Source organism: Phyllobacterium phragmitis (assembly GCF_002980495.1).
Classification (GTDB): domain Bacteria; phylum Pseudomonadota; class Alphaproteobacteria; order Rhizobiales; family Rhizobiaceae; genus Paramesorhizobium; species Paramesorhizobium phragmitis.
Map to the genome: position 1 here is coordinate 172,069 of NZ_PVBR01000002.1, position 56,593 is coordinate 228,661.

The following is a 56,593-nucleotide window of genomic DNA, read 5'->3' on the forward strand; positions in this document are numbered from 1 at the left end:
ACAGCGGCGCGCAGCTTGGCCGAACGCGCCCGCGGATTGCGTTCCTCCTCTTCAGGTGAAGGCCCGACCACGCCCTTACCGAGAGGCGTAAAGCTTGGCAGGCGCTCTTGCACCTGCGGCAGATGGCGGGACCCGCCGCTGCCGCCCAGCCGGTCGGCGAAGAAACGCTTGACGATGCGGTCCTCCAGCGAATGGAAGGTGACCACCACCAGCCTGCCGCCCGGCTCAAGCATACGCTCCGCCGCAAACAGCGCCCGCGCCAACTCGCCGAGTTCATCATTGACGAAGATGCGCAGCGCCTGGAACACCCGCGTCGCCGGATGGATCCGGTCCTTCGGATGCCGGCCGACCAGCGCCTCGATGGCGTTGGCGAGATCACGGGTGCGGATGAACGGCTCGCTCACCCGGCGCTTGTCGATCATGCGGGCGATGCGGCCTGCATTTTTCTCCTCGCCGAGGAAATTGAAGATACGGGCCAAATCACCCAGCTTCAGCCGGTTGACCACATCGGCGGCGCTGACACCCTCAGCTGACATACGCATGTCGAGCGGCCCATCCTTCTGGAAGGAAAAGCCGCGCTCCGCCTCGTCGATCTGCATGGATGAAACACCGATGTCGAGAACGATGCCGTCAGGCCCCCCCGGAACCAGCATGTCGAGCTGCGAAAAGCGCCCCGGCACCAGCGTCAGCCTGCCTGGAAATTCCTGCTCCATGGCACGCCCGGCGGCAATCGCGGTAGGATCGCGGTCGATCCCGGTGATGGAAGCGCCGGCTTCGAGGATACGCCTCGTATACCCTCCCGCGCCGAACGTCCCGTCTATGATGTGCTTGCCGTTTTCCGGCTGCAGCGCAGCGATGACCTCATCGAGAAGAACCGGAATGTGGCGGGCCGGTCCGCCATCGGCATGAGAACCATCTCCGCCGAGGCCCGCCATCATTCCGTCCCCCTTTGGGGCGGTGCGCCCGCCCCGTTTGCCGTTTGCTGCTCGGCTCGCCGCCGTTCGGCCAGCCTCTCGCGCACTCTCGTGCGATGTTCCTCGAAACGCTCCGGCTGCCACATCTGGAAATGCGTGTTCGCACCCGCAAATGTCACATCCGATGAAATGCCGGTGTGCTCCCGGATGAAATCCGTCACCATGATACGCCCGTCCTGGTCCAGCTTCAGAAAAGCGCCGTCCGCATGCAGATAGAAAGACATGTCGTCCGCCGTTTCCGCGAAAGGATCTTCGCTCTCCAGCCGGCCGTCGTAACGGGTCAGGAAATCTGGCCCGCCCACATCGAATGCCGGCAGATGCAGCGAGCGCAGGGCGTAGAGTTCCGCGTACCCGGCTTTCTGGATCAACGAACGAAAATGCGCCGGAACGGAAACCCGTCCTTTCGCATCGATCCTGTTCGTCACATGTCCCAGGAACCGGTCCACTACACGCTACCACCGTTTCCGCCACAAAGGGCCGCTTCATTGCATCCTCTGCCTCATCCTTCGAGGCCTCGCCATCAAGCGCGCAAACGAACAGCCTCCGGGTCGAAAACCCAGCCCGACGGCACCGCGGGGCCGCCCCTGACAATGTCGGGAAACACCGTGTCGAACGAACGCTACTGACGATACGAATGGATACCATGGGACACTATGGGCGTCAACGGGATTAGGATACACAAACCGGGAAGAAGACCAATTGCGGGCGTATTTTCCCTATCTCCAAGTTTATCGAATATTAAGCTTAAGGAACCGTTAGAGCAGCTCCATTTTGATGGAAACGGAGAGCCGCTCTCATTGTTTGCGGAACGCAGGCCCCGGAAAAGCAGCGCCTGTTTCCCATAGCCCGGCCCCACTTTCCGCAAGAAAACCGCTTCGCACGTTCCCATACTTGCTCTGGCCCGCATACCGGCCGACCGCCCCGCGCTCCGGCGGCAATCATTAACGATTGGCTCATCACGACCGCGTGCCCTCCTCCGCCCGGTCTTGACGAAGCCTTCTCGTGCTCCTATTAAATGCAAATAATTCGCAATTGCATTTATGGATCGAGTAGCCCAAGGATCAAGCAGCATGGATCGACCCGACCCCGCGTTTCCGGAAGAATTATTGGTTAAACGCCAACCCGAGATGACGCTCAGCGGCTGGCGTCGCGACCGTGGCACAGCGTCGCTTTCCGAGGTCCACCGATCGATCGCCGTCAGCAAAACCGGTCCGGGCTGGCGCAAGGCGCTGACCTTTTTCGGCCCCGGCTATCTCGTCGCCGTCGGCTATATGGACCCCGGCAACTGGGCGACCTCGCTGGCCGGCGGTTCACGTTTCGGTTACGCGCTTCTGGTCGTCGTCCTCCTCTCCAATATCATGGCGGTTATCCTGCAATCGCTATGCACCCGCCTCGGCATCGCCACGGGCCGCGATCTGGCGCAGGCCTGCCGCGACGCCTATCCGCGCGCGCTTGCCTGGCCATTATGGTTCCTGGCCGAGATCGCCATCTGCGCCACCGACCTTGCCGAAGTCATCGGCACCGCCATCGGCCTCAATCTGCTTTTCGGTATGCCGCTGGAAATCGGCGTGGTCATTACCGCGCTCGACGTCTTCCTGATCCTCTATCTGCAGAACAAGGGCTTCCGCTGGATCGAGGCGCTGGTCATCACCCTTCTCGGCGTCATCACGCTCTGTTTTGTCACCCAGATCATCATGGCCGATCCGCAATGGGGCGCGGTCATCCGCGGCTTCGCGCCCACGACAGAGGTCGTCACCAATCCTGATATGCTCTATCTCGCACTCGGCATCATCGGTGCGACCGTCATGCCGCACAATCTCTACCTTCATTCCGGCATCGTCCAGACGCGCGACTATGGCGAAACGCTGGACGAGAAACGCTCCGCCATCCGCTACGCGACGCTCGACTCCACCATCGCCCTCACCTTTGCCCTCGCCGTCAACGCCTCGATCCTCATCCTGGCCGCCGCCAGCTTCCACACCACCGGCCACACCAATGTCGAGGAACTGGGCGATGCCCATACCCTGCTCAGCCCGCTTCTCGGCTCCGCCATCGCGCCGAGCCTTTTCGCGATCGCGCTGCTGTGCTGTGGGTTGAACTCCACCGTAACCGCCACGATGGCCGGTCAGATCGTCATGGAAGGTTTCCTCGATATCCGGCTTGCACCCTGGCTGAGAAGGCTCATTACCCGCGTCGTCGCCATCGTGCCAGCGGCCGTCGTCACCATCGCCTATGGCGAGAGCGGCACGGCCAAGCTCCTGATCCTGTCGCAGGTGGTCCTGGGTCTGCAACTGCCCTTCGCTATTATCCCGCTGGTGGTGTTCACCGCCAATCGCGCCAAGATGGGCAAGCTTGCCGCGCCGCGCTGGCTGACGATCCTGGCCGCCGTCACAGCCGCCACCATCATCGTGCTCAATATAAAGATGATCATCGATTTCATGATGGGACATTAGGGTAAATCAGGAAAAATCCGGTGTGAGAACAAAGGGATGAACCACTTTCCCGATTCAAGATGGCAACTGCATCAACGCTCGGCATTGATACTCCGCCAGCGCCCTGGCGTCATGCCATAGGCCTGCTTGAACTGCCGCGTCATGTGGCTCTGGTCGGCAAAGCCGCTGGAGAATGCGGCATCGGCAAGCGCTGCGCCCTGACGCATCGACCGCCTCGCATGATCGAGCCGGCGCATCGTCAGGTAGCGGTAGGGACTTGTTCCCAATTGTTGGCGAAAGTGACGTGCGAGCGCATAGCGGTCGAGCCCCGTGACCTCCTCCAATTGTTCCGAAGCGACGACGCGGTCGAAATTCTCGTTGAGGAAATGCCGCGCCCGCTCGACCGCCGTGGAGGAGATGGCCGAGCGCGAATGCTTGCCGGCGGAGGGATCGCGCGCCAGAAGCGCGTCGGCGATCGCAACGACGATCTGATCTATCTCCAACCCTTCTAACCCGTTATCGAGCGCATCGAAGGCCGGTTGCAAGGCGGCGAGCAGGCGGGGATCGTCGGCAACCACGTCGCGCACGAAAGGCAGGCTTCCTGCCCGCTCCCCCAGTGCATCGCGGATCATGAACGGCTCGATATAGAGCATCCGGTAGCGAAAACCCGTTTCCACACCCGAATGCCCATTATGCACCTCGTCGGGATGGATGACGATGACCTTTCCGGCTGTGCTGTCCATCTTCGCCCCGCGATAATCGAAGGACTGCACGCCGTTAAGCGTATAGCCGATGGCGTAGGTATCGTGCCGGTGCGGATCATAGGCATGCCCCTCGAAGAAGGCTTCCATCCGCTCAAGCCCCGGCGCCGGCGGCGCTAGCCGGATCCAATCATGCGGCGAAGGCGCACACGATCGTTCAAGACCCGCCATCGCATCTGCGTCAATGATTGTATCCATGACTTCAATTGCACCCATGACCTTCGACACCAAAATCATAATCGTGGTCCGCACCGATCTCGCGACCTGGCAAAAACTCAACATTGCCAGCTTCCTCGCCGGCGGCCTCGTCGGATCATATCCCGAACTGGCGGGTAAGTGCTACGCCGATGCGTCGGGGAAAAGCTATGGCCCGCTCATACGTCAGCCGATCCTGATCTTCGCTGCGACCGGCGACGATCTCAAGAAAATCCTGGACCGTGCCACCGGACGCGAACTGCAGCCGTCGATCTATACGCGGGAGCTGTTTTCGACAGGCAACGATACAGATAACCGTGCAGCAGTTGCCGCCGTTCCCACAGAAGACCTCGATCTCGTCGGTATCGCGCTCCATGCCGAGCGCAAGCTGGTCGACAAGATAGTCAAAGGTCTTTCGCTGCATCCATGAAGAAGGAAACCGCCCATGGATATCACCATGTACGATACCGGCCTGCTTGCCGCCGAATTCCAGGCAATCGATAAATACTGGTCACCGCGTGTCATCGCGGCAGCCAACGGCCAATATATCAAGATCGCCAAGGTAATGGGCGATTTTGTCTGGCACAGCCATGCCGACGAGGATGAATTCTTCCTCGTCCATCGCGGCACTTTCATCCTGCGTTATCGTGACGGAAGCAGGACCGTCCTCCACGCAGGTGATTTCCATGTCGTTCCACGCGGCATCGAGCATTTCCCGTCGGCACCGGAGGAAACCTGGATCATCTTCGTCGAACCGGCGCAGACCAGGCACACCGGCGACAGCGAGACGGAATTGACGAAATCGATCGAACGGCAGACTGCACACCTGCGGCGTGCATCCTCTGATATCGTCGAATGAAGTGATAATGTCAGTTGGCCTGTAAGCCGGGTTCTGTATGGCCGGGCTTGCGCCCGACGCGGCAGCCATTCATCTGGGACGGATGTCGCCACCCGCCTCTTGCAACCTACCCGGACGGCTGATCCGGAAACAGATCGCCGGACTTTCGCCCGGCACGCCGTCCCTATTCGGTCTTGCTCCCGGTGGGGTTTACCGTGCCGTCGCCGTTGCCGGAGACGCGGTGGGCTCTTACCCCACCCTTTCACCCTTACCCCGTCATCCCTGGCGCCCGGTCTTTTTGAGACGCGGCGCGACGGAAGACGGGGCGGTCTGCTTTCTGTGGCACTTTCCCTGGGGTCGCCCCCGCCGGGTGTTACCCGGCACCGTGTTTCCATGGAGCCCGGACTTTCCTCACCTGCCGCCTTTCAGCATATGACAGGCGCGGCTGCCCAGCCAACTGACAGTGCGTATAAAGGTGCTTCGCATCCAAAACGCAACAAAAAAGCCGGATTATTCATCCGGCTTTTTCGAGATTCCGATTTTTACGCTTAGAACGAGCGCATATAGACCTTCACCCGGCTGCAATATTGCGCAGAAATCGGGTTCATGCGCTTAGCGCCATGGCCGGCATTGTATCTGAGGATCGTGCCGCAGGTCGAGCCGCCGCTAAGCTTTTGTGCCATGGAGAGATATTTCATGCCATACTGCACATTGGTTGCGGGATCGTAGAGGCCCTTTGCCGAACCGGTATAGCCGAGCCCGCGCGCCGTCGCGAGCTTGAGCTGCATAAGTCCGATCTCGCCCGCCGCACCCCGCGCATTGGCGCGATAGCCGCTTTCATGACGGACCACCGCATGGGCGAGCGATGCCGGTACCCCATAGGTGGACGCATAGCGATTGATGATGCCGGCGTAAGGCGTGCCGCCCGTCCGTCGAGCCGATGCCGCCTTTTTCGAGATATGCTTCTTCGAAATCTGCTTCTTCGATATCTTCTTTCGGGAAACCTTGTGGGCAGAAGCTTTCTTCTTGGAGACTTTATGGGCTGAAACCTTGTGGGGCTTCTTCTTCTTCTTGATGGTCGCTTTCTGGGTCTTCTTTTTGGCGGTCGCTTTCACCATCTTCTTGCTGGCCGGCGCCGCCTTGCGGGCCGTGTGATGCTTCTTTCCGCCCGTTTCTGCCTTGGCTTCTTCCGCAGCTGCCTGCCTTTTAGCCTTTATGATTGCAGCAATGCTCGTTTTCTCGATTGCCGGAGCGCTATAGGCTGCACTGGAGCCAAGCGTTCCCATTGCGCCGATGAGGACGCACACAAAACCAAATTTTCTTATCATAACCTAACCGTCTGGAACTGTTTGAAAAGTCAGGCCGCCCCTCTAAAGAGAAAAACGCCGGCCCGGTCCTTGCCCCTTTTGTGAAGCGACGGATCCACAGTGCCGCCTCAGGAAACATGGCGGTTGATCTGACGGCGAAATGCAGCCGAAGATTGATCCGGCAAGTAACTTTACATTAACCAGTGTAATAAAACGCCCAATTCCATTGAATCATGACTGGAAAAATCCTTCATCATCAATGGCTTAACTTGAGACAACAGAAAATCCGGAAAGTAGCCTGTGCAGCGTTTCGATCGTTGAGATATCGGCGACACCATCAACTTTGTGAGAGCGAAAATGTCGTTGAAACCCCTTTACGGCCGCTTCCGTCTTCATCTCGAACACGCCATTGATCGGCACTTCATAGCCGTAAAGCGCCAGCATCGACTGCAAGGCTTCGACCGGCTGCCCCCGATCGCCGAGGACAAGAAAGCGCCCGCCACGGATCGGCGACGGCTTGACCCAATGACCGATGCCGGCATGGTGCAATCGCTCCCATGGGAACTTTTCACCTGGGTCGATCTTGCGCGACGGCGCGATATCCGAATGTGCCAGAACCCGTTCGGGGCGAATGGAATGGCGCGTGCAGATATCCCGGCTGAGAGCGATAACCGCCTTGATCTGCGCGTCGGGGAATTCCGGAAAATCGCCGCGCGGCCCCTGATTGACGATCTCGATGCCGATCGAGCAGGAGTTGATGTCGGTCTCGCCATGCCAGAAGCTTTTCCCCGCGTGCCAGGCCCGCTCGCGCTCGGGAACCATCTGCACGATACGGCCGTCCTCGTGCACCACGTAATGGGCCGAAACCTCGCTCTCAGGGCTTTCAAGCAGCGCCTCCGCCGCTTCGCCGGTTTCCATGCCCGTATAATGCAGGATCAGAATGGAAACCCGCTTGCCATCCTGGCGCGGGCCGAAATTGGGTGAAGGGCGGACAGACGCCCTCTCGTGATCGGGAACGAAAACGCTGTCTTCGATATCGCTCATGCAGCCTTCAGTTCTTTTTCGATCTGTTCCCAGGCGCCGTTGATCGCCGCGATGCGGTCGTTGGCGATCGTCAGGAACTCCTTCGGCACGCCGCGTGCGGCCAGCCTGTCCGGATGGTTCTCATTGGCGAGTTGGTGATAACGCCTGCGTGCCTGCTCCAAGCTCGTTCCGCGCGAAAGCCCAAGCACGACGTAGGGATCCGCATCGCCGAGATCGACATGCCGTGCGGCGATGGTCTGGAAATGCGCCTCGTCGAACCCGAATATCTCGCCCACACGCGTCAGGAATGCCAATTCCTTCTCATGGACATAGCCATCCGCCTTGGCGATGTGGAACAGACCATCGAGTATATCCTCGAGGAACTTGCAGTTCGGATGCCCCGACCCGCAAAGCGCCGCCATCTGCGCCGCATAGCTTTCATATCCCGCCGTATCCTGCTTCGCCAGATTATAGAAGCGGGCGACATGCCTGCTTTCAGATTCCGGGATGGAGAATATCTGCTGGAATGCCTTGACCTCGTCATGGGTGACGATACCGTCCGCCTTGGCCATCTTGGCCGAAAGCGCAATCATCGCGATCGAGAAGGAGACCCGCCGGCGGGTTTCAGGATCGCCTTCGAATGCCGTGCGCACAGCCTCAACGATGCTCGTCAGAGCGCTCGATGCCACATTGGCCACGAAATCACCGACACGAACCCAGATCGACATGCTGGCCTTCTAACCGCAAACACATGAAATAGCGAGAGGCCAATGCAATCGCCGGAGATTTACATATGACATAAAACGAAACGGCTGGCACTGTGGCCAGCCGTCACGTTTCTGTCAGCAGGCAGCATCTTACTGCGCGCCGAGTGCCTTCTTCGCCTCGGCTTCCGCCGCATTGCCGGCTTGCGTGACGAGATCGTCGCTCTGACCGGCTGCCTTCGCTGCAGCTTCCGCGGCAGTGCGGGCTTCGTTGACGGCCTGTGTCTTCTCTTGAGGCGACATCGAATTCACCAGTTCCTCTGCGGTTTTGGTCGCCTCGGCCTCTACCGATGATGTCGTAGGCGTCGTGGTCGCAGGAGCAGCAGCCGTTGGCTGTTCGCTCTTTGTCGTTGCCGGTGTCTGGTTGGACGCCTGCTCGCTCTCGCTGCAACCAGCAAGAGCAGTCATTGAAAGTGCTGCGATTGTGAAGATAAACTTCTTATTCATAATATAATCCTTCATCGAAGTATGTTTCGCCATACACCTGAATTATCCATACAAAAGTTAAGGAAAATCCTCGACTGTTATTTCCAATTTTCTATATTTTATTCTAATACTTCCGAAATAGCGCCAAAATCCGGTGAATCTCACGTCAGTCACTTGATGAACTTTGATGAAAGCAGGAAATATTTGGTTTCCGCAAACAGAAGCGGCCCGGCACGACCGGGCCGCTTCTCATTCTTGTACCGGTTGGGAAACCGGCTGCCGCATCTCCTGCGGGCGCTTTACTGGCTGGGCGTCGTACCTGGCGTCGTGCCGGGCTGCGCTGGAGCCGTATCATCGGCTGGAGGCGCCATGTTCTGCTCTGTGCCAGGCTGCGTCGCCGGCGCCTGATCCGGCTGCGTGGCGTTGGTCGTCGTGTTGTCGGTATCGCTGCACGCTGCCAGCCCCATAACCGAAAGAGCTGCAATCGATGCGATCAGAATCTTCTTCATTGGTCTTCTCCTTCACGTCAGATAGCCCCGCCGGATGTGCAGGACCACCCTCCCAGCAAAAACGGGCGGTCTCATGAAAAGTTCTCTCAACTTGTCTTACATGACGTTACACACGCGACCGGAACCCGGCCCCGCTTCCCGCCCGAAGCGTTGTACGGCGGCGCACCAGGGCCTCGCCGAAGTCCGCCGCGCATAATTTCCGAGATCCAGAGATACCAGAAATGATTGTGTGAAAGGCGGTTTTCTGGGATAATATGCATCAGTGCGTACGAACACCCGATGAGGAGTTCGAGGAAACATCACGCGCAAGCTCCTCATAGGCATCCGGTTACGCATAACCGTAGCCTGAAGGAGGTTTTCTCATGGCAACCACCAACGATATGGGCCGTATGGGGCTGATGCAGCACCGCAGCTGGGAGGACATCGCCATGATGGCTCTCGGCGCCATCATCTTCGTGTCGCCATTATTCTATCCCGTAGGCGGCAATGTAACCATCGTCGTCAGCGCCATGATCACCGGCGCCGTCATCGCGGCGCTCGGCATCATGGAAATGGTTTCCCTGCGCCGCTGGGAGGAGATGCTGGCATTCCTCGCCGGTGTGTGGATGATCGTTTCGCCCTATGCCTTGAATTATATGGGCCCGCTGCGCTCCTGGCATATCGCGCTCGGCCTCATCGTCGCCCTCGTCGCCGCCCTGCAGATGTGGCAGGACCGCAATCGCCGCTTCGACGAGTAGGCAACCGACAGCAACCCGAAATCTACCGCCGGAGCTTCGGCCCCGGCGGTATTGCTTTCTCCGGCAACAAGGACGCCTGTCCATCGGGTCGGGTACACAAGCCCCGTCACGGGGCTGTTACATGCTGATGCTACGCGGATTGAACTCTCCCCCAGGAAGGGATTCGCGCACCATGCCCGAGATCAGGTCCACAATGAAGCAAGCCGCCCCGCACAGTGAAAAACAGCGCAATGAAAAGCTCAACCGCGCCGTGCGCCAGAATTCGCTTTTCTCCAAAGCAGGTGTATCCGAACGGCTTTTTGCCCATTTCTTCAAGGGGCTGGTCTATCCCCAGATATGGGAGGACCCCGAAGTCGACATGGCGGCGCTGGAGATCCGCCCCGGCCACCGCATCGTCACCATCGCGTCCGGCGGCTGCAACGCGCTTTCCTATCTGACGGCTGATCCGGCAAGCGTCGAGGCGGTCGATCTCAATCAGGCGCATGTAGCGTTCAACCGGCTGAAACTTGCAGCCCTCGCCCATCTGCCGAATTACGATGCCTTCTACCGCTTCTACGGCACCGCCGACGACAAGACCAATCTGCAGGCTTATGAGCGGTTCATCCAGCCGCATCTCGATCCGCAAAGCCGCGCCTATTGGGAAAAGCGGATGCTCTCCGGCCGCCGCCGCATTTCGATATTCTGGCGCGATCTCTACCGCCACGGCCTGCTCGGCGTGTTCATCGGCATGGGCCATCGCGTCGCCCGCCTCTACGGCATCGACCCGCGCGATATCCTTAAAGCGCGAACCATTGAGGAGCAGCGCACCTTCTTCGACACCGCCCTTGCTCCCCTCTTCGACAAGCGCATGATCCGCTGGGCGACGGCGCGCAAATCCTCGCTGTTCGGCTTGGGCATCCCGCCACAGCAATATGATGCGCTGGCGACCGCCGGCAATGGCGACATGGCGGCCATCCTGCGCGGTCGGCTGGAAAAGCTCGCCTGCGGTTTTCCGCTGGCGGACAATTATTTCGCCTGGCAGGCTTTCGGCCGCGGCTATAGCAGCGACGCCGAGACCGGCCCGCTGCCGCCCTATCTCTCCCGCGCCAATTTCGATCACGTGCGAGCCCGCGTGGCCCGCATGAGCGTCGTCAACGCTTCCTATACCGAGTTCCTCGCCGCCAAGCCCGACGCTTCCGTCGATCGCTTCATCCTGCTCGACGCCCAGGACTGGATGAACGATGCGCAGCTCAACGAGCTCTGGCGCGAGATCACGCGAACGGCGGCGCCGGGGGCGCGCGTCATCTTCCGCACCGCCGCCGAACCGAGCATCCTGCCCGGCCGCGTTGTTTCAGCCATTCTCGACCGATGGGATTACCGCGAGGACCTGTCGCGCGAGCTCCACGACCGCGACCGCTCCTCCATCTATGGCGGTTTCCACCTCTATTGCCTGAAGGACGGCTGACATGTTCGGCAAGGCGCAGAAGATCGACCATGGCAGCCTGATGGACCGCGTCTATCGCCGCCAGCGCCATGTCTATGACGCGACGCGCAAATATTATCTGCTCGGGCGCGACCAGATGATCGCCGGTCTCGATGTCCCCTCAGGCGGCAGCGTTCTTGAAATCGGCTGCGGCACCGGGCGCAATCTCATCAAGACGATGAATCAGTTTCCCAATGCACGGCTCTACGGCATTGATATCTCCCGTGAAATGCTCGACACGGCGCAAAAGGCGGCAGACCATGCAGGCATCGCCGACAAGCTGCGGCTGGCCTATGCCGATGCCGCCCGCTTCGATCCGCAGGCGCTGTTCGGACGCAGGGATTTCGACCGCATCTTCATCTCCTATGCCGTATCGATGATCCCGCAATGGCAGGTGGTGATGCGCGAGGCGGTGGCGCATCTGGCGCCCGGCGGCGAACTCCATATCGTCGATTTCGGCGATCAGAAACGGCTGCCGCACTGGTTTCGTGCCGCACTTTATCGGTGGCTGGAATGGTTCCACGTCACGCCGCGCAACAATCTTTTCACGGTAGCAGCCTCGATCGCCGCGGATGCCCGCGCAAAGGCCGAGACGCGTGCGCTCTATCGCGGCTTTGCCTGGATTTCGGTGATAAGGCGTTCCTGACCGTTTTTCCCAATGCCTGATTGATATCTGTTAGTGACGACCGCCAACGGATCGCGTAACGCTTTTTAAACGCTGTTTCCAATATGGCCTTTTCCATGAAGCGCACCGCCACCGTTCTGCTGTCCCTGTTCCTGTCTGCCTGCACCACGGTGGATTATGATCTTTCCGAAGCGACGCGCACCGTCAGGACGGAACGCAAGGTGACGGTCGCCTATCCCGCCGTCAGAGCCCCCAAATTCGCCGACCGCGATCCGCACGACTGGAATGGCAAGACGCCCTGGCACTATGCGGTCCATGGCACCGATGTCTCCAAATATCAGGGTTCGATCGATTGGAAAACGGCTCGCGAAAGCGGCATTTCCTTCGTTTTCATCAAGGCGACGGAGGGCGGCGACCGGGCGGATGAGCGCTTTACCGAGCATTGGTCCAAGGCGCGCGCAGTGGGCATGCCGCGCGGTGCCTACCATTTCTATTATTTCTGCCGTCCGGCCATCGAACAGGCGCGATGGTTCATCCGCCACGTGCCGCGCGATCCCCATGCGCTGCCACCGGTCCTCGACATGGAATGGAACCATTTGTCGCCAAGCTGCAAGCTGCGCCCGAACGCAGCCGTCGTGCGCCGCGAAATGCAGATATTCCTCGATGCGGTCGAACGCCATTACGGCAAGCGCCCGATTATCTACACGACAGTCGATTTCTTCGACGACAACGGCTTGAGCAGCATGAAGGAATATCCCTTCTGGCTGCGCTCGGTCGCAGGGCACCCGAACGAAAAATACGGCGACCATCCCTGGACATTCTGGCAATACACCGGAACCGGCAATGTGCCCGGTATCAAGGGCGACGCCGACATCAATGTCTTCGCCGGCAGCCCGAAGCAATGGCGCACATGGGTCGAGGGCAAAAAGCGCTGATTTCGGCGCCACCCCCAGCGATTCATACGCAAGTTTGACTTCATTTCCGCGCAGCAATAGTGCAGAAACAGGCGATTGCAAGCGCAGTCCAAGAATAGTCTCAATTGCGCGCATCTTGCTCTGCCACAAACCCTGACCTTGATCGAAATGGCCTTGATAGAAAATGGCCCCGAGAGAAAACCATCCATGAAGAAGACCGCCTTCCTGCTGGCAGCATCGTTTTTTGCCTCGACCGCACTTGCGGCGGCGCAGCAACAGTCCCCCGCCCCAATCCCCGCTCCCCTCGATGGAACGGCCGATGGAACCGTTACGATGCCGAAACCGGCCTGCGGTGGCGACATGGAGGTCTGGTTCGATGGCGTGATCAAGCAAGCCCGTGAGGCGGGCGTCTCCGACAACAGCATTGGCGAACTCTACAGGGCTTCGATCGATGACAAGGTCCTTGCCCGCGACCGCTCGCAAGGCGTGTTCAACCTGACATTCATCGATTTTTCCAAGCGGCTCATCTCGGACGCGCGGTTGAAGAAAGGCCGTGAAAACCTCGTTAGATATGCCGATGTGTTCAGGAAGGCCGAGGATGCCTACGGCGTTCCCGGTCCCGTCATCGCTGCTTTCTGGGGCCTCGAGACCGACTATGGCGCAATTCAGGGTGATTTCGATACGCTGAACGCTCTTGTGACGCTTTCCTTCGATTGCCGCCGACCCGAACTGTTCCGCCCACAATTGATCGCCCTGCTCAAGCTGTTCGACCAAGGCGTCGTCAATGCCCGCACGACGGGCGCATGGGCCGGCGAGATCGGCCAGATGCAGGTGCTGCCGCTCGATTATCTCGATCGCGGTACGGATGGCGACGGCGACGGGCGCGTCGATCTGAAGAACAGCGTGCCCGATGCAGTGATGACCGCGGCGCGCATGCTGCATGATCTCGGCTGGCAGAAAGGCCAGCCCTGGCTGGAGGAAGTGCGGCTGACAAAAGACCTCCCCTGGGAAGAGGCGATCCGCACCAACCGCATGCCCCATTCCAAATGGGCCGCATGGGGCGTGGAAGGGCTGAACGGCCCGCTCGGGCCAGACGATGGCGACGCTTCGCTGCTCTTGCCGATGGGGCGCAAGGGTCCAGCCTTCCTCTCCTATCCGAATTTCGATGTCTTCGTCGAATGGAACAAGTCGATCGTCTATGCGACCACCGCCGCCTATTTCGCCGCGCGTCTTGCCGGCGCACCCGCCTTCGAGGCCGGCGGTCCCGTTGCCGGCCTCGACACCGACCAGATGAAGGCGCTACAGACCAAACTTGCCGCGCGCGGCTATGAAATGGGCAAGATCGACGGCGTGTTCGGCCTGTTGACGCGCGACGCGGTGCGCACCGAACAGCTTCGCCTCGGCCTGCCTGCCGATTCCTGGCCAACCGTGGAACTGCTGAATAAGCTTTGAAATGAGCGAGTAGTGATATGGAATAAATATTTCTATCTACTCACTATTTCACGACTCCCCCGTCACGCCACCTGCCTCGCCTCGTCGAAGAATGCGCCGATGATACCGGCGACATTTCCCCGCGTGACGGGCGGGCTGAACAGGAAACCCTGCAGTTCACCACATTGTTCGGCGCGCAACCGTTCGAGCTGAGCGGTCGTCTCGACCCCTTCCGCCGTCGTGTCGATGCCGAGGCTCGCACCAAGCCCGATGATCGCGCGTACGATCGCCAGCGATTCCGGGCTGTTGTCGATCTCGCGCACGAAGGAGCGGTCGATCTTCAGCCGGTTGAATGGAAACTGCTTGAGATAGTGCAAGCTCGAATAGCCGGTTCCGAAATCGTCAAGCGCAATGCGCACGCCGCGCTCGCGAAGCCGCCGGAGCAACGCGAGATTGTCCGCGCTGTCATCGAGAAGCACCGACTCCGTGATCTCGATTTCCAGCCTGTCAGGAGCAAGTCCACTGTCGCGTAATGCCTCTTCGATCGCTTCGAAGAGCCTGCCGCTTCGAAACTGGACGGGCGAGACGTTCACGGCAACCATGAGCGGATCGGGCCAGGACACCGCCTGGCCGCAGGCTTCCCGCAGCATCCAGCGACCAAGCCGGTCCACCTGACCGGTTTCTTCAGCAATCGGAATGAACTCCAGCGGAGGCACCATGCCCCGGCTCGGATGGTTCCAGCGCATGAGCGCTTCGAAGCCGCACAATTTGCCGGTCTGCACCGAAAGGATCGGCTGAAAATGCGCCTCGAATTGGCTGGCGATGTCGGCGTTGCGCATATCCATTTCCAGCGATCGGCGGTTGCTGACCTGCACATCCATCTCCGGCTCGAAGAAGCGAACCACGCCCTTGCACGAGCCTTTGGCGCGGTAAAGCGCAAGGTCGGCGCATCGAAGCAGATCATCAGCGCCGGTCGCGTCGATGGGGGCGACCGCCCCGCCAATGCTGGCGCCGATACGGATCGGGCTGCCCTCGACGCCGGTGATCGATGACAGTTCCTGGCCGATGCGCCCGGCAAGTATCTCGATCTGCTCCCGTGATTCGAGCCCCGGCGCAAGAATGGCGAACTCGTCTCCGCCGAGCCGGGCAACGATATCTGCTTCACGCAGGCGCTTTTTCAGCCGTTTCGTCACTTCGATCAGCACGGCGTCACCAGCGGCGTGGCCGAGCGTGTCGTTGACGATCTTGAAATCGTCGAGATCGATCAGCAGCACACCGAAAGCCCGTCCGCCACCGGCAAGATTGTTGGCCGCCCGCTCGATTTCGCGTGTGAACACGGTTCGGTTGGCTGCGCCCGTCAGCGGATCGTGGTGGGCAAGATAGGTGACATGCGCCTCTGCACGGCGGCGCTCCGTGATGTCCATGATGGTGGAAAGGGTGGCCGGCCGGCCATCGACCAGAACTTCACTGGCATATTCGATAATGTCGATGATCCGGCCATCGGCTGTGCGGTGGCGCGGACCCGTTTCAGGCGAGGCCGCATCTTTCTCCTCCAGGCCGTCTGCGGGCCCATCGGCGCAAAGATCCGATATACCGAGTTCGAGAAACGCCTCGCGACTATAGCCATAAAGACGCAGAGCCGCTTCGTTGACGTTGAGAAAGCCCTCCCCGCCCTGGACGCGGACATACATCGGCGCCGGATTGTCGTCGAAGAGCGACCGGAACAGCGTCACCCGGGATTTCAGCTCGCGAATATCGGTCAAGGTTACGGCGAGGATGCCGTCGGCGGAATCCACACCGACCTGCAGGGCAAACGGATGTGCGTCGAGTTGATAGGCAAGCTCGAACGGTTCGATCGGCTCGCCGCATGCCGCCCGCAGCAATCGGTCGGGGATGCCGCCGATGCCAAGACGCGCGAAAGCCTGGGAAAGAAGAGTGAACTGCAGGAGATCGGGCTGCGATCCTAGAAAACGCGCAGCTGCATTGTTGATGCTTAGAATGTAGAAGTCACGCGGCAGCCCGTCTTCGCCGGCAACCGGATTGAGCCCGAGAATGCCTTGCTGAGAAGCATTGATCAGTAGTTTGGGCAAATTGAGCTGCGCCTTGCGCGGGCGCATGATGAGCAGGGAATACTCTCCGCTCCAGCGGCAAGAAAGCGGAAAGGCGACGATCTCCACCGTCGACACCCTGTTATCGATCAGCCACCGGCAGAGTGTGAGACTTGGTTCGCCGAGGAGCCGCGACCGGCCGATGGCCGAAGCAATGGCCTGCCGGAAGACGAAAGGCACCTCGCCAAGATCGGGCGCAAGATCCGGCGACGGCTCCCCGCTGAGGCGGATGATCGACCGGATCAGTTTGCCGGCACGCAGGATTCTGGCGGCTTCGCCAGGCAGACAGTGGATCACCGCGATTTCATCGGCGAAACGCCCCATATTGCCCAGCGTGAAATCCTCATAAGAGGGCAGCGGCGTATTGATGCGCGCCGCCTGCCAGCAATGCAGCATGTAGCGCACATCTTCAAATTCGGTCGGGATATTGACCGGTTCCACCGGCAGGTCGCCGGGCGCGCGTGCACCGCCATCCGTTTGCCCCGAGACCGGCGATACCGTTTTGTTCCTGAATGCAAACATGACAGTTCCTCGTCCGGATGCCCTGCGGGTGAGCGATGATCTCGAGAGCGATAAGGGAGTAGATCACGGAACATGCCGATAAGGCTCGGCTCGGCGGGCGGCATCATGCCTCGCGCCGCCTCAAGCTGCGCGCCGTCCTGAACGGACTTTAGACAGCGTATCCTTTCGAAGGATTTAAACCGTTCGTCATGGAAGCGTCATACGACCGGCTACCCCGCCATCGTTTCCAGCGAAGCGAAGCTGTCCGGCTTCTCACCCTCGTCAAACGGCGTCTCCACCTCGACGAAGGTGTCGGGATAGAACCCGTTGAAACGGGTGCGCAGCGCCATCGAATAGGCGCCGATATGGCCGATCTCGATCCAATCGCCGGTGTCCACCGTTTCCGGCAGCCAGAACGGCCGCGACAATATATCGACGGAATCGCATGTCGCGCCGCAGACGCGGAACGGCACGATCGATTTGGAATTGCCGTTGCGGCTCTTGATCGCCGGATCGGGGATGAAGCGGGCGGGCAGCGTGATCTTGCCGGTCCATGAATCCGACAGTGACGCCCATATGCCATCATTGATGTAAAGCCGCCTGCCCTTGCGCAGCAGCACGCGCACGATCAGGGAAAACGCTCTCGCGACGATCACGCGTCCCGGCTCCGCCACCAGCGGCAGGTCGCCGAAATCCCATTCCACGATATCGCCACGCAATCGCGACATCAATTGGCCAAGCGAGGGCATCTCGACATGCTTGCGGCGCGGATCATGGCCGTATTCGGCGGGAAAACCGCCGCCGACATCGAGACCCGCCAGCGGAACGCCGGCGCGGTTGCGCACCCAGTCCGCCGAACGTAGCGCACGTTCATAAACATCCGGCTCCTCGATCTGGCTGCCGACGTGGAAGCAGATGCCCACCTTGTAGCCGGTCCTGTGCAGCCGCTGCAAAAGCTCGACCGCATGAGCCGGCGGCGCGCCGAACTTCTTGGAAAGCTCATAGGCCGCATGCCCCTTGGTCTGGATGCGGACATAGATGGTAACGCTGCCGGGATCGATATCGAGCGCCCGCACGATGCGCGTGACTTTAGTGATCTCGTCCTCATGGTCGATCGCCAACACGCGGAGGCCATAGGTCTCGAGCGCCAGGCGGATATCCGACTGCGCCTTGACCGGATGCATATAGAGCATCCGCGCATCGGGTGCAGCCTGCCGCACCGCCGCGAATTCCGCCGGCGAGGCGACGTCGAACAGATCGATCCCGTTTGCCGCCAGCGTTTCCAGCACCATCGGCTCGCCATTGGTCTTTACCGCATAAGCGGTTTCGCCGGGGAACATCGCCATGAACCGGCGTGCATCCTCCACGAGCACCTGTGGCCGGAAGCAGTAGACCGGATGATCCGGGCGCGTCGAAAGGGCGACATCCCGTGCGGTTTCGAATCGTTGCATCGGACCTCCATGCCGGTCTGGCGGGAGGAACCTAACAAGGCTTGGCGATAGAAAAAAGCTGTTATGGCGCCTGGGGCGTCATTAAATCATGTCGCCCGGAAGTGAGAACAGGCTTCGGGACAACGACATCCGCAAAATAAGAGATAGAGGCACAACGAGCATAGCCGGCTGACCCGAAAATGGTGAAATTCCGGTATTCCGTCGCCCCTGGCGCGATGGTTCACGAAAAGTGAACGGGCGAGGTAAACGTTTTTTTTCAATCGTTTAGATCGACATAGGGAAAAATTTTCCCCAATCATACCGCAGCGCAGCATGAAATCCGCTTTTTTTATGGCTCGATCGAGCATAGATTCGCGCACGTTAACCCAGTGTCATGAGATGTTCATCTGATCGTTGGATGGAGCTATGGCGCTTGAAGGAGGCAGACCGATGGGACTTACACGTTCGCTTAATGTCCTTATGATCTGTGCAGCGTTCGCATTTGTAGGTGCGATGGTAATGGGCCTTCTCCCGTAAGGAGGAACCAAGACTGCAGATAGGGGTCTTCAATCATTCAGGGAAGCTAAAAGGAAAAAGCCCGGCACAGCGTCCGGGCTTTTTCAGTTTCAATGTGGTCGTCTTCACGCGGCCGCGCCCGCCAGATCGGGGCTCAGGGATTTGCCAGTCCCAGCCTCCGCCCCCTGCTTTTGCGGGCGGATGCCGATCAGATGGCAGATGGCGAAAGCGAGGTCCGCCCGGTTCATCGTATAGAAATGGAAATCCTGCACGCCGCGCTCGACCAGATCGAGCACCTGTTCGGCGGCGACGGCGGCGGCGACCAGCGCATGGGTCTGCGGATCGTTTTCCAGCCCGTCGAAGCGCTCGGTCAGCCAGGCCGGGATATGCGTGCCCGCCCGCGAGCAGAAATTCGTCACCTGCTTGAAATTATGGATAGGCAGCACGCCCGGCAGGATCGGAATATAGATGCCGGCCCTGCGCACCCGTTCGACATAGCGCTCATAGAGATCATTGTCGAAGAAGAACTGGGTGATCGCCCGCGTCGCGCCGTTGTCGACCTTACGCTTCAGCATGTCGATATCGGTGGCGAAGTCGGGGCTTTCGGGATGCTTCTCGGGATAGGCCGAAACGGAAATGTCGAAATCGGCGAAGGCTTTCAGGCCGGCGACCAGTTCGGCGCCGTTGAGATAGCCGCCAGGCGTCGGCCGGTACTGATCGCCCACACCGCTTGCCGGATCGCCGCGCAACGCCACGAAATGCTTGATGCCCAGCGCCGCGAATTCACGGATCACCGTATCGACCTCCTCCTTCGTCGCATCGACGCAGGTTAGATGCGCCGCCGGCGTGACATCGGTTTCGTTGAGGATGCGGGCCACGGTGCGGGCCGTGCGCTCGCGCGTCGAGCCGCCCGCGCCATAGGTCACCGACACGAATTCAGGTTTGAGCGGCGCCAGCCGCGTCACCGTTTCCCAGAGCCGCTTTTCCATTTCCTCCGTCTTCGGCGGAAAGAACTCGAAGGAGACCCGCGTCGTCTGCCCGATATCGGGACGGCGGGAAAGACCGAAAACACTCATCAAACACTCTCCGTCGCGGTTAGCATTTTGCAGCCGGATGGACTCATCCGGCGTGGCACAAATGCGGCTATAATAAACACTTAGAGCGGTTCTTCTCGATCACGACACGAACTGCTCTAAGGAGGAAGGAACAGGGTCGGCAAGGATCAGACGCGGATCGCAGGCAAGCCAGAGTTTTACGGTCAGCCCGGCATCGCCGCCCTTCGATTCCAGTTCATGGGTTTTGTCGCAGGCAAGCCCGGCCTCTGTCAGCCAGCCGCGCATCTGCTCGTCGCTGAAGCCAAGGCGCAGATGCGCATGTTCCTCGCGCAGGAACTCCAGCGTATGCGGCGCGAAATCGACGATCAAGAGCCGCCCTCCTGGGCGCAGCGCCCGCGCCGCCTCGCGGATTGCCGCCTGTGGATCATCGAGGAAGTGCAGCACCTGATGGATGGTGACGAGATCGAAGCTCTCCCGCTCCACCGGCAAGGCATAGATATCACCCTGCCGAACTTGAGCATTGGTGATGCCGGCGCGGTCGAGATTGGCGCGCGCCACCGTCAGCATGTCGCGGTTGATATCGATGCCGACGCCGCGCACATAAAGCGGCGAGAACAGTTCGAGCAGCCGCCCCGTGCCGGTCCCGACATCGAGCATCGACTGGAACGGCGTCTTGCCGACGATGCGCTTCAACGCCGCCTCGACCGCGCTGTCGGAGACATGCAGCAGGCGGATCCGGTCCCAGCTGCGGGCATTGGCGCTGAAATAGGCGGTGGCCTTCTCCTGGCGCTGCGACTTGACCGTGGCCAGCCGCTCCAAATCACGCTCCAGAAGCGGATCGGCGCAATCCAGCCGGGCGATCAGCGCGCGGGCGATCTCGCCGCGCACCGCCTCGTCTGAAAGCCGGAAATAGGCCCAGGCACCCTCCTGATAGCGATTGATGAGGCCGGCTTCGTAAAGCAGTTTGAGATGACGTGAAACCCGCGGCTGCGACTGGCCAAGGATGGAGGTCAGGTCGGAAACCGTCAGATCGCCACGCGACAACAGCGCCAGAATGCGCAGACGGCTGGATTCCGCCACCGCTTTCAGCGTATCAACCATCAGGTCGAGATGAAGACTTGTATCGCGCATTGCATATTCCCGTGAGAGTCACCGCCCCAAAAGACATAAAGATATGTTTATGTGAAAATGAGAAATCGCGCAAGCAAAAACTACCGCAAGCGAGATCCGAGCGGAAAGGGAAGAATGCAATGAGCACCGGAACAGCACGTCAGCGCGCCATCGGCAGGGCCTTGACGGTGCTCCTGCCGGCAGTGCCCTATTCCGATTCCGAGCCGATCCGCACGGCGGCGCAGGCCCCGCACATGAAGACGCTGCCGCCATCCGTCGCCGTGTGGCTGGCCACGGTCGCCCATGTCCGCCACGTCTATACCGATTATGACGCGCTGCGCGACGAAGGTTACGACAAGGATTCCGCCCGCTTCTTCGTGCTCGATGCGATCAACGCCAAGCTGACCGAATGGCGCGCGACGAGGCTTTTGAGTGCGGATCAGGAAGACCAGCCCTTTGCGCAGCACCCCTCATCCGACCGCTTCGCGGCCACCCTCTCCCACAAGGGGAGAAGGGAAGATGATGCATGAAGGCGTATGCCAATCGCATACGCTAGTGGTTTGTTTCTAACATTTGAGTCCGATGGAATTGGACGCAAATGTGTAAAAGAAACAAACACAAACAAAAGGTTATCTAGTGGTTGGGCCGACGTTTCGCGGGAGCGAAGCGTCGGAGTCAATCCACTAGGTGCTCAGTCCCGGTATTTGGCAGAAAGGTTTATGCAGCGCACCTTCCTTCTCCCCTTGTGGGAGAAGGTGGCCGCGAAGCGGTCGGATGAGGGGTAGATGAAGCGAGCCATAAGAAGGAATTCACTCTGGATAATGCCAATGCTCCGGTATCCGGGCCTCGACCTTTTCGCCCGCGTTTACCGTACCCGGCTTCTCGACCCAGGCCACCAGCCCGCGCAGGCGTTTCGCGGCCCTGACGAAATCGAACGCCATATCAGTCACATCGGCGGCACCGGCATTCTCGGCAAGCGATGTGCCGGCGATCTTGCACGGAGCGTTCTGGCCGTCCACCCTCAACGTCACGCCGCCTTCGAAGAACAGCAGCGTGCGCGGCGGCAGCATTGAGAAGAACGGAATGCCTTCGACCACCATGTTCGCGCCGATCCATTCCGCCTTGACCTCCGCAATCCCGAGGTCGCCGGCGATGACGTCGAGCTCATCCGGTGCGACGAGCGAAAGCTGGCGCTCATTGCGCATCTCGGTGCCGCGCGGATACCATGGCTCGCGACCGCCGGATTTGCGCGTCAGCCCCGCATGGTAATCGCCGTCAATGCCCTCGAACGTCAGTTCCAGAGTATCAGCGGCCTGCGTGCCGAAATGGTCGTGCAAGGCCTCGAAGAGGCCGGCAACCTTGCCGCCGATCCTGCGGCTCGGCACGATTTCGGGCATCTGTCCGGCATCACGTCCAAGCGGCGATAAAAGATCGGTCATGGCGTCGTCTCCCTCAATCCATCCTGGCTTTGTAAACGAAACCTCGACCCCGAACTATCGCGTGACGCTGATCGGTTCCCGACAAATTTTGATGAGCCGCCAATCAGCCCTTCTGCGCCACGAGGAAAAGGCGCGGGAAACGTAAGAGCGCCTTGCCGTCGCGGGCAAGTGGATAATGCTCGGCGATACGCGCGGTGTACGCCGTGAGATATTCCGCCTGCTCGTCCTCGTTCAAAGGATCAAGGAAGGGCCGCAGGCCTGTTCCCTTCACCCATTCGACGATCGCCTCGGCACCCGCCAGCGGGTGATTATAGATCGTGTGCCAGATATCGAGACGCGCCGCTCCGGGCGACAACGCATCGTAATAGGCGGAAACCGGCGGCAACGGATCGCGCGCCTTGGCCCCGATCCGCTCGGCCCAGCGCGCATCGCTCGCGATCTCGATCATCAGCCGGTGCGTCGGCTCGGCGAGATTATCCGGCATCTGCACCGCCAGCACCGCCCCCGGCTTCAGCGCCTCGAAAAGCCGCGCCAGTTGCGCGATATGATCCGGCAGCCATTGAAAGACGGCATTCGAGAACAACAGATCGACGCTTTCATCAGGCGTCCAACTGGCCACATCCGCAAGCTCGAAATGAAGCTCTGGCAGCCGCGCCCGCGCCTTGTCGATCATATCGGGTGATGTATCGAACCCCGAAATATCCGCCTCCGGCCAGCGCGCCGCCAGAAACTCGGTCGAATTCCCCGGCCCGCACCCGATATCGACGATCTTGCGCGGCGCGGTAAGCGGCACCTGCGCCAGCAGATCCCGCGCCGGCCGGCTGCGCTCGTCCTCGAATTTCAGATATTGCGCCGCCGACCAGTCTTTCATAACAGCACCTATGGATTTAATTCCGATGGCTATTGCTCTGTATCTGATTATCTTTCAAGCTAATTCCACGTGCTTCGGTCAAGGACAGCCACTCAATAAAAATTTCACCCTCATCATTTCAACAAATGCCACCAGGGGCAGCACCGCTATGTCTTGGTTCCGGAATCACTATATCTGCGAGCAATGTGATGAATCGTGGAACGATGAATGGTCTTGCGCGTGTGATGATGATTGCCAGAGCTGTGGTGCACGGCATTTTTCTCCTTACCACTCAGACGATTTAAGCGTGATCATCGAGGAAATGGGAGATGGTCGGTATGCAGTGCTATACTCACCATCAAGTGCAGAACACAATCCTGATTATCGAACGCTAGCCGAGGTGACCGGAAATCGCCTAGCAAAAATGATAGAAGAAATTGCAATCAACTTAACTGCCGATGGATTCCAATGGAAATCAAATTAGTGAATGCTGAAGGATGGTTGAAAGATGTCTACCATTGCCTGCTTAGAATCGGGAAGAATGAGTTTAGCTTATCCGATGTGTATGGATTTGAAGCTGAACTTTCGAAGAAATACCCTAATAACAACCATGTTCGCGAAAAAATTCGACAGCAACTACAAAGATTGCGAGACATCGGTCAAATTGAGTTTCTGGGTGGTGGGACCTACTGCCTAAAATAGACCTGCCCGCGAAAGACACGGGCAGGTCAAGGGTATTTACCGCGTCAGCCGCTTATACGACACCCGCTTCGGATTGACGCTCTCAGGTCCGAGGCGGCGGATCTTGTCGGCTTCGTATTCCTCGAAATTGCCCTCGAACCATTCGACATGGCTGTCGCCTTCGAAAGCGAGGATATGCGTCGCCAGCCGGTCGAGGAACATGCGATCATGGCTGATGATGACGGCGCAGCCGGCAAAGTTCTCCAGCGCATCCTCGAGCGCCGAAAGCGTCTCGGTGTCGAGATCGTTGGTCGGTTCGTCGAGCAGGATGACATTGCCGCCGTTCTTCAGCATCTTGGCCAGATGCACACGGTTGCGCTGGCCGCCCGAGAGATTGCCGACCTTCTGCTGCTGGTCGCCGCCCTTGAAGTTGAAGGCGCCGCAATAGGCGCGGGAATTCATCTCGTGCTTGCCGAGCTTGATGATGTCGTTGCCGCCGGAGATTTCCTCCCAGACATTCTTGTCGGCGGCCAGATGGTCGCGGCTCTGGTCGACATAACCCAGATGCACCGTATCGCCGACGCGGATCGTGCCGGAATCCGGCGTTTCCTGGCCGGTGATCATCTTGAAGAGGGTCGACTTACCTGCGCCGTTCGGCCCGATAACGCCGACGATGCCGCCGGGCGGCAGCTTGAAGTCGAGATTTTCGATCAGCATCCGGTCGCCGAAAGCCTTCGTCAACCCTTCAGCCTCGATCACCACCTGGCCGAGCCGTTCGCCTGCCGGGATGATGATCTGCGCCTCGCCCGGGCGGCGGTTGTCGGCCGCCTGGACCAGCTCGTCATAGGCCTTGATGCGCGCCTTGGATTTTGCCTGGCGCGCCTTGGGGCTTGCCGCCATCCATTCGCGCTCGCGCTCCAGCGCCTTCTGGCGGGACTCTTCCTCGCGGCCCTCCTGCTTCATGCGCTTGGCCTTGGCTGCGAGATAGGCGGAATAATTGCCCTCATAAGGAATGCCGCGGCCACGGTCGAGTTCGAGGATCCAGCCCGTCACATTGTCGAGGAAGTAGCGATCATGGGTGATGATCATCACAGCACCAGGATATTGGCGCAGATGGTTTTCCAGCCACCCCGTCGTCTCGGCGTCGAGATGGTTGGTCGGCTCATCGAGGAGAAGCAGATCGGGCTGCGACAGGAGCAGCTTGCAGAGCGCCACACGGCGCTTCTCACCGCCCGAAAGCTTGCTCACATCCGCATCGGCCGGCGGACAGCGCAGTGCTTCCATCGCCATCTCGACCTGGCTTTCCAGGTCCCACAGGTTCTGCGCGTCGATGATGTCCTGAAGCCTGGCGCCCTCGTCCGCCGTCTCGTCGGAATAGTTCATCATCAGCTCGTTGTAACGGTCGACAATCGCCGTCTTCTTGGCGACGCCCTCCATGACATTGCCCATGACGTCCTTGGAAGCATCGAGTTCCGGTTCCTGCGGCAGGTATCCGCAGGTCGCGCCCTCGGCGAGCCAGGCTTCGCCGGTATATTCCTTGTCGATGCCCGCCATGATGCGCAGCACCGTCGACTTGCCGGCGCCGTTCGGTCCGAGAATGCCGATCTTGGCATCGGGATAGAATGACAGATGCAGGTTCTCGAGGATCTTCTTGTTGCCGTAGGCCTTGTTGAGGTCGGCCATGTGATAGATGAATTGGCGTGCCATTGCGCGCGTCGTCTCCGCTGCTTGGGGGAAATTTTATTTGCGCCGTATGTAGGCGAATTGGGACGCCGGGGCAATGATGGAGAAAACACCTGTCCCGAAAAGTGCGAAACCGGGCGCGGATATTTCCGTCACCCGGTTTCCCCTCTGGTTCCGCTTACGGAAGCACCTCTCTTCCATGGGCGGCATGTAAAGCGTTGAAGACAGTTTTCCCAAAAGGGGTCGAAACCCCGTGCAATCGCTCCCGATTAAACCGGTTATGTCGTCGTTGAAAAGAACACCCGATAAGCCCGCCAGCCCTGGAATATTGTCTTTCAACCCATTCCAAGAAGCACTTTTGCGCAGCTTCTGGAAATTATCAAGTGGCTTTGCAGAAATAAATTGCACTGATTAAATCTTAGGCAAAATAGGTCATTCCTGCATATGACAACATCATGACAGAACGCCAATTGACTATTGGATCACCACGCGGTCAAGATCGCCCATGATTGGTGCAGGGGGACGACGGATTGCCTTTCCAGACAGCCGAAATTCTGACCTCGCCCTCCGGCGCGGCTCTCTGCCTGCGTGGGGTACAGGCTCGCGGCAAACCGCATGCCGCCATCCAGATCAATCACGGGCTTGCCGAACATTCCGGACGCTATGCCCGCTTTGCCGAACGGCTCGCCGAGGCGGGCTTTCATGTCTACGCGCACGATCATCGCGGCCATGGCGAAACCACAGCGGCCGACGCGCCGCAAGGCATGTTCTCAGTGCGCGGTGGAGCCGAAAAAGTCCTCGCCGATGTCGCCGCCGTCAACGCCCATATCCATGCGGCGCATCCCGGCCTGCCGGTGGTGATCTTCGGTCATTCCATGGGTGGGCTGATCACGCTTGCCTATGTCCTGTGCCATCCCGAAACGGTCGATGCGGCGGCGGTCTGGAATGCCAATTTTTCGGCCGGCGCCAGCGGCAGGCTCGCCCGGCTGATCCTGAGGGCGGAACGCATGTTGCTCGGCTCCGATGTGCCAAGCCGTATCCTGCCCAGGCTCACCTTTCGCGAATGGGGACGCCGCATTCCGAACCGCCGCACGGATTTCGACTGGCTTTCCCGCGACAAGGCGGAAGTCGATGCCTATATCGCCGATCCGCATTGCGGCTGGGACACCTCTGTCGGCATGTGGCTCGATATTTTCGACCTCGTCTTTCAGGGAGCCGACGACAGGAACTTCGGCAATGTCCCGCGCGACATGCCGTTCCATCTGGTCGGTGGCGAAAAAGATCCGGCAACGGACAATGGCGGGGCTGTCACGGCACTCACGCAACGCATGAGAGCCATGGGCTTCAAAAATGTGACGGAGCGGATCTACCCCGAAACCCGACATGAGAGCCTGAACGAGATCAACCGCGATGCCATCACCAAGGATTTTATCGCCTGGCTGAACCGAATCGCCGAATAATCACCGCAATATCTGCGATAAAAATGCCTGATAAGGGAAGATTCCATTGAAAAAAGTGCCGAACGAACCCCGCCAAAGACATCACCATCATGTCTGAGGCACCGCTTTCCGGCATCCGGGTGGTAGAGCTTGCGCGCGTGCTGGCGGGGCCATGGGCGGGCCAGATCCTGGCCGATCTCGGCGCCGATGTCATCAAGGTCGAAAGTCCCAACGGCGGTGACGAGACGCGTGGTTGGGGCCCGCCTTTCGTCACGGCCGCCGATGGCGAAAATCTCTCCGCCGCCTATTTCCATGCCTGCAATCGCGGCAAGCGTTCGATCACCGCCGACTTCACCACCGAAGAGGGCCAGGAAACCGTCCGCGCCCTCTGTCGCACTGCCGATGTGGTCATTGAGAACTTCAAGGTCGGCGGGTTGAAGAAATACGGCCTCGACTATGAAAGCCTGAAAGCGCTCAACCCGCGCCTCGTCTATTGCTCGATCACCGGCTTCGGCCAGACCGGCCCTTATGCAAAGCAGGCTGGATATGACTTCATCATCCAGGGCATGTCGGGCCTGATGTCGGTGACCGGAGAGCCGGACCGCGAGCCGCAGAAGGTCGGTCTCGCCGTCGCCGATATTTTCACCGGTCTCTACGCCGCGACCGCCATAGAGGCGGCTGTGATCCATGCGGGCCGAACCGGCGAAGGCCAGTGGATCGACATGGCGCTGTTCGACGTGCAATCCGCCGTCATGGCCAATCAGGCGATGAACTATCTCGTCAGCCACAAGAGCCCGAATCGCATGGGCAACGCCCATCCCAACATCGCGCCCTACGAGGTGGTGCCGACCTCCGATGGCCATCTCATCCTCGCCGTCGGCAATGACGGCCAGTTCGCCCGCCTCTGCGCCATCCTAGGCCTCGATGCCCTGCCCGGCGATCCGCGCTTCGCCACCAATCGCGCCCGGCTCGACAACCGCGCGGCACTGACGGCGGCGATCAGCGCCGAGACGTCGAAGCGCAGCCGCGCCGATTTGCTCTATGCCTGCATCGAGAACAGCGTCCCCGCCGGGCCGATCAACCGCATCGGCGAGATGTTCGACGATCCGCAGATCGTCGCGCGCGGCCTGCGCCTCGATCTCGATGATGGCCACGGCAACACCATCCCCTCCGTGCGCACGCCCATCGTCATGTCGGCAAGCCCCCTCGTCTACGACAGGCCCTCGCCGCGCCTTGGCGAGCACACGCGCGAAATCATGGCGGAACTGGCTGAAAAGGACCAATCATCATGAAGACAGGCGGCCAACTGATCGTCGAAGCGCTTGCCGCCAATGGCGTTGAACGCCTGTTCTGCGTACCGGGCGAAAGCTATCTCGCCGTGCTCGACGCGCTGGTCGATAGCAATATCGGCGTCACCGTCTGCCGCGCCGAGGGCGGAGCGGCGATGATGGCGGAAACCTGGGGCAAGCTCACCGGCAGGCCCGGCATCTGCTTCGTCACGCGCGGCCCCGGCGCCACCAACGCCTCCCCCGGCATCCACATCGCCATGCAGGATTCCACGCCGATGATCCTCTTCATCGGCCAGGTGCAGCGCGATGCGCGCGAGCGTGAGGCGTTCCAGGAGGTCGAATACCGCCGCCATTTCGCCGACATGGCGAAATGGGTGGCCGAGATAGACGATCCCGCCCGCATCCCGGAATTCGTCACCCGCGCCTTCGCGGTGGCGACATCGGGCAGGCCCGGACCGGTCGTGCTCGCCTTGCCCGAGGACATGCTCGTCCAGAAGGCGGAGGCTCCCGAACCGCAAGCTTGGCAGCCGGTCGAGACCGCCCCCTCGCCGGCAGCGATTAAAAAGCTCGATACGCTTCTCGAAACCGCCAAGAAACCCTTCATGATCCTCGGCGGCTCGCGCTGGACGGCCGAGGCCGTCGACCGCATCACGCGCTTTGCCGAGAGATGGGAACTGCCGGTGGGTTGCTCCTTCCGCCGGCAGATGCTGTTCGATCATCTCCACGAAAATTACGCCGGCGATGTCGGCATCGGCATCAATCCGGCCTTGGCGGAAAGGGTGAAGAGCGCAGACCTCCTGCTCCTCGTCGGCGGGCGTTTCGGCGAGATGCCCTCCTCCGGCTATACGCTGATGCAAAGCCCCTATCCCAGCCAGATGCTGGTGCATATCCACCCTGACCCGGAAGAACTCGGCCGCGTCTATCGCCCGGCGCTTGGCCTCAACGCCGCACCCGATGCTTTCGCCGAAGCGATCGATGAACTGACACCGATCGGGCCGCTGCCCTGGTCGGGCGAAGCGGCCGCAGCTCATGCTGCCTATCTCAAATGGTCGACGCCGCCCGAGGCCGGGCCGGGAGCCGTGGCCATGGGGCCGATCATGGCCTGGCTCGAGGCAAACCTGCCTGAAGACGCGATCACGACCAATGGCGCCGGCAATTACGCCACATGGCTGCACCGTTTCCACCGCTTCCGCCGCTTCGGGACACAGGCCGCGCCCACGTCCGGCTCGATGGGCTACGGCCTGCCCGCCGCCGTCGCCGCCAAGCAGCTTCATCCTGAGCGCACCGTCATCTGTTTCGCCGGGGACGGCTGCTTCCTGATGAACGGGCAGGATTTCGCCACCGCGGTCCAGTACGATTTGCCGATCATCGTGCTGGTCATCAACAACGGCATGTACGGCACGATCCGGATGCATCAGGAGCGTGAATATCCCGGCCGTGTTTCCGCCACCGATCTCACCAATCCGGATTTCGCGGCACTTGCCAGGGCCTATGGCGGCCATGGCGAAACGGTTGAAAAGACGGACGAATTCGCCCCTGCTTTTGAGCGCGTAGTGGAAAGCGGCAAGCCGGCGATCATCGAGATCCGGCTCGACCCTGAAGCCATCACCCCGGCGCGAACGCTCACCGATATCCGCGAAAAACGCTAGAGAGCGTAGCGACACCACAAGTTCTTCGTGGCAATGTCGCATTTTCGGTGCTATTCAGCCGCGCATTGTTCGACTGGGGTGGGTCGACGACTGTGGAAATTTGTGCGCTCGCATATCCGCTCCGAAGGATTTGGTTAATTGACTGATACGATGATCTCGGTGGTCATTCCCTGCCGGAACGAAGCCGACAATCTCGCATTCCTGCTTGACGAGGTGGACGCAGCCATGAAAGGCCGCGCCTACGAAGTCATCGTCGTCGATGATGGCTCGACCGATGCCACCGGCGCTGTTCTGGAAAAGCGTATCCGTTCGGGCCTGCCGTTGCGCCATATCCGCCACGACCGTTCGGCCGGGCAAAGTGCTGCCGTGCGCTCCGGCGTCTTCGCCGCCAGGGGCAATATCGTCGCGACGATGGACGGCGACGGCCAGAACAACCCCGCCTATCTGCCGAAACTCGCGGACGCGCTTCTCGCGGCCGGCCCCACGGCGGGCATAGCCGCGGGACAACGATTGAAGCGCACCGATACAAAACTGAAGCAACTTTCCTCTCGCGCAGCCAACAAGCTGCGCAGCGCGCTTCTCAAGGACGATACGCGCGATTCCGGCTGCGGCTTGAAGGCAGTCCATACCGATCTTTTCCGGCAATTGCCGTTCTTCGACGGCTGGCATCGCTATCTGCCCGCGCTGGTGATCCGCGAGGGATTTGGCGTCGTCCATGTCGATGTGATCGATCGTGAGCGGCGCCACGGCAAATCCAATTACGGTATACTGGATCGTGGAGCACGCGGCATTCTCGATCTCTATGGCGTCTGGTGGCTGCGCCGCCGCCGCAAAATCGTGCCCGGCGTGACGGAGATTACCCATGGCTGAATTGTTCGCTCATCTCGCGGATTGGTTTCACGACGTTTTCGTCAAGCAGTTCGACGGCTGGATATTGCTCGGCTTCGTCGCCCAAACCTGTTTCAGCATGCGCTTCATGGTGCAATGGATCGCATCAGAAAAGGCCAAGCGCAGCGTTGTGCCGGTCGCCTTCTGGTTTTTCTCGCTGATCGGCGGTGCGCTGCTTCTCGTCTACGCCATCCAGCGCCAGGACCCGGTGTTCATCGCCGGCCAGGGCATGGGCCTGTTCATCTATATCCGCAATCTCTGGCTGATCGCCAACGAGAAGAAGGCCATCACCAAGACCGATTGACTCTCGACGCGGTGGATCAATCCGGTCAAATTGCAGGGTTGCGTGCTTCTTCGCACCCCCCTCTGGCCTGCCGGCCATCTCCCCCTCAAGGGGGGAGATTAGCTATGAGGTTCGGTTTCGCCAATCACCAACGTTGCAGAATTAAGCTCCGTCATCAATGACAGCCAATCTCCCCCCTTGAGGGGGAGATGCCCGGCAGGGCAGAGGGGGGTGCGAAGAAGCACGCAACCCTGCCGGTAGATCGCTCAAATCATCCTCAAGATTTGCGCTCAGGCCCGGCCCGCTCCGCCGAGGCAGCCCATAGATTGACGTCGGCATCTTCGGCATAAGTGTCAATCTCGCGCAGTTCCTCCTCGGTGAAATCTGCGTTCTCGAGCGCCTTGACGCAATCGGTGATCTGTTCGGGGCGGCTGGCGCCGATCAGGGCGGAGGTGACCCGCCCGCCACGCAGCACCCAGGCGAGCGCCATTTGCGCAAGCGTCTGTCCGCGCCTTGCGGCGATATCGTTGAGCCCACGAATCCGCGCGATGGTCGCCTCGTTGATGAAATCCGTGCGGAGCGACTTGCCCTGCGCCGCGCGGCTCTCCTCGGGAATACCCCTAAGATATTTCGATGTCAGCATGCCCTGCGCCAGCGGCGTGAACGCGATCGAGCCGATGCCGAGTTCCTCGAGCGTATCGACCAGACCGTCCTCCTCGATCCAGCGATTGATCATCGAATAACTTGGCTGGTGGATTACGCAGGGCGTGCCGAGTTCCTTCAGGATCGCAGCCGCCTCACGCGTGCGCTTCGAATTATAGGAGGAGATGCCGACATAGAGCGCCCGGCCCGAACGCACGATATGGTCGAGCGCCTGCATGGTTTCCTCAAGCGGCGTCTCGGGGTCGAAACGGTGCGAATAGAAGATATCGACATAGTCGACGCCGAGCCGCTTCAGGCTCTGGTCGCAGCTGGCGATCAGATATTTCCGGCTGCCCCACTCACCATAAGGTCCGGGCCACATCAGATAGCCGGCCTTCGACGAGATGATCAACTCGTCGCGAAGCCCACGGAAATCCTCGCGCAGGATGCGGCCGAAGGCGGTTTCCGCCGAGCCGGGAGGCGGGCCGTAATTGTTGGCGAGATCGAAATGATTGATACCGAGATCGAAGGCCGTGCGGCAGAGCGTCTGCTTCAGCACGTGCGGCGTGTCGTCGCCAAAATTATGCCAAAGGCCGAGCGAGATCGCCGGCAGATGCAGGCCGCTGCGTCCGCAGCGATTGTATTTCATCGTCCCATACCGATCGGCGCGCGGTTCCCATCCCATCTCAATTCCTTTCGCGTTTCCTCAGAATAAAGAAAGCCGGCACATCGCCCAGCTTTCAGCATCAGGCCATCAGTCAGGCAAGCCATTTATCGTAATCGGACACCAGAAGGTGGAGCGGGTCTACATCTTCCTCGATGGTCGAGAAACGGCCGATCTTTTCACGGAAGATATTGTCGGTGAGGTCGTCATTGACGGTCGATACCTCGCCGATGAGCACGTCGCCGCCCTCGCCCCAGAACGCATGCCAGTTGCCCGGCAGAAGCGTGACGCTCTCGCCGGGCTTGAGCTTCAAGAGCCCGCCCGCCTTGAGCGTGACCATGCGTCCGTCGCAGGCGACCGTGACATCCGTCTCCTCGTCGACGCTGCCGTCGGCAAGCGAATTGAACAGTTCGAGCGTCAGCGTCGCGCCGCCGCGATTGATGATGTCCTCCGCCTTGACGATATGGCGGTGCATCGGCGAAAGCTGATCCTTGCGCGAGATCATGATCTTTTCAGCGTAGAGCATGCCGGCGCCCTTCTTCAGGTCTTCGGCATTGCCGTTGCGGGTCGTGAACAGGAAGAGCCCGAGATCGGCGAATTTGCCCTGGCCGTAATCGGTGATGTCCCAGCCGAGCCGTGCATCGCGGATCGCCGCCGCATCGCTCGATGTGCGCTCCTTCATCTCTTCCGGCGACCAATAGGCGAAAGGCGGCATGACATAGCCGAAGGAGCGGATGAAAGCGTCGCTTTCGCGGATGATTTCGTTGATTTCAGAGCGTTTCATAGGTCTCGTTTCCTCCCATGCGGGCACTATAGCTCCAGATGACGTTTGGTAGCCGCCTTCGCAGTCCTGTGACAATCCTAAAAGTGTGATGAATGCCACATTCACGGCAATCGTGAACCGTGTCGTCCTTACACGAAGCGGATGCTGTCCCCGCAAACGAAGTTGAAACACGGCAAAGACCACTGGGCCATCCTCGCCTGTAGCACCCATCCCGTCGGCCGGGTTGAGATCGACGCCTGAACACTCTTCTGTCAGTTGACGAAACGGCATTTCTGACGCACCTCTTCTTCCAGAAAAAAGCAGAGCAAATCAGGAATGTGGGCGGCTTTCCGGTTTTTTGGATCGAAACCGCTTTGGAAACGCGTTGCAGGAGGCTGAAATGGCGGAAGAAGCATTGATTTTGATCGATGTGCAGAATGATTTCTGCCCCGGCGGTGCGCTGGCCGTCGACGGCGGCGAGATCATTCCAGAGCTCAATCGCCGTGTTCAACAGTTCGAGCACGTCATCCTGACGCAGGACTGGCATCCAGCCGGCCATTCCAGCTTCGCTTCGAGCCATCCCGGCAAGAGCCCGTTCGAAACGGTGGCCATGCCCTATGGCGAGCAGAAGCTCTGGCCCGACCACTGCATCCAGGGAAGCACCGGCGCCGATTTCCACCCGCAACTCGAGTGGACCAAAGCGGAACTGGTGGTGCGCAAGGGTTTCCGCGCGGCGATCGACAGCTATTCGGCATTTTTCGAGAACGACCACATCACCCCCACCGGGCTCGGCGGCTATCTGCGCGAGCGCAGCATCCGGCATTTGACGATTGCCGGGCTGACGACGGATTTCTGCGTGGCCTATTCGGCGCTCGACGCGATCGGACAAGGCTTTGCCGTCACGGTGCTTCTCGAAGCGAGCCGCGGCATCGACCTCGCGGGGTCGATGGCGGAGATGATCGGCCGAATGCGCGGAGCAGGCGTCACGCTCGCCTGAGCCCACGCCAGCCCTAAACCGCCAGCGCTCAACGGCTTTCCATCTCCTCGGAGCAACCGCTCTTTGCGGGAACACCGTAGCCGCCGGCACCATGACTCTCCCCGTTCTTCACGGGCCTTTTCCGGTTTATTGCAATGACCACCATCACCGAAGCGCGATTGCGCAGCATCGATACTTTCTGGCATGAGGCGCGCGCCATGCTGGCGCTTGCCTGGCCGATGGTCCTGACCAATCTCGCCCAGACCGCGATGACGGCAACCGATGTGATGATGATGGGCTGGATCGGCCCCAATGCGCTCGCCGCCGGCGCACTTGGCTCCAACCTCTATTACACGCCGATGTTCTTCGGCATGGGGCTCATTCTCGCCACCTCTCCCATGCTCGCCCGGGAACTCGGGGCGAACCGCCATTCCGTGCGCGAGATAAGGCGCACCGTGCGCCAGGGCCTGTGGGTGGCGCTGTTCGTCTCCGTGCCGCTGTGGTTCATGCTCTGGCATGCCGAAGCGATCCTGCTCCTGATGGGGCAGAGGCCGGATCTCGCGCACCAGGCCGGACGCTATATGCAAACGCTGCAGTGGAGCCTTTTTCCGTTCTACGGCTATATCGTGCTGCGCTCGTTCATCTCGGCATTCGAGCGCCCCGGCTGGGCCATGATCGTGGTCACCTTCGCCGTGCCGTTCAACGCGCTGGCCAACTGGTGCCTGATGTTCGGCAAGCTCGGTTTTCCAGCACTTGGCGTTGTCGGCTCAGGACTGGCCACGACGCTTTCGAGCAGCCTGATGTTCACAGGCCTCGCGATTGTCGTGCTCAGGGAAAAACAGTTCCGCCGCTATCGGCTTTTTGGTCGGTTCTGGCGTTCCGACTGGCCGCGCTTCCGCCAGATCCTGCGGCTCGGCCTGCCTATCGCGGCGATCATCGTCTTCGAAGTCTCGGTCTTCAATGGCGCCGCCCTGCTGATGGGCCTGATCGGCGCGTCGTCGCTGGCGGCACATGCCATCGCCATCCAGATCTGTTCGTTGACCTTCATGGTACCGCTCGGCTTCGGCCAGGCGGCGACCGTCCGCGTCGGGCGCTTTCTCGGTGCCGGCAACAAGGAGGGTGTGCGCCGTGCCGGCTGGACCGCCTATGCGCTCGGCATCGGCTTCATGATGCTGGCCGCCCTTGTGATGGTGCTCGTGCCGCGCCTTCTCATCAGCGCCTTCATCGATGTTCACGCCCCGCAGAATGCGGAGGTGATCGCCCACGCCGTCACCTTCCTGGCCTTCGCAGCACTCTTCCAGATCGCCGATGGCGCCCAGGCCGTCGGCAGCGGCATGCTGCGCGGCCTTCACGATACGACGATACCGATGATCTATGCCGCGATCGGCTATTGGGGCATCGGCGTCCCGCTCGGCATCTATCTGGCCTTCTGGATGGGATTGAATGGCGCGGGCATATGGATGGGCCTGTTCATCGGCCTCGCCATTGTGGCCGCGCTCCTGCTCTGGCGCTGGGTCACCCGCGGGAAATGGGCGCCGGCGGAGCTGAGCTAGTGGTTTGTTTCTAACATTTGAGTCCGATGGAATTGGACGCAAATGTGTAAAAGAAACAAACACAAACAAAAGGTTATCTAGTGGTTGGGCCGACGCTTCGCGGGAGCGAAGCGTCGGAGTCAATCCACTAGCGTAAAGGCGTAACGGACCGTTACCGTCCGTGCGCCTCCTCTTCCGCCTGCCATTCCGGATGAGCCCGGTTATAGCGCATGGACGAGATCAGCGAAAACAGGATCAGCGCCGCGCCGATCAGCCCGGTGATGACTTCGGGAATGTGCACCAGTGTCTGGGCATACATGATCACGGCGAGAACGAGGATGGCGTAGAAAGCGCCATGTTCGAGATAGCGGTACTGGCCGAGCGTCTGTTTCTCGACGAGCATGATGGTCAGCGAGCGCACATAGAAAGCGCCGATGCCAAGCCCGATGGCGATCACGAAAAGATTGGTCGAAAGCGCGAAGGCGCCGATCACGCCGTCGAAGGAAAAGCTGGCGTCGAGCACTTCGAGATAGATGAACGCGCCGAGACCGCCCTTGCGCACGGCCTCCATCTGCTCCTGCGTGGCATCGAGGATTTCACCAAGCCCCTCCACGGCGAGGAACGTCAGAAGCCCGTAGATCGCCGCGGTCAGAAACGTATCGGCCTCGGCCTCCGGCAATTGCGCGGAGAAGAACAGGATCAGCACCAGCACGATACCGATTTCCACGCCCTGCACGGACGCGAATTTCGACATGCGGCTTTCCAGTACCTTGATCCAGTGCACCTCCTTCTCGACGTCGAAGAAATATTTCATCCCCACCATCATCAGGAAGCTCCCGCCAAAGGCGGCGATCCCCGTATGCGCTTCTCCGATGATCCGCGCATATTCGGCGGGCTGCCAGATGGCCAGGCGTATTGCCGAGATCGGATCGATCCAGGCCGCGATGGCGACGATGGCGAGCGGAAAGATGATGCGCATGCCGAAAACGGCGATGATGATGCCCCATGTCAGGAAGCGGTGCTGCCAGGCGGGCGTCATGTCGCGCAGGATGCGCGCATTGACGATGGCATTGTCGAAGGAAAGGGAAATTTCCAGGATGCCCAGCACAAGGCAGATGATGAAGACCGAAATGGCCCCTTGGATAGTGCCTGTCGTCGAATATCCAAGCCATGCTCCGAGAGCCAGGCCGATGATCGTGAAGAGGAAGGCCCAGATGAAGTAACGAAAAATGGCCATGACAATCCACTGAAACGAAACGAAAATCCGCACATGACCCATCGGCGGTAGAAATTCCGGGGGCAAGCCTGTGGCATAACGATGAACGGCCGCACGACTGCCCCTCACGAAACCGTTACCCGCCTTATCTGGAGATGGAGCCGCGCATGAACAAGGGATGGCGGACGATTTCCGCTGCCGCATCGCTTTGCTGCCCTCGGATGCTTGGGCCGCCCCGAGGCCGCACTCGACCGCCCCGTGTCAGATTTCTGTCAGGTCCATTTTGTGTCAGGTGATGATGACTATTCGATCAATGTCCCCGCCAAATCGCGTGATCAGCCATATTTTTGAGCCGCTACCTTGGTGCGATCACCAAACTCGTAAATTTGGTCCAAGGACTCAACAAGCACCCGATCCTCGATGTCACCATCGAAAAGGCCGATGTATTTTGTACCCCGATTGAAATGCATGCGAATGATCGGCTTGCGGTTGTTATCATCGAGCAGAATTGCGCAGTAAGTTTTTGCATCACGCATAGCTACACGCTTAGCGCCAACATCAATAAAATTAAACACTTAAGTAAATGGTGGGCCCGGAGGGACTCGAACCCCCAACCAAGCGGTTATGAGCCGCCGGCTCTAACCAATTGAGCTACAGGCCCCACGCGTCACTGCCCTAGCCTAAACGTCTCGCGTAAACAAGCGTTTTGCCCTATTACGCACATATTCGCTTGCGACGCATGCGTGGTTGGGACATTTTTTCAATTGGAGCTTTCTTCATGACTTGCAAGGCAACACCGGCTTTTTTCGGATCAGCGCTTTTCGCCGCCGCGCTCATCGGCGCAGCATCGCTTCCCGCCATGGCCCAGGAGAATGACATGTCCAAGCCCGTGCCGCGTATCATGGTCACCGGCGAAGGCGAGACGACGGCAGCGCCTGACATGGCTATACTCACGCTCAACGTGCTGCGCGAGGCCGATACCGCCCGCGATGCCATGACCGCCAATAACGAGGCCATGGGCAAGGTTCTCGCCGCCATGAAGGAAGCCGGCATCGAGGAGCGCGATCTCCAGACTGCCGGCGTCAATATCCAGCCGCGCTATGTCTATCCCGACGACAAGAACGGCCTGAAGGAGCCGAAGATCACCGGCTACACCGTCACCAATTCGCTCACCGTGCGGGTGCGCGATCTCGACAAGGTCGGAACCGTGCTCGACCAGTCGGTCACCCTCGGCGTCAACCAGGGCGGCGACCTGCGCTTCACCAACGACAATCCTGCCGCCACCATCAACGAGGCGCGCAAGCGCGCGATGGCGGATGCCCTCACCAAGGCGAGGACGCTGACGGATGCCGCCGGTGTCGGCCTTGGCCGCGTGATCGAGATCAGCGAGCAGTCCTTCCGCCCGCGGCCCGTCTCCTTAGCCCGCAACAAGATGATGATGGCAGAGGCACAATCCGCCGATGCGGTGCCGGTCGCGGCAGGTGAAAACACCTATAACGTGACGGTGAACGTCACTTTCGAACTGAAGCAGTAAGCAAATCCGGGAAGCTGGGAATCGGTTTCCGGTTCCCAGCTTTTCTCAAGCAGATTTCCACAGTATCACCGCAAATGAAAAAGGTGTCCCGTTTGCTTTCTCGGGTTCCTATCCCTCAACGGATGATCGGGCATCCGGGAGCGCGTGCGAAGACCACGTTGCGGCGATGGCCATGCCGTCGTCCACCGCGCGGAGGTCAGCCGGTTCCCGTCATGTGCGCGAGGAAATCGTCCTCGGATTCCAAATCGTGGTCGAAGGCCGTGACCTTGCCGCGGACCGAGATGCCCGCCTCATGCACCGTATTCGGATCACCCGACACCAGCGGATGCCACCAATAGAGGTCCTGCCCTTCCGCAACCAGCCGATAGCCGCAGGTCTTGGGCAGCCAAGCGGATTCGTGGACGATCTCGGGCGTCAGGAAGACGCAATCCGGCACCTTTTTCCTGCGGTCCGGATAATCGGAGCACTGGCATGTATCCGCATCGAGCAGCGTGCAGGCGACACTCGTCAGGTAGATCTCGTCCGTATCCTCGTCCTGCAGCTTGTGCAGGCAGCACCGGCCGCAGCCGTCGCAAAGGCTTTCCCATTCCTTGCGGCTGAGTTCCTCCAACGTCTTCGTCTGCCAAAATGGTCGCGTCATGCCGGCGAGATACAGCGATAGGGCCCCTTCGTCCAGTCAAGATGACCTGGGGATGAACGGATGTTTCATCAACGGGACAGATTTGACCGGCAAAGATGGCACCATCTTGCCCAGGTACCGGAACGGAACAAAGTACAGTCATATTCGTTTGTCAGGCCCTGGCATCAATGAGAATAAAAAACGAGAATCACGGAATGCACACCGCATGCAGTTCGAGCACAGCCGCCCGCCTCTGAAAGTCCAAGGAAAATCCGATGAAACGTTCCGCCATTCTGCTTGCCTCGACCGCCATGCTGCTCGCCGGCCCCGCTGGCGCGCAAATACATGCGCCGCTTCATCGTCCCGCCACCCAGGACACCGTCCAACAGACGGGCAACCGCATCCTTTTGGCCCAGCAGGAAGGGGAACTGCCGGCCGTCGATCCGCAAGCGGACGAACTGCGCAAGCAGCAGGAGGAAGAGGCCGCGCGCCAGGCCGAGCAGGCGAAACAGGCTGCGCAGGAGGAAGCCGAGCAGCAATTGAAAGAACAGCGCGCGACGCAACAGGACGCCAAGCGAAAAGCCGACAGGGCGGCTGAAGAAGCCGCCGAAGCGCAGAAGCAGGTCGAGGAAAAGGCCCGCCGCCAGGCCGACCGGGAAGCGGCGAAACAGGTCGAGAAAGCCGAGAAGCGGGCGCAGGACGAGAAGGCCAAGCGCGTAACCGAAGAAGCACAGCGGGAAGCTGAAGCAGAGACGGAAAAGCGGGCCGAAGAAGCGAAAAAGGCAACGGACGCCGAAATCCGGGAAACCGAAGAAGCCCAGGAGAAGGCGGCGGAACGGGCAAAGCGCGAGACCAGGGCTGCCCAGAAAGCCGCCGAGGAAGAAGCGGCAAAGGCTGCCGAACAGGCCAAGCGGCAGGTCGACAGGGCCGTGAGGCAGCAGGAACAGGCCGCGCCGACGCCCGCTCCGGAAAGCCCGCTGGCTGAAGATGCCGAAGAATCTGCCCCGGCACCGGCGCAGCCCGCGCCGGAGCAATCCACCACACCCGAACAGGCAGTCCCTCCGCCGCCCGCCGATCAAGCGGAATAGCCGATGCCCGAACCCGATGCCCCCGCGACCGATGACGGCACCGGGGCGGAACAGCCTCCCGCAGAGGCTCCCTCTCCGTCATCCGCCACATCACGCCGCTGATCGCTCCCATGGCGAGCAAGTGATGCCATCGGATGCGGGAGGCTGATCGGGCCTCCCGCTCCCTTCAGTCTCATCCGGTCAGGCACTCCTTTTTTGGCAGCCTTTACAGATATGGACACGCTGATCCCGATTGGGTTATTTCCTCTTGGGATTGACCGGAGCCTGACCGGCGATGTGGACGAGCCCGCCATCGCTGACGGCCTGGCTCAGACGATGGCCCTTCTTGGTCGTTGGAAGAGAGGTGTCGTGTCAGCCGAAACTGGTCGCGTATGCAGCCGTGACGGTCTGTGCCTCGTCGAGCCCGTAGATGAGCGCGTAGCGGTCGAGGCAGGTGCAAGGGTGCGAGATGCCGAACTCCACCACGTCGCCGACAGCGACATCCATTTCGCCGCCAAGGCTGACGATGGCGTGCTGATCGTTGAGCTTGATGACCGCCGCGCCGGAAAGCGATCGCAGGCTTTTCCCGTCGCGATAAAGCGCCAGCGGACGCGGCAGCCCCTGATCCATGGCCACGTCGCGCAAGCCCATGCCGCAGATCGCCAGCCCCGGCTCGGGCCGCGAAAGCACCTCCGCCCAGAGCCTGAGCGCCGGTCGGAAACCCTCCGACGCCGAAACAATATCGCCGCCGATGGTAAAACCAGACCGCGCATCGAGACTGGCAAGACCGCGCTCGTAGACGCCGTGATCATGGAAGAAGATCGCCCCGCTGCGCAGCACCAGCCTCACGTGAGGATCGCCCGCCAGGGCCGGCTGTAATGCGCCGATCACCAGATCGAAAAACACCGAGCCTCCGGCGGTGACGATCAGCGGCGCATCGCCCCCGACGCGTGCCCGCACGGTGCGGTAGAAATCCGCCGTCAACGCCATCAGGCCGGCAATACGCGTCATGGTTTCATCCGGGTCAGCTGTTGCCGCCGCCCCTTCATAGGCCGCGATGCCTGAAAGCCTGATGGCCGCATTCTTCACCGCCAGGACAGCATCGAGGACCGCCACAGCCTGATCGAGCGACCGCGCGCCGCCACGCGCAGCACCGAGTTCGACCAGGATGCCGATCACAGGCAGATCGTCACGCCCTGTCCACGCATCGGCAAGCGCGGCAATGAGTTCAGGCGAATCCGCGAAGATATGGAACTCTGCGTCAGGATAAGCGGAGAGCAGCGACGCCAGCCGTCTGGCCGCAGCCGGGCCGCCGATCTCATTGGCGAGGATCAGACGCCGGAAGCCAGCCGCAAGCATGACCGCCGCCTGCCGGATATCGGCGACCGTGACGCCCCATGCGCCTGCCCGCAGCAACGCGCCGGCAAGCGTCGTCGACATCGGCGTCTTGGCATGCGGCGCGATCTCGACGCCGTGATCCCTGACATAACGCATCATCAGATCGGCATTTGCCGTAAATGCCGCGCGGTCCAGCGAAATCAGCGGCAGCGACATGCGCCCGTCATAGGGTTTCCATCCCTGGCTGCCGATCTCCGCGAGCGGCAGCGGCGCATGGCCTGCGGGAAAGCCGCGGATGCGGTCATCGATGGTCGCCGTCTCACCGGCATGGAGAAGAGAAATGTCAGACATAGGCCTTGTCCTGTAATGTTCGGGTTTCGCCGCAGCCGAGGCGGTAGGTCTTGTTCGCTGTCGTGAAGAACAGGCTGCGCTGTTCTTCCCCGCTCAAACCACAGACGATGGTTTTGAACGTGTCATAGACCTCAGCGCGAGTTTCATGGTGCAATTCCCCTTTTTGATGCGCCGTCTCGATCATCGTGGTACCGTATGTCTGATATAATAGACATTCGCTTATTATTTTGGACACCCGAAATACTATGCAGAATTTCAGGACTGGCAAGAGGGCTGTGAAATTTTTCGTTTGAGGGCATATGGAGGCGTTTCAGCCGAATGTGCGCGCGCTATTCGCCGGCCCCGAAACAAAAACGGCGGCGCTGCGCTTCCGCGTCAGCACCGCCGCAAAAATCCCGCTCGGGAATGAACTTAGTCGAAGATTCGCTCGCCCTGTTCGTTGACGATCTGGCGCCCCTTGGAAAGGGAGACGTTGATCGCATCATCAAGGCTGGCGAACTTATCGGCGCGGATGAACTTGTGCTCCTTCATCTCGCCATTCACCTCCTTGGAGATGACGCCGCAGGTCTGGTATTGGCCGCCCTCACTATAGGGCGTGGCGCGGATGCGGAAACCATTGTGCTCGGCCTCCTTGGTCGTAGCGGCGTCCGCCGCCGCTTCGCTGGCTTCTTTACCGCCGCCGCCAAAAAGACGCTTCAAAATGGACATACGCACCTCGCTTTCGATTTTTATGGGCAAACTAGCGGGTTCGACAGGCGCTGTCGAGGCGATGAGCCATCAGCCGAGCGAGGCGATGATCTCGCGGTAGGCAGCCTCGGGAAACGCTTTGAGCGTGCGCGTTCGCACATTGCTGGTCATGCCGAGTTGCAACGCGAAGCGCGCCGCCACCGCATCATCAGGCGCTTCGCATATGGCCACCATGTCCCATTCGCCCATCGTCAGATAGAACGCCCTGAAGGCACCGCCCATCTCTTCGAGCTCTTTTTTCGCAATATCCAGCCGGCGCGGCGAATCACGCAGGTTTTTTATGCCCTGTTCGGTCCAGCTGATAAGCATGATGTAGGTCGTCACGGTACACCTCCCTTCGGTGCCCCCGCTTGTGCCTGTTCTCAGTATGACCCCGCTGGATTAAGCAGGCAAGCAAGCCTTGCCCCTGCAGTGCCATGCATCCTTTGCAGTACACTCTGCGCATCATGCAAAAACGAAAAAGGGCGGCCTGTGCCGCCCTTTTCCCGGGTATTTTGTCGTTCGATTTAGCTATCGAGGAACGAGCGCAGCTTGCGCGAGCGGCTCGGGTGCTTGAGTTTGCGAAGCGCCTTCGCCTCGATCTGGCGAATGCGCTCGCGCGTTACCGAGAACTGCTGGCCGACTTCCTCCAGCGTGTGGTCGGTGTTCATGCCGATGCCGAAGCGCATACGCAGCACACGCTCCTCACGCGGCGTCAGCGAGGCGAGCACCCGCGTCGTCGTATCGCGCAGATTGGCCTGAATGGCCGCATCGATCGGCAAAAGCGCGTTCTTGTCCTCGATGAAATCGCCGAGATGCGAATCTTCCTCGTCGCCAACAGGCGTTTCAAGGCTGATCGGCTCCTTGGCGATCTTCAGCACCTTGCGCACTTTTTCCAGCGGCATGGCGAGCTTTTCCGCCAGTTCCTCCGGCGTCGGCTCGCGGCCGATCTCATGCAGCATCTGGCGCGAGGTGCGCACGATCTTGTTGATCGTCTCGATCATGTGCACCGGAATGCGGATCGTGCGCGCCTGGTCGGCGATCGAGCGGGTGATCGCCTGCCGGATCCACCAGGTCGCATAGGTCGAGAACTTGTAGCCACGGCGGTATTCGAACTTGTCCACCGCCTTCATCAGGCCGATATTGCCTTCCTGGATCAGATCGAGGAACTGCAGGCCGCGATTGGTGTATTTCTTGGCGATGGAGATGACGAGGCGAAGGTTCGCTTCGACCATTTCCTTCTTGGCTATGGCCGCCTCGCGCTCGCCCTTCTGCACCTGGTTGACGATGCGGCGGAACTCGCCGATGGAAATCGCTGTCTCCTGCGCCAGATTCTGGATCTCGGTACGCAGATCGCCGATTGCCCTGGCTTCGTTCTTGCTGAATTCCTTCCAGCCGCGCGTCGGCAGGGTCGAGACTTTCTCAACCCAGTTCGGATTGAGCTCGCTGCCCTGATATTCCCTCAGGAAATCCTCGCGGCGAACACCGTAGGATTCGGCCAGGCGCAGGAGCCTGCCTTCGTTCTGCACCAGACGCTTGTTGATATCGTAGAGCTGTTCGACCAGCGATTCGATGCGGTTCTGGTTGAGCGAGAGCGATTTGACCGCCAAGATGAGCTGATCCTTCAACTCCTTGTAGCGACGTTCCTGGCTCGACGAAAGCGAACCGGACGCGGCGAGATGGCTTTCCACCTGCTGGTCCTGCAGCTTCCTCAGCTTCTTATAGGTATCGGCGATCAGGTCGAGCGTTTCCATGACCTGCGGACGCAGCTCGGCTTCCATCGCGGCAAGCGAAAGATTGGCCTCGTCATCCTCATCGTCATCATCCTCGACCGCGGCTTCGCCGCCGACATTGGTAATGTCGTCATCGTCGCGCGAGGTGCGGCGTGGCTTTTCGTCCTCACGCGGCTTTTCCTCCACCCGCTCGATAGCCGGTGCCTGCTTGGCTTCCGGGCCTGCATAGGTGGTTTCGAGATCGATGATCTCGCGCAGCAGGATCTTCGATTCGTTCAGTTCATCACGCCAGATGATGATGGCCTGGAAGGTCAGCGGACTTTCGCAAAGCCCGGCAATCATCGTTTCGCGGCCGGCCTCGATGCGCTTGGCGATGGCGATTTCGCCCTCGCGCGACAGAAGCTCCACCGACCCCATCTCGCGCAGATACATGCGCACGGGATCGTCGGTGCGGTCGGTCGGCTCTTTCTTCGTGGTGGTCGGGGCAACTGCGGTTCCGGTCGCCTCGACCAGTTCGCCGCCTTCCGCTTCTTCTTCGCTCTCGGCCTGTTCGGCGTCGGCGTCCTGCTCGTCATCCTCGACGACATTGATGCCCATATCGGAGAGCATCGCCATCGTGTCCTCGATCTGCTCGGAAGTCACCTCCTCGGAGGGGAGGACGGCGTTAAGCTCGTCCATCGTCACATAGCCGCGCTTCTTCGCGACCTTGATCATCTTCTTGACAGCGTCGTCAGAAAGGTCGAGAAGCGGCCCATCGGTTGCACCTTCGCGCTCGACTTCGGCTTCTTCGTTTTCCTTTACCTTCGTTGCCATATATTCATCTCCAGGCGACCCGGTCGCTTTTCTTATTAAGGGTAGAGGGCGCGGACGGCTTCGCCATTTGGGGCTTTGCACATCGTCATCATGATCAGCGAGTAGCTGTTTCCTGTTAATGACCGATTAACCCTGTTTCCGGCATTGCAGGATTTGCGTATTCAGGCGGCGCGCCGCCCGTTTTCAATCAATACTGCGGAGCTATTGCCAGTTTTCCGTTTTCATCCGATTATTAAATCGTCCTGATTCCGTCATTTTTGCCGCTCGTCAAGAGCGAGTCATATGATTCGCCCCAAAAAAGCGAATCATTTTGTACATTTCTCACGAGTCAGAAGCCGCCGGCCGGTCGTCCGGACGGGATTCCGAATCCTTCGATCAGTGCTTCGGTTGCCTCTGCCTTGCGGATTTCGTTCTGAATATCGACGAGCCGCCCGAAAACGTCGCCCGTTTCGTCATCCATGAGCGCGGCTTCTACCGCTCTGAGTTCCTTATGTAGAGTTCTTGCGCGCTGATGCAAGTGAACCGCCTGCCGCAATGCTTCGCGTGCATCTTCTTCCGCCGCTCTTTCCGTTGCCGTCCAGACACGGGCACGCCGCACGATGCCTTCCAGCGTCTCGATCATCTCGCCATGGCCGGCGGCGCGCAATGCCTGGCGCATCTCCACGCCGTCCTGCAGATGCGCCGCGGCCATCGCATCAAGCATCGCCAGATGCATCCGGCGCAGCTGCGGATGTTCCAGGTCGAGCGCCGCCATCGCCTCGAAATCCTCCTCGATCAGCCTGGGATGATTGAGGAGGATGAGCAGGATCGCCGTCTCGCGCAAAGGCGGCGTCGATGTGGAGGAGGCGCTTTTGACCAGCGACGAGCGGGCAAGGCTTTCGGAAACAGCGAGCCGCCCTGATGCTGCCCCCCTGCCCCGCTGACCATAAGCGCCCTGCCCGTATCCACCTTGCCCATATCCACCCTGGCCATAGCCATTGCGGTTATTGCCGCGCTGGTTGCCCCTCTGGTTACCCTGCCGCGCCTGGCCGAAGAATTGCTGCGCGCGGTCGCGCATCTCCTGCGCATAATGGCGCCGCACATTCTCCTCACCGATGCGCCCGGTGATCTCGCGCAGCCGCGCTTCCAGCTCGGCACGCCGCTCGGGAGTATCGAACACGCCACTCGCCGTCTCGCGCGTCCACAGCATGTCGGCAAGCGGCCGCGCATCCCTGAGCACGGCCTGAAACGCCTGCGGCCCGTCCGCCTTGACCAGATCGTCCGGATCCTTGCCTTCCGGCAGAAGCGCGAAGCGCAGCGACTTGCCGGGTTTGAGCGCCGGAAGCCCGAGATCGACGGCGCGGTGCGCAGCACGGATACCCGCCTGATCACCATCGAAGCAGAGCACCGGCTCCGGGCTGACCCGCCACAGAAGTTCAAGCTGGTCCTCGGTCAACGCCGTGCCGAGCGGCGCCACCGCCTGCGCGAAGCCAGCCTGTGCCAAGGCGATGACATCCATATAGCCCTCGACGGCGATGACCGCTTTCGCCGGTTCGCCGCCCTGCGGCTGACAGGCCTTGCGCGCGCGTAGCGCATTATAAAGCATCCGCCCCTTGTGGAAGAGTTCGGTTTCCGGCGAGTTCAGATATTTGGCGGGCGCATCCGGTGATAGAGCACGTCCGCCGAAGGCGATCACCCGCCCGCGCGTATCTTCGATCGGAAACATGATGCGGTCGCGGAAACGATCATAGGAAACCGCGATGCCCTCGCCTGAATAGACCAGACCGCAAGCCTCGATCTGCTCACGCGTCGCGCCCTTGCCCGCCAGATATTCCTTAAGCGCATTGCGGCTTTCCGGCGCATAGCCCAGGCGGAACGCCTGCTGCGTCGAGGTCGACAAGCCTCGGTCGCGCAGATAGGCGCGTGCTTTCGCACCCGCCGCCGCCTGCAATTGCTGCTCGAAGAACTGCGCCGCCATATTCATGACGTCGTGCAGCGTGGCACGCTCGGCCTCGCGCTTTTCCATTTCCGGATCGCGCGCCGGCATCGGCACGCCCGCCATATCGGCGACACGCTGCACCGCTTCGGGGAAATTCAGGCCCTCCAGATCGGTCAGGAACTTGAAATGGTCTCCCGTCACGCCGCAGCCAAAACAATGATAGCGGCCCTTGCGGTCCTCGCAGTGAAAGCTCGGCGTCTTTTCGCCATGGAACGGGCAGCAGGCCCAATAATCGCCTTTCGCGGCGTTGGTCTTCTTGCGGTCGAACGAAACCCGCGTCCCGATCAGCGTCGAGATCGGCACGCGGTCTCGTATCTCGTCGAGAAAGGAAGGCGGAAAACGCATTTTTTCATCGCTCTGGGGGAACCTGATGGTCTCAAGACCACCTGACATCATACGCCACAACGGCACCGCTCGCCAAACGGCGAGTTTGGTTTATCCCACGCGAAATTCCCGGGTCATCAAATCGACACCTCCCGCGCGGCAGGAAGCACGCAAATGCTACGCCGAAGGTGCGATCTCACCCCAACCCGTCATCCATATGTCATAAAATTGTCACATGCGTAACGGGAACTCTTGGAAAGAGCCTCCGGGTACCACTTCTTAAGTAAAAACTGTTTAGCCGGAACATATTTTTTCCTGTTAGGTTACACTGATTTGAAGGGTGCTTCGGCTCCCATCCGTCGCGCCCACCCGAAAGGACATGATCTCGTGAACGGTTCTGTCGTCTTGCTGCATCTGGCCGGAGCGGTGGCCCTTCTTCTGTGGGCGACGCGCATGGTGCGCACGGGCGTCGAAAGAACCTATGGCGACCGGCTGCGCCAACGCCTGCGCAGTGTCATGAAGCAGCCGGTCCTGGCCGTCGGCTTCGGCACGGCGATGGCCATCGCCCTGCAGAGCTCCACCGCCGTCACGCTTCTCGTCGGCTCCTTCGTCGGTTCCGGCTTCGTCAGCGGCGTTGCCGGGCTGATGGCCGTGCGCGGCGCGGAAGTGGGTTCGGCGCTGGTCGTCAAGATCCTCAGCTATGATCTGACCCTTCTCGTGCCGCTTTGCCTTCTCGCCGGCACCATCATCTTCATGACCACCGAACGCCGCGACTGGCGCCAGAACGGCCGGATCCTGGTCGGCATCGGCCTGCTCATCCTGTCGCTCGAAATGACCGGCCAGGCGACCGAGCCGCTGCGGCAAAGCCAGATCCTGCCGATCATCGTCAATTATCTCTCTGGCGATCCCATCACCGCCTACCTGCTCGCCGCATTGATCACCTGGCTGTTCCATTCGAGCATCGCCGGCGTCATCCTCCTCGTCAGCTTCGCCTCGCGCGGCCTGATCCAGCCGGAACTGGGCATCGTCATGGTGCTGGGCGTCAATCTCGGCTCTTCGATCATCGCACCGATCCTGACCCGCAATGCCCCGCCCGAAACCCGCGTCGTGCCGCTCGGCAATCTGATGATGCGCGGCGCAGGCTCGCTGATCGTCCTGGTGTTGTTCCTGACCTTCCGCCCGCCGGCGGGCCTGCTCGGCAGCGATCCCGTCGATCAGATCGTCAACGCCCATATCCTGTTCAACCTCATCATCCTGCTCGCCGGCATCCCGCTCTCAAGTGTGGTGCTGCGCGCCACCGAGGCGCTGGTCGATCTCAACACGCCGAAAGTGCAGCCGAAGCCGATGGCGGCGGAGGAAGTCAGCGCGCTCGATCCGAGCGTCCTCGACATGCCGTCGCAGGCGCTTGCCAACGCGACGCGCGAAGTGGTGCGCGTCTGCGAAACCGTGGAGATCATGCTGCAGCGGGTGATGGATCTCTACGAAAAACCCGATCAGGCGCGCATCAAGGAACTGGCGGCGCTCGATGACCGCGTCGACCGGCGCCATGCCGCCATCAAGCTCTACCTCGCCCGGCTCGCCACCGGGAAGCTTTCCGATTTTGAGGCGCTGCGCACGCAGGAACTGCTCGGCGCCTGCGTCAAGCTGGAACAGGTCGGCGACATCATCGTGCGCAACATGCTCGCCCACGTGCAGAAGAAGATGAACCGCAAGCTGGAATTCACCGAGGAAGGCTGGCGTGAGCTGTCGCAGTTCCATGCCTTCGTCCTGGCCAACGCGCATCTCGCCTTCAACGTGCTGGTCTCGCGCGACGGTCACACCGCCCGCCAGCTCGTGCAGGAGAAGGACCGGCTGCGCGACATGGAAAAGGACACCAGCCAGCGACATTTCTCGCGTCTGCGCGAGGGAACGACACGCAGCGTCGAGACGAGTTCGATCCACCTCGACACCATCCGCGATCTCAAGCAGATCAACTCCCTCCTGGCATCGATGGCCTATCCGGTCCTCGAGGAACAGGGCTTGCTCAGGGATACGCGGCTGAATGTGGCGCAGAGCTGAGGCGGCTCCTGTTTTGATGGAACCAGGAGTCGCTCTAATATCAATGGCCTGAATGTCTGATCGCGGATTGAGCGGCAATGTTCCGGAATGGGTCCTCGGGTCAAGCCCGAGGATGACGATTGCAGGGATGTTTTCCGCCAATCGCCAACGCTAGATACTGGCGGAAACCTCTCCAGTTGTCATCCTCGGGCTTGACCCGAGGACCCATTCCGGAACGGTCCAAGCGGAAAACTGCTTCACATTTTGCGGCATCATCTCCAAGACACTCCAAATAATAAAAGCGCCAACGCTTTCACCCAAAAATGAACCGCTCCAGAATCGGATTAGGACTACTGCCTTCGCCCCAGTGATTCGAAGGCGTTAAACGCTTCCCATTTGATAGATTCGCTCCCACGCGCCCCCCCAAACAAAAAGCGGCAGCTTGTTTCCAAGCCGCCGCCGAATCCCAGCCCTATAACCCGCTTACTGAAGCAGGTCCTTGACGATGCCGCTTGCCTTGCTGAAATCCATCTTGCCGGGGAAGCGTTCCTTCAGCGCGTTCATGCATTTGCCCATGTCACGCAGGCCGCCGGCTCCGACTTCCTCGACGACATTGGCGCAAGCCTCCTTGACATCGGCCTCGCAAAGCTGCTGCGGCAGGAACCCGCGGATGATCTCGATCTCCGCGCGTTCGCCCTCGGCCAGTTCGAGGCGGTTGCCCTCCTCATAGACATTCGCCGATTCCTTGCGCTGCTTGATCATCTTGGCGAGAATCACGCGCAATTCATCATCCGAAACCGGGTCCTTGCCCGCGGTGCGGTTGGCGATATCGCGGTCCTTCAGCGCCGCCAGGATAAGGCGGAGCGTCGAAATGCGGCGTTTGTCCTGTGCCTTGAGAGCGGTATTGAGTGCCTGGGCGATCTCATCGCGCAACATGGCGGTATCTCCTGATATGGTTACCGGATTTTAACGCTTCGTGAACGCGAAATCAATTGCCGCTGAACAGCAAACAATTGAATCTCCTCATGAAATTATTTCGTGGAGCGTTTATCGTAAACGATTGACCGAAGCGTCCGGCTTCTCTATTGTCCAAAGCCTAGCTGGACATTGTTATGGACACGCGGCGGCAGGCTTGATCGGCCCGTCGCGTTTTGTCATGTCATATGGAATGAAACTGGCTTTCTTTCAAGCCCTGTTCACGAACCGACCCTGGAGTGCCTGATGACCGCCCCCGCCAACAAATCCGCACCTTGGACGACGACCAAACCCACCGCCCTGCTCGTTCTCGCGGATGGCACGGTCATCGAAGGCATGGGCGTCGGCGCGACCGGCGCGATCGAGGCTGAAGTCTGCTTCAACACCGCACTGACCGGCTATCAGGAAATTCTCACCGATCCCTCCTATGCAGGGCAGATCGTCACCTTCACCTTCCCGCATATCGGCAATGTCGGAACCAATGGCGAGGATATCGAGGATCTGGCGCCCGCCAACCGTGCCGGTGCCGTCGGCGTGGTCTTCAAGGCGAGCGTCACCGAGCCCTCCAATTACCGTGCCGCGACCGATCTCGACCAATGGCTGAAACAGCGCGGCATCATCGGGCTTTCGGGCATCGACACCCGTGCGCTGACAGCGCTTATCCGGGAAAAGGGAGCGCCCAACGCCGTCATCGCGCATGACCCTTCAGGCGAATTCGACATCCCGGCGCTGAAGAAACGCGCCGCCGCCTGGCATGGCCTGGAAAATCTCGACCTCGCCAAGGACGTCACCTCCGGCCAGACGTCCGTCTGGAACGAGACGCCATGGGTCTGGAACGAAGGCTATGCCGCCGAGGACGCCCCGCGCTATCACATCGTCGCCATCGATTACGGTGTGAAGCGCAACATCCTGCGGCTGATGGCCGGGCTTGGCGCGAAAGTCACGGTCCTGCCCGCGACAGCGACCGCGGAAGACGTGCTGGCGCATAATCCGGACGGCATTTTCTTGTCGAACGGCCCCGGCGATCCCGCGGCGACGGGCGAATACGCCGTACCCACCATCAAGAAGCTGATCGAGACGGACATTCCGCTGTTCGGCATCTGCCTCGGCCACCAGATGCTGGCACTGGCGCTCGGCGCCACGACGCAGAAGATGCATCAGGGCCACCACGGCGCCAACCATCCGGTCAAGGACCACACGACGGGAAAGGTGGAGATCGTCTCGATGAACCACGGCTTCGCCGTCGATTCGGCCTCGCTGCCGAATGGCGTGGACGAAACCCATATCTCGCTGTTCGATGGTTCCAATTGCGGCCTGCGCCTTGCCGGCAAGCCGGTTTTCTCGGTGCAGCACCATCCCGAAGCCTCGCCCGGCCCACAGGATTCGCACTATCTCTTCAGCCGATTCTTCAACCTCATTCGCGAAAAGAAGGGCGAGCCGACCTTGCTGGAAAGGCCGCAGGCGGCACACGCCGCCTGAAACAGGCTTGAATCGAAAACGCAGGAAATCGCGCCAAATTCTGGATACCGTTGAGTTTTCCCGCCTCACCAAAAGCCGGCGTCACCCGCCGGCTTTTTTATTGCCGGTGGAAGCCGTCAGATATCAGCATTGAATGTATCGCAGGAATCGACCTTGCCGGAATTATAACCGCGGGTGAACCATTCCGCGCGCTGCGCCGACGTGCCGTGATTGAAGGTCTCCGGCACCACATAGCCCTGCGTGCGCTTTTGCAGCGTATCGTCGCCGATCTGGTGGGCCGCGTTGATCGCCTCTTCGAGATCGCCTTTTTCGACAATGCCTTCCTGATTGGTGTAATGGCCCCATATGCCGGCGAAGCAGTCGGCCTGCAGCTCGACGCGCACCGACAATTTGTTGGCGTCGGCCTCGTTCATCGATTGCCGCATCTGATTGACGCGCGGCAGGATGCCGAGCAGGTTCTGGACATGATGGCCGACTTCATGCGCCAGCACATAGGCCTGGGCGAAATCGCCGGATGCACCGAAACGATTGGCCAGTTCGTTATAGAAGCTCAGATCGATATAGACCTTGCGGTCGCCGGGGCAGTAGAATGGGCCGGAGGCGGAACTGGCAAAGCCGCATGCGGACCGCACCTGACTGTTGAACAGCACCAGGGTCGGCATCGTATATGTCTTGCCATTCGCCTTGAAGATGCCGCTCCACGTATCCTCGGTCTCCGCCAGCACCGTCCTGACGAACTGCGTCATCTCGTCATTGCGCTGCTGTGACGGCGCTCCCGACGTCCGACTCTGGTTCTGAACCGGCGCAATACTGCCGTTCAGAAGAAACTGCAAGGGATCGAGCCCGCAGGCTTTCAGCCCGAAGAACAGCACCACCAAGATGACGATCCCGGAAATGCCGCCGCTGCGCACCAATTGGAAAGCCGGGCCGATGAGCCCGCCGCCGCCCAGGCCGCCTTGGCCGAGACCGCCTTGCATACCGCTATTTTCACCGCGGAGATCTTCCACATTGTCACTTTGCCTGCGACCCCGCCAGCGCATGATATCGACACTCCTCGATGGCTGCTCTTGAAAGGATTAATGGCGCAAAATACAACCATTCACAACCAGCCTTTGCACATCCTAGCAGGGGAAGCCGTCTCAGGCATGAACTTACCGGAATCTCGGTGTTCTCTTTCTTAAGAGCGGGCTTGAGAGTGGGAACAAGACCCACAAGCCTGACGGAAAGCCGGTGTCCGGTTTTCCGTAACCGGCCTTTGCCGGACGTCTCCTGCCGCGACATTCCGCAGCAAAGCCGAAGAAAACGATGAATAATCGTGTTTTTGGGGGTTACGCCGCGACGATCCTTTGCCTATAAGGCCCGCTTAGCCTCATAGACGAATTTTGCTGTCAACTCGCCGGGAACACCCTTGCGGGTTTTCAGGGCAGCGCGCCGAGTTACAGGATAGAACCATGCCGAAACGTACTGACATCAAATCGATCCTGATCATCGGCGCGGGACCGATCGTCATCGGCCAGGCATGCGAGTTCGACTATTCCGGCACCCAGGCCTGCAAGGCGCTGAAGGACGAAGGCTACCGCATCATCCTCGTCAATTCCAATCCGGCGACGATCATGACCGATCCGGAACTGGCCGATGCCACCTATATCGAGCCGATCACGCCCGAAGTCGTCGCCAAGATCATCGCCAAGGAGCGCCCAGACGCGCTTCTGCCGACCATGGGCGGCCAGACCGCGCTCAATACCGCGCTGTCGTTGAAGCGCATGGGCGTGCTCGACCGCTATAATGTCGAGATGATCGGCGCCAACGCCGAGGCCATCGACAAGGCCGAGGACCGCGCGCTCTTCCGCGAGGCCATGGCCAAGATCGGGCTGGAAACGCCCAAATCGATGCTCGCCAATGCGACCGAAGCCAAGAACAAGGACCGCAAGGCGCATGAGGAACAGCGCAAGGCGCTGAAGGCCCAACATGCCGGGGCCGAACTCGACACCGCCCTCGACAGACTGGAAACCGAATGGCAGCTCGGCGAAGGCGACCGCAAGCAGCGCTACATGACCCACGCCCTGGGCATGGCGGCCCAGGCGCTCGACCATGTCGGCCTTCCCGCCATCATTCGCCCCTCGTTTACGCTCGGCGGCACCGGCGGCGGCATCGCCTATAACCGCTCCGAATTCTACGAGATCATCGAGCGCGGCCTCGACGCCTCGCCGACCACGGAAGTGCTGATCGAGGAATCCGTTCTCGGCTGGAAGGAATATGAGATGGAGGTTGTCCGCGACAAGGCGGACAATTGCATCATCATCTGCTCCATCGAGAACCTCGACCCGATGGGCGTGCACACCGGCGACTCGATCACGGTTGCCCCAGCGCTGACCTTGACCGACAAGGAATATCAGATGATGCGCAACGCCTCCATCGCGGTGTTGCGCGAGATCGGCGTGGAGACCGGCGGCTCCAACGTGCAGTTCGCCGTCAACCCGGCGGACGGACGCCTGATCGTCATCGAGATGAACCCGCGCGTCTCGCGCTCGTCGGCGCTCGCCTCCAAGGCGACCGGCTTCCCCATAGCCAAGGTCGCGGCGAAACTCGCGGTCGGCTATACGCTGGACGAACTTGAAAACGACATCACCGGCGGCGCGACGCCTGCCTCCTTCGAGCCAAGCATCGATTATGTCGTCACCAAGATCCCGCGCTTTGCGTTTGAGAAATTCCCCGGCGCTTCGCCCATCCTGACCACCGCGATGAAATCGGTCGGCGAGGTCATGGCCATCGGCCGCACCTTCCAGGAGAGCTTGCAGAAAGCGCTGCGCGGGCTGGAAACCGGCCTCACCGGCCTCGACGAAATCGCCATCCCCGGCATCGAGGACGGCGACGAGAAGAACGCCATCCGCGCCGCCATCGGCACGCCGACGCCGGACCGGCTGCGCATGGTCGCCCAGGCAATCCGTATGGGCATGTCGCTTGAGCAGGTGCATGAAAGCTGCAAGATCGATCCGTGGTTCCTCGAACAGATCGAGAGCATCATCGATATGGAAGCCCGCATCCGCGAGCATGGCCTGCCGCAGGATCAGGAAAATTTGCGGATGCTGAAGGCGATGGGCTTCTCCGATGCCCGCCTCGCCAGCCTGACCCGTCAGGATGCCGAGGATGTCGCCAAGCTGCGCGCAAGCCTCGACGTGCACCCGGTGTTCAAGCGCATCGACACCTGCGCCGCCGAATTCGCCTCCCCCACCCCCTATATGTACTCGACCTATGAAACGCCGTTTGCCGGCGAGACCCGCTCGGAAGCGCAAGTCTCCGACCGGAAGAAGGTCGTCATCCTCGGCGGCGGTCCCAACCGCATCGGCCAGGGCATCGAGTTCGACTATTGCTGCTGCCATGCCGCCTTCGCACTGGGCGATGCGGGCTATGAATCGATCATGATCAACTGCAATCCGGAGACGGTGTCGACCGATTATGACACCTCCGACCGGCTCTATTTCGAGCCGCTGACGGCGGAAGACGTGCTTGAGATCCTGCGCGCGGAACAGGCGGCGGGCACGCTCGTCGGCGTCATCGTGCAGTTCGGCGGCCAAACGCCGCTCAAGCTCGCCGACGCGCTGGAAAAGGCCGGCATCCCGATCCTCGGCACCTCGCCAGACGCCATCGACCTTGCCGAAGACCGCGACCGCTTCCAGAAGCTTCTGGTGAAGCTCGGCCTCAACCAGCCGAAGAACGGCATTGCCTATTCCGTCGAGCAGTCCCGCCTGATCGCCGGCGATCTCGGCTTCCCGCTGGTCGTGCGCCCCTCCTATGTGCTGGGCGGTCGCGCCATGCAGATCATCCACGACGAGCGCGGCCTGCAGAGCTATCTGCTCGACACCGTGCCGGAACTGGTGCCGGAGGATATCAAGGCGAAATATCCCAACGACAAGACCGGCCAGATCAACACGCTTCTCGGCAAAAACCCGCTGCTGTTCGATACCTATTTGAGCGAAGCCATCGAGGTCGATGTCGACTGCCTGTGCGACGGCAAGGACACCTACGTTTCCGGCATCATGGAGCATATCGAGGAAGCCGGCATCCATTCCGGCGACTCAGCCTGCTCGCTGCCGGTCCACACGCTGTCGAAGGAAACGGTGGCCGAACTCGAACGCCAGACGGCGGCGCTCGCCAAGGCGCTCAATGTCGGCGGCCTGATGAACGTCCAATACGCCATCAAGGACGGTACGATCTACGTGCTGGAGGTCAATCCCCGCGCCTCGCGCACTGTGCCCTTCGTCGCCAAGACCATTGGCCGCCCCATCGCCAAGGTCGCCGCCCGCATCATGGCCGGCGAGACGCTCGATGAGGCGCTGGGCGCTTACGGCGGCAAGCCCGATCTGGCGACGCGTCCACACATCGCGGTCAAGGAAGCCGTGTTCCCCTTCTCCCGCTTCCCCGGCGTCGATATCCTGCTGGGACCGGAAATGCGCTCGACCGGCGAAGTCATGGGCCTCGATTATGATTACGCGCTCGCCTTCGCCAA

The 56,593-nt window shown here is 60.4% G+C and carries 51 protein-coding genes, 1 tRNA gene, 1 other RNA gene and 1 pseudogene (2 of these 54 running past the window's edge); 24 read left to right on the forward strand and 30 right to left on the reverse strand.

Translation table 11 applies throughout. From position 1 onward, the window contains the following. Both rsmH and mraZ read right to left on the reverse strand, forming a co-directional pair. Positions 1 to 938: the 5' portion of a 16S rRNA (cytosine(1402)-N(4))-methyltransferase RsmH gene (rsmH, locus tag C5748_RS02975; RefSeq protein ID WP_199194686.1), read on the reverse strand. The gene continues 88 nt to the left of window position 1, outside the view; only the first 938 of its 1,026 coding nucleotides appear in the window; it begins with the start codon at positions 936 to 938; the stop codon falls past the left edge of the window. Beyond that, entirely contained in the window at positions 935 to 1,420 is a 486-nt protein-coding gene (gene mraZ / locus C5748_RS02980) for a division/cell wall cluster transcriptional repressor MraZ (RefSeq protein WP_105740455.1), read from the reverse strand. Before mraZ ends, rsmH begins: the two co-directional genes overlap by 4 nt. Before the next feature lie 681 nt (positions 1,421 to 2,101). Here mraZ and C5748_RS02985 point away from each other — a divergent pair. Continuing rightward, a complete protein-coding gene (locus C5748_RS02985) occupies positions 2,102 to 3,427 on the forward strand; it encodes an Nramp family divalent metal transporter (RefSeq protein ID WP_245428782.1) in 1,326 nt (441 codons plus the stop codon). Positions 3,428 to 3,498: 71 nt separating this feature from the next. Here the strand turns inward: C5748_RS02985 and C5748_RS02990 are convergent, their stop codons facing one another. Beyond that, a complete protein-coding gene (locus C5748_RS02990) occupies positions 3,499 to 4,365 on the reverse strand; it encodes an AraC family transcriptional regulator (protein ID WP_105740644.1) in 867 nt (288 codons plus the stop codon). Positions 4,366 to 4,381: 16 nt separating this feature from the next. Here C5748_RS02990 and C5748_RS02995 point away from each other — a divergent pair, with 16 nt between their 5' ends. Beyond that, complete coding sequence (locus C5748_RS02995; protein WP_105740457.1) at positions 4,382 to 4,792, forward strand: DUF2000 domain-containing protein; 411 nt, start codon at positions 4,382 to 4,384, stop codon at positions 4,790 to 4,792. 15 nt (positions 4,793 to 4,807) lie between these two features. After that, entirely contained in the window at positions 4,808 to 5,221 is a 414-nt protein-coding gene (locus C5748_RS03000) for a cupin domain-containing protein (RefSeq protein ID WP_245428754.1), read from the forward strand. A 6-nt stretch (positions 5,222 to 5,227) separates the two neighbouring features. Here C5748_RS03000 and rnpB read toward each other — a convergent pair. The 6 genes from rnpB to C5748_RS03030 form a co-directional block, all read right to left on the reverse strand. Continuing rightward, positions 5,228 to 5,661: RNase P RNA component class A (rnpB, locus tag C5748_RS03005), an RNA gene on the reverse strand. 87 nt (positions 5,662 to 5,748) lie between these two features. Then, positions 5,749 to 6,528 (reverse strand): lytic transglycosylase domain-containing protein, encoded by a 780-nt coding sequence (locus C5748_RS29285; protein ID WP_105740458.1) that lies wholly within the window; start codon positions 6,526 to 6,528, stop codon positions 5,749 to 5,751. Between the two features lie 243 nt (positions 6,529 to 6,771). Next, positions 6,772 to 7,551: a peptidoglycan recognition protein family protein gene (locus C5748_RS03015; RefSeq protein WP_105740459.1), complete on the reverse strand. Its 780-nt coding sequence runs from the start codon at positions 7,549 to 7,551 to the stop codon at positions 6,772 to 6,774. Continuing rightward, on the reverse strand, positions 7,548 to 8,258 hold the full coding sequence (locus C5748_RS03020; RefSeq protein WP_105740460.1) for a J domain-containing protein: 711 nt from the start codon (positions 8,256 to 8,258) through the stop codon (positions 7,548 to 7,550). Before C5748_RS03020 ends, C5748_RS03015 begins: the two co-directional genes overlap by 4 nt. A gap of 129 nt (positions 8,259 to 8,387) precedes the next feature. Beyond that, positions 8,388 to 8,741, reverse strand: a complete 354-nt coding sequence (locus tag C5748_RS03025; RefSeq protein ID WP_146119464.1) for a hypothetical protein — start codon at positions 8,739 to 8,741, stop codon at positions 8,388 to 8,390. Positions 8,742 to 9,019: 278 nt separating this feature from the next. Further along, a complete protein-coding gene (locus C5748_RS03030; protein ID WP_105740462.1) occupies positions 9,020 to 9,229 on the reverse strand; it encodes a hypothetical protein in 210 nt (69 codons plus the stop codon). A 362-nt stretch (positions 9,230 to 9,591) separates the two neighbouring features. Here C5748_RS03030 and C5748_RS03035 point away from each other — a divergent pair, with 362 nt between their 5' ends. From C5748_RS03035 to C5748_RS03055, 5 genes are all read left to right on the forward strand, one after another. Continuing rightward, entirely contained in the window at positions 9,592 to 9,966 is a 375-nt protein-coding gene (locus C5748_RS03035) for an SPW repeat domain-containing protein (protein WP_105740463.1), read from the forward strand. A 193-nt stretch (positions 9,967 to 10,159) separates the two neighbouring features. Further along, complete coding sequence (locus C5748_RS03040) at positions 10,160 to 11,410, forward strand: BtaA family protein (RefSeq protein WP_105740464.1); 1,251 nt, start codon at positions 10,160 to 10,162, stop codon at positions 11,408 to 11,410. Between the two features lies 1 nt (position 11,411). Next, positions 11,412 to 12,074: a class I SAM-dependent methyltransferase gene (locus C5748_RS03045; protein WP_105740465.1), complete on the forward strand. Its 663-nt coding sequence runs from the start codon at positions 11,412 to 11,414 to the stop codon at positions 12,072 to 12,074. Positions 12,075 to 12,169: 95 nt separating this feature from the next. Continuing rightward, positions 12,170 to 12,988 (forward strand): glycoside hydrolase family 25 protein, encoded by an 819-nt coding sequence (locus C5748_RS03050; RefSeq protein WP_105740646.1) that lies wholly within the window; start codon positions 12,170 to 12,172, stop codon positions 12,986 to 12,988. Positions 12,989 to 13,174: 186 nt separating this feature from the next. Further along, complete coding sequence (locus C5748_RS03055; RefSeq protein ID WP_105740466.1) at positions 13,175 to 14,419, forward strand: lytic murein transglycosylase; 1,245 nt, start codon at positions 13,175 to 13,177, stop codon at positions 14,417 to 14,419. A 62-nt stretch (positions 14,420 to 14,481) separates the two neighbouring features. Here C5748_RS03055 and C5748_RS03060 read toward each other — a convergent pair whose 3' ends face one another. The 4 genes from C5748_RS03060 to C5748_RS03075 form a co-directional block, all read right to left on the reverse strand. Continuing rightward, on the reverse strand, positions 14,482 to 17,028 hold the full coding sequence (locus tag C5748_RS03060; protein WP_105740467.1) for a putative bifunctional diguanylate cyclase/phosphodiesterase: 2,547 nt from the start codon (positions 17,026 to 17,028) through the stop codon (positions 14,482 to 14,484). 209 nt (positions 17,029 to 17,237) lie between these two features. Continuing rightward, complete coding sequence (locus tag C5748_RS03065; protein ID WP_105740468.1) at positions 17,238 to 18,458, reverse strand: alanine racemase; 1,221 nt, start codon at positions 18,456 to 18,458, stop codon at positions 17,238 to 17,240. Between the two features lie 620 nt (positions 18,459 to 19,078). Continuing rightward, positions 19,079 to 20,029 (reverse strand): methylenetetrahydrofolate reductase [NAD(P)H], encoded by a 951-nt coding sequence (metF, locus tag C5748_RS03070; protein ID WP_105740469.1) that lies wholly within the window; start codon positions 20,027 to 20,029, stop codon positions 19,079 to 19,081. A 99-nt stretch (positions 20,030 to 20,128) separates the two neighbouring features. Then, complete coding sequence (locus C5748_RS03075; protein WP_105740470.1) at positions 20,129 to 21,139, reverse strand: ArsR/SmtB family transcription factor; 1,011 nt, start codon at positions 21,137 to 21,139, stop codon at positions 20,129 to 20,131. Between the two features lie 119 nt (positions 21,140 to 21,258). Here C5748_RS03075 and C5748_RS03080 point away from each other — a divergent pair. Beyond that, positions 21,259 to 21,567: pseudogene (locus C5748_RS03080) on the forward strand (DUF2293 domain-containing protein); the annotation flags it as partial. Positions 21,568 to 21,927: 360 nt separating this feature from the next. On the opposite strand, the gene C5748_RS03085 reads toward C5748_RS03080, so the two are convergent. Beyond that, a complete protein-coding gene (locus C5748_RS03085) occupies positions 21,928 to 22,557 on the reverse strand; it encodes an MOSC domain-containing protein (protein WP_105740472.1) in 630 nt (209 codons plus the stop codon). Between the two features lie 103 nt (positions 22,558 to 22,660). Then, the gene (gene tam / locus C5748_RS03090; protein WP_105740473.1) at positions 22,661 to 23,428 is read right to left on the reverse strand and encodes a trans-aconitate 2-methyltransferase; all 768 of its coding nucleotides are present in this window, start codon (positions 23,426 to 23,428) and stop codon (positions 22,661 to 22,663) included. Between the two features lie 25 nt (positions 23,429 to 23,453). Here tam and C5748_RS27745 point away from each other — a divergent pair, with 25 nt between their 5' ends. Then, the gene (locus C5748_RS27745) at positions 23,454 to 23,891 is read left to right on the forward strand and encodes a hypothetical protein (RefSeq protein WP_146119465.1); all 438 of its coding nucleotides are present in this window, start codon (positions 23,454 to 23,456) and stop codon (positions 23,889 to 23,891) included. Further along, a complete protein-coding gene (locus C5748_RS29375; protein WP_105740474.1) occupies positions 23,876 to 24,109 on the forward strand; it encodes a Dam-replacing domain protein in 234 nt (77 codons plus the stop codon). The genes C5748_RS27745 and C5748_RS29375 overlap by 16 nt, the downstream gene beginning before the upstream one ends. 36 nt (positions 24,110 to 24,145) lie before the next feature. Here the strand turns inward: C5748_RS29375 and ettA are convergent, their stop codons facing one another. Continuing rightward, complete coding sequence (gene ettA, locus C5748_RS03100; protein ID WP_105740475.1) at positions 24,146 to 25,795, reverse strand: energy-dependent translational throttle protein EttA; 1,650 nt, start codon at positions 25,793 to 25,795, stop codon at positions 24,146 to 24,148. 506 nt (positions 25,796 to 26,301) lie between these two features. On the opposite strand from ettA, the gene C5748_RS03105 reads away from it, so the two are divergent. From C5748_RS03105 to C5748_RS03125, 5 genes are all read left to right on the forward strand, one after another. Further along, entirely contained in the window at positions 26,302 to 27,231 is a 930-nt protein-coding gene (locus C5748_RS03105; protein WP_105740647.1) for an alpha/beta hydrolase, read from the forward strand. An 89-nt stretch (positions 27,232 to 27,320) separates the two neighbouring features. Next, complete coding sequence (locus tag C5748_RS03110; RefSeq protein WP_105740476.1) at positions 27,321 to 28,502, forward strand: CaiB/BaiF CoA transferase family protein; 1,182 nt, start codon at positions 27,321 to 27,323, stop codon at positions 28,500 to 28,502. Further along, entirely contained in the window at positions 28,499 to 30,148 is a 1,650-nt protein-coding gene (locus C5748_RS03115; protein WP_105740477.1) for a thiamine pyrophosphate-binding protein, read from the forward strand. The genes C5748_RS03110 and C5748_RS03115 overlap by 4 nt, the downstream gene beginning before the upstream one ends. A gap of 150 nt (positions 30,149 to 30,298) precedes the next feature. Then, complete coding sequence (locus tag C5748_RS03120; RefSeq protein ID WP_105740478.1) at positions 30,299 to 31,018, forward strand: glycosyltransferase family 2 protein; 720 nt, start codon at positions 30,299 to 30,301, stop codon at positions 31,016 to 31,018. Next, complete coding sequence (locus C5748_RS03125; protein WP_105740479.1) at positions 31,011 to 31,340, forward strand: lipid-A-disaccharide synthase N-terminal domain-containing protein; 330 nt, start codon at positions 31,011 to 31,013, stop codon at positions 31,338 to 31,340. Before C5748_RS03120 ends, C5748_RS03125 begins: the two co-directional genes overlap by 8 nt. 256 nt (positions 31,341 to 31,596) lie before the next feature. Here the strand turns inward: C5748_RS03125 and mgrA are convergent, their stop codons facing one another. Both mgrA and C5748_RS03135 read right to left on the reverse strand, forming a co-directional pair. Next, on the reverse strand, positions 31,597 to 32,646 hold the full coding sequence (gene mgrA / locus C5748_RS03130; protein ID WP_105740480.1) for an L-glyceraldehyde 3-phosphate reductase: 1,050 nt from the start codon (positions 32,644 to 32,646) through the stop codon (positions 31,597 to 31,599). A gap of 73 nt (positions 32,647 to 32,719) precedes the next feature. Beyond that, a complete protein-coding gene (locus tag C5748_RS03135) occupies positions 32,720 to 33,409 on the reverse strand; it encodes a D-lyxose/D-mannose family sugar isomerase (protein ID WP_105740481.1) in 690 nt (229 codons plus the stop codon). 379 nt (positions 33,410 to 33,788) lie between these two features. Here C5748_RS03135 and pncA point away from each other — a divergent pair, with 379 nt between their 5' ends. Further along, the gene (gene pncA, locus C5748_RS03140) at positions 33,789 to 34,385 is read left to right on the forward strand and encodes a bifunctional nicotinamidase/pyrazinamidase (protein WP_105740482.1); all 597 of its coding nucleotides are present in this window, start codon (positions 33,789 to 33,791) and stop codon (positions 34,383 to 34,385) included. A gap of 134 nt (positions 34,386 to 34,519) precedes the next feature. Further along, positions 34,520 to 35,917, forward strand: coding sequence for an MATE family efflux transporter (locus C5748_RS03145; protein ID WP_105740483.1), 1,398 nt, complete (start codon positions 34,520 to 34,522; stop codon positions 35,915 to 35,917). Between the two features lie 151 nt (positions 35,918 to 36,068). Here the strand turns inward: C5748_RS03145 and C5748_RS03150 are convergent, their stop codons facing one another. The 3 genes from C5748_RS03150 to C5748_RS03160 form a co-directional block, all read right to left on the reverse strand. Then, complete coding sequence (locus tag C5748_RS03150; RefSeq protein WP_105740648.1) at positions 36,069 to 37,133, reverse strand: DUF475 domain-containing protein; 1,065 nt, start codon at positions 37,131 to 37,133, stop codon at positions 36,069 to 36,071. Between the two features lie 314 nt (positions 37,134 to 37,447). Then, positions 37,448 to 37,648 carry a hypothetical protein gene (locus tag C5748_RS03155; RefSeq protein ID WP_199194687.1) on the reverse strand — a complete coding sequence of 67 codons (201 nt, stop codon included), beginning with the start codon at positions 37,646 to 37,648 and terminating at the stop codon, positions 37,448 to 37,450. A gap of 48 nt (positions 37,649 to 37,696) precedes the next feature. Then, positions 37,697 to 37,773: transfer RNA gene (locus C5748_RS03160), tRNA-Ile, on the reverse strand. A gap of 117 nt (positions 37,774 to 37,890) precedes the next feature. Between C5748_RS03160 and C5748_RS03165 the strand changes: the two genes are divergently transcribed. Further along, positions 37,891 to 38,646 carry an SIMPL domain-containing protein gene (locus C5748_RS03165; RefSeq protein ID WP_105740484.1) on the forward strand — a complete coding sequence of 252 codons (756 nt, stop codon included), beginning with the start codon at positions 37,891 to 37,893 and terminating at the stop codon, positions 38,644 to 38,646. 196 nt (positions 38,647 to 38,842) lie between these two features. Here the strand turns inward: C5748_RS03165 and C5748_RS03170 are convergent, their stop codons facing one another. Further along, the gene (locus C5748_RS03170) at positions 38,843 to 39,286 is read right to left on the reverse strand and encodes a YcgN family cysteine cluster protein (RefSeq protein ID WP_105740485.1); all 444 of its coding nucleotides are present in this window, start codon (positions 39,284 to 39,286) and stop codon (positions 38,843 to 38,845) included. A 254-nt stretch (positions 39,287 to 39,540) separates the two neighbouring features. On the opposite strand from C5748_RS03170, the gene C5748_RS03175 reads away from it, so the two are divergent. Then, on the forward strand, positions 39,541 to 40,353 hold the full coding sequence (locus C5748_RS03175) for a hypothetical protein (RefSeq protein ID WP_105740486.1): 813 nt from the start codon (positions 39,541 to 39,543) through the stop codon (positions 40,351 to 40,353). 351 nt (positions 40,354 to 40,704) lie between these two features. Here the strand turns inward: C5748_RS03175 and C5748_RS03180 are convergent, their stop codons facing one another. The 6 genes from C5748_RS03180 to dnaG all read right to left on the reverse strand — a co-directional run bounded on the left by C5748_RS03180 (position 40,705) and on the right by dnaG (position 47,667). Then, positions 40,705 to 42,021, reverse strand: a complete 1,317-nt coding sequence (locus tag C5748_RS03180; protein ID WP_105740487.1) for an alanine racemase — start codon at positions 42,019 to 42,021, stop codon at positions 40,705 to 40,707. After that, on the reverse strand, positions 42,014 to 42,205 hold the full coding sequence (locus C5748_RS03185; protein ID WP_105740488.1) for a hypothetical protein: 192 nt from the start codon (positions 42,203 to 42,205) through the stop codon (positions 42,014 to 42,016). The genes C5748_RS03180 and C5748_RS03185 overlap by 8 nt, the downstream gene beginning before the upstream one ends. A gap of 227 nt (positions 42,206 to 42,432) precedes the next feature. Next, entirely contained in the window at positions 42,433 to 42,729 is a 297-nt protein-coding gene (locus C5748_RS03190) for an HlyU family transcriptional regulator (protein WP_105740489.1), read from the reverse strand. 69 nt (positions 42,730 to 42,798) lie between these two features. After that, positions 42,799 to 43,092, reverse strand: a complete 294-nt coding sequence (locus C5748_RS03195; protein WP_105740490.1) for a GYD domain-containing protein — start codon at positions 43,090 to 43,092, stop codon at positions 42,799 to 42,801. Between the two features lie 182 nt (positions 43,093 to 43,274). After that, complete coding sequence (rpoD, locus tag C5748_RS03200) at positions 43,275 to 45,293, reverse strand: RNA polymerase sigma factor RpoD (protein ID WP_105740491.1); 2,019 nt, start codon at positions 45,291 to 45,293, stop codon at positions 43,275 to 43,277. Positions 45,294 to 45,621: 328 nt separating this feature from the next. Then, entirely contained in the window at positions 45,622 to 47,667 is a 2,046-nt protein-coding gene (dnaG, locus tag C5748_RS03205) for a DNA primase (RefSeq protein WP_425350196.1), read from the reverse strand. A 315-nt stretch (positions 47,668 to 47,982) separates the two neighbouring features. Here dnaG and C5748_RS03210 point away from each other — a divergent pair, with 315 nt between their 5' ends. Beyond that, positions 47,983 to 49,653, forward strand: coding sequence for a Na/Pi cotransporter family protein (locus tag C5748_RS03210; RefSeq protein ID WP_105740649.1), 1,671 nt, complete (start codon positions 47,983 to 47,985; stop codon positions 49,651 to 49,653). A gap of 462 nt (positions 49,654 to 50,115) precedes the next feature. Here the strand turns inward: C5748_RS03210 and C5748_RS03215 are convergent, their stop codons facing one another. Beyond that, positions 50,116 to 50,568, reverse strand: coding sequence for a GatB/YqeY domain-containing protein (locus C5748_RS03215; RefSeq protein WP_105740493.1), 453 nt, complete (start codon positions 50,566 to 50,568; stop codon positions 50,116 to 50,118). 40 nt (positions 50,569 to 50,608) lie between these two features. On the opposite strand from C5748_RS03215, the gene C5748_RS27750 reads away from it, so the two are divergent. Continuing rightward, positions 50,609 to 50,854, forward strand: coding sequence for a hypothetical protein (locus C5748_RS27750; RefSeq protein ID WP_146119466.1), 246 nt, complete (start codon positions 50,609 to 50,611; stop codon positions 50,852 to 50,854). After that, a complete protein-coding gene (gene carA / locus C5748_RS03220) occupies positions 50,854 to 52,086 on the forward strand; it encodes a glutamine-hydrolyzing carbamoyl-phosphate synthase small subunit (protein ID WP_105740494.1) in 1,233 nt (410 codons plus the stop codon). Before C5748_RS27750 ends, carA begins: the two co-directional genes overlap by 1 nt. Positions 52,087 to 52,202: 116 nt before the next feature. Here the strand turns inward: carA and ypfJ are convergent, their stop codons facing one another. Then, positions 52,203 to 53,126 carry a KPN_02809 family neutral zinc metallopeptidase gene (gene ypfJ, locus C5748_RS03225; RefSeq protein WP_105740495.1) on the reverse strand — a complete coding sequence of 308 codons (924 nt, stop codon included), beginning with the start codon at positions 53,124 to 53,126 and terminating at the stop codon, positions 52,203 to 52,205. Positions 53,127 to 53,537: 411 nt separating this feature from the next. Between ypfJ and carB the strand changes: the two genes are divergently transcribed. Further along, positions 53,538 to 56,593 carry the 5' portion of a carbamoyl-phosphate synthase large subunit gene (gene carB / locus C5748_RS03230; RefSeq protein WP_105740496.1) on the forward strand. The gene runs 430 nt beyond the window's last position, so 3,056 of the gene's 3,486 nt are visible here — the first part of the coding sequence; it begins with the start codon at positions 53,538 to 53,540; its stop codon lies beyond the right edge, outside the window.

What these genes read in the sequence shown, in the direction of transcription:
- C5748_RS02985 (WP_245428782.1), top strand. Translation starts at nt 2,102, where the DNA reads ATGACGCTCAGCGGCTGGCGTCGCGACCGTGGCACAGCGTCGCTTTCC.
- C5748_RS02990 (WP_105740644.1), bottom strand. Translation starts at nt 4,365, where the DNA reads ATGGATACAATCATTGACGCAGATGCGATGGCGGGTCTTGAACGATCG.
- C5748_RS02995 (WP_105740457.1), top strand. Translation starts at nt 4,382, where the DNA reads ATGACCTTCGACACCAAAATCATAATCGTGGTCCGCACCGATCTCGCG.
- C5748_RS03000 (WP_245428754.1), top strand. Translation starts at nt 4,808, where the DNA reads ATGGATATCACCATGTACGATACCGGCCTGCTTGCCGCCGAATTCCAG.
- C5748_RS29285 (WP_105740458.1), bottom strand. Translation starts at nt 6,528, where the DNA reads ATGATAAGAAAATTTGGTTTTGTGTGCGTCCTCATCGGCGCAATGGGA.
- C5748_RS03015 (WP_105740459.1), bottom strand. Translation starts at nt 7,551, where the DNA reads ATGAGCGATATCGAAGACAGCGTTTTCGTTCCCGATCACGAGAGGGCG.
- C5748_RS03020 (WP_105740460.1), bottom strand. Translation starts at nt 8,258, where the DNA reads ATGTCGATCTGGGTTCGTGTCGGTGATTTCGTGGCCAATGTGGCATCG.
- C5748_RS03025 (WP_146119464.1), bottom strand. Translation starts at nt 8,741, where the DNA reads ATGAATAAGAAGTTTATCTTCACAATCGCAGCACTTTCAATGACTGCT.
- C5748_RS03030 (WP_105740462.1), bottom strand. Translation starts at nt 9,229, where the DNA reads ATGAAGAAGATTCTGATCGCATCGATTGCAGCTCTTTCGGTTATGGGG.
- C5748_RS03035 (WP_105740463.1), top strand. Translation starts at nt 9,592, where the DNA reads ATGGCAACCACCAACGATATGGGCCGTATGGGGCTGATGCAGCACCGC.
- C5748_RS03040 (WP_105740464.1), top strand. Translation starts at nt 10,160, where the DNA reads ATGAAGCAAGCCGCCCCGCACAGTGAAAAACAGCGCAATGAAAAGCTC.
- C5748_RS03045 (WP_105740465.1), top strand. Translation starts at nt 11,412, where the DNA reads ATGTTCGGCAAGGCGCAGAAGATCGACCATGGCAGCCTGATGGACCGC.
- C5748_RS03050 (WP_105740646.1), top strand. Translation starts at nt 12,170, where the DNA reads ATGAAGCGCACCGCCACCGTTCTGCTGTCCCTGTTCCTGTCTGCCTGC.
- C5748_RS03055 (WP_105740466.1), top strand. Translation starts at nt 13,175, where the DNA reads ATGAAGAAGACCGCCTTCCTGCTGGCAGCATCGTTTTTTGCCTCGACC.
- C5748_RS03060 (WP_105740467.1), bottom strand. Translation starts at nt 17,028, where the DNA reads ATGTTTGCATTCAGGAACAAAACGGTATCGCCGGTCTCGGGGCAAACG.
- C5748_RS03065 (WP_105740468.1), bottom strand. Translation starts at nt 18,458, where the DNA reads ATGCAACGATTCGAAACCGCACGGGATGTCGCCCTTTCGACGCGCCCG.
- metF (WP_105740469.1), bottom strand. Translation starts at nt 20,029, where the DNA reads ATGAGTGTTTTCGGTCTTTCCCGCCGTCCCGATATCGGGCAGACGACG.
- C5748_RS03075 (WP_105740470.1), bottom strand. Translation starts at nt 21,139, where the DNA reads ATGCGCGATACAAGTCTTCATCTCGACCTGATGGTTGATACGCTGAAA.
- C5748_RS03085 (WP_105740472.1), bottom strand. Translation starts at nt 22,557, where the DNA reads ATGACCGATCTTTTATCGCCGCTTGGACGTGATGCCGGACAGATGCCC.
- tam (WP_105740473.1), bottom strand. Translation starts at nt 23,428, where the DNA reads ATGAAAGACTGGTCGGCGGCGCAATATCTGAAATTCGAGGACGAGCGC.
- C5748_RS27745 (WP_146119465.1), top strand. Translation starts at nt 23,454, where the DNA reads ATGGCTATTGCTCTGTATCTGATTATCTTTCAAGCTAATTCCACGTGC.
- C5748_RS29375 (WP_105740474.1), top strand. Translation starts at nt 23,876, where the DNA reads ATGGAAATCAAATTAGTGAATGCTGAAGGATGGTTGAAAGATGTCTAC.
- ettA (WP_105740475.1), bottom strand. Translation starts at nt 25,795, where the DNA reads ATGGCACGCCAATTCATCTATCACATGGCCGACCTCAACAAGGCCTAC.
- C5748_RS03110 (WP_105740476.1), top strand. Translation starts at nt 27,321, where the DNA reads ATGTCTGAGGCACCGCTTTCCGGCATCCGGGTGGTAGAGCTTGCGCGC.
- C5748_RS03115 (WP_105740477.1), top strand. Translation starts at nt 28,499, where the DNA reads ATGAAGACAGGCGGCCAACTGATCGTCGAAGCGCTTGCCGCCAATGGC.
- C5748_RS03120 (WP_105740478.1), top strand. Translation starts at nt 30,299, where the DNA reads ATGATCTCGGTGGTCATTCCCTGCCGGAACGAAGCCGACAATCTCGCA.
- C5748_RS03125 (WP_105740479.1), top strand. Translation starts at nt 31,011, where the DNA reads ATGGCTGAATTGTTCGCTCATCTCGCGGATTGGTTTCACGACGTTTTC.
- mgrA (WP_105740480.1), bottom strand. Translation starts at nt 32,646, where the DNA reads ATGGGATGGGAACCGCGCGCCGATCGGTATGGGACGATGAAATACAAT.
- C5748_RS03135 (WP_105740481.1), bottom strand. Translation starts at nt 33,409, where the DNA reads ATGAAACGCTCTGAAATCAACGAAATCATCCGCGAAAGCGACGCTTTC.
- pncA (WP_105740482.1), top strand. Translation starts at nt 33,789, where the DNA reads ATGGCGGAAGAAGCATTGATTTTGATCGATGTGCAGAATGATTTCTGC.
- C5748_RS03145 (WP_105740483.1), top strand. Translation starts at nt 34,520, where the DNA reads ATGACCACCATCACCGAAGCGCGATTGCGCAGCATCGATACTTTCTGG.
- C5748_RS03150 (WP_105740648.1), bottom strand. Translation starts at nt 37,133, where the DNA reads ATGGCCATTTTTCGTTACTTCATCTGGGCCTTCCTCTTCACGATCATC.
- C5748_RS03155 (WP_199194687.1), bottom strand. Translation starts at nt 37,648, where the DNA reads ATGCGTGATGCAAAAACTTACTGCGCAATTCTGCTCGATGATAACAAC.
- C5748_RS03165 (WP_105740484.1), top strand. Translation starts at nt 37,891, where the DNA reads ATGACTTGCAAGGCAACACCGGCTTTTTTCGGATCAGCGCTTTTCGCC.
- C5748_RS03170 (WP_105740485.1), bottom strand. Translation starts at nt 39,286, where the DNA reads ATGACGCGACCATTTTGGCAGACGAAGACGTTGGAGGAACTCAGCCGC.
- C5748_RS03175 (WP_105740486.1), top strand. Translation starts at nt 39,541, where the DNA reads ATGAAACGTTCCGCCATTCTGCTTGCCTCGACCGCCATGCTGCTCGCC.
- C5748_RS03180 (WP_105740487.1), bottom strand. Translation starts at nt 42,021, where the DNA reads ATGTCTGACATTTCTCTTCTCCATGCCGGTGAGACGGCGACCATCGAT.
- C5748_RS03185 (WP_105740488.1), bottom strand. Translation starts at nt 42,205, where the DNA reads ATGATCGAGACGGCGCATCAAAAAGGGGAATTGCACCATGAAACTCGC.
- C5748_RS03190 (WP_105740489.1), bottom strand. Translation starts at nt 42,729, where the DNA reads ATGTCCATTTTGAAGCGTCTTTTTGGCGGCGGCGGTAAAGAAGCCAGC.
- rpoD (WP_105740491.1), bottom strand. Translation starts at nt 45,293, where the DNA reads ATGGCAACGAAGGTAAAGGAAAACGAAGAAGCCGAAGTCGAGCGCGAA.
- dnaG (WP_425350196.1), bottom strand. Translation starts at nt 47,667, where the DNA reads ATGATGTCAGGTGGTCTTGAGACCATCAGGTTCCCCCAGAGCGATGAA.
- C5748_RS03215 (WP_105740493.1), bottom strand. Translation starts at nt 50,568, where the DNA reads ATGTTGCGCGATGAGATCGCCCAGGCACTCAATACCGCTCTCAAGGCA.
- carA (WP_105740494.1), top strand. Translation starts at nt 50,854, where the DNA reads ATGACCGCCCCCGCCAACAAATCCGCACCTTGGACGACGACCAAACCC.
- ypfJ (WP_105740495.1), bottom strand. Translation starts at nt 53,126, where the DNA reads ATGCGCTGGCGGGGTCGCAGGCAAAGTGACAATGTGGAAGATCTCCGC.